Raw genomic sequence first — 57,671 nt, 5'->3', positions numbered from 1 at the left:
ACACCTAACTCATAATGGTGTTGATAGTATTGAGGATTTTGTAATGACAATAAGATAAAGTAGTGTATAGATCCCAGCCTACGCTGGGATGACAACTAGAGTACCATTCAAACCCTGTAGAAATATTAGTCATTAAGTAGACTAGAATCAATAACGTAGAAAAGATGCTAAAAAACTATGCTTGATTAAAGTGAAAAATAGAATATAGATCTAATCACATTTCCTTTTCTCTAAACAAATCCTTACATTAGTAATTTATCTGTTTATATTTATTTTTTTAATGTCAGATAGCATCGCCAATAATCATTTAGGTTAGTATCAACTTATTTGTTATGGCTTATTTTATACCTAACCAATTGTTTAATCCCTACCGATTAAAATCGGAATCAAAATCTAATGTATGGGTAAAGGAGATAAAAAAACTCGCCGAGGTAAAATAAATATAGGAACCTTTGGTAGATTAAGACGTCGTAAAAAATCTAAAGGAGCTGTAACTACCACTGTAAAGCCCAAAGCAAAGAGCGAAACAAAAACCAAGGCGGCGGCAAAACCTAAAGCTCCGGCAAAGACCAAAACAGCTGCAAAAAAACCAGCAGAAAGTAAATCTGAAGAAGAATAAACTAGAAAAATGCTGCATACTGCATCACCCTGAAATCAATCGTATTGAATTTAGGGTTTTTGTTTTTCAGGTCTTTATACAATTGCATACTACCAATAGCTCTATTTGCCGATCCTGAAGGGGCTGTAAGGGATACTGTTTTAACTATCCTATCTGCTAGTTCGACCTTATGAATTCTTGGAATAGTATTAGAAATCACTTCTAATTTCTTGTCATATCGTTTAAGATGTCTTCTAAAAAAATATTCTGGTCCGTTTTTGCTATTCCCTCCTGTAAAAATAAGTGTAACAATGTCAGGGTATTGTTTTAGATAAGAAACCAAATCTCTGAGCTTTATATTTTCCATTCCCAAATCAGAGGCATCAATTTTTCTACGTTCACAACTATCTACAATATCACAAACCCCGATTCCTCGTGAAATTAAAAAACTTCTTCGCTGTTCTGCTGCTTCTTGTGTGGTTTCGTATTTCAGGTTAAGATTAAAAATACGATCTAGAACCGGCCAAAGTAAACCATTACTACTTCCGTAGCAAAAATCTACATCTTTTTCATTAAGCTCACCAGTAGTAAAACGTGGTGGTGGCAAGGTGCCTACAATTAATTTTGTTGCGCCCTCTGGAAAAAACGGTTCGTATGGGTGGATGTGTTGAAACAAGTTTTGAATTATGAATTACAAAGCTAAAGGTATTGTACTATATCTAAAAGTAGTACTAAGCTTAAATTTCGAAAAATAGAGGTTAGAACTGGTTATATTCTATTGGTAATAGATTAATTTATCTTTAGGTCTGGTTATGTATTGGTTACTTATAGGTTTTCTATTTATTTTGGGTGGTTATGCATCTTTTACAAGTACTACCAAACCCTTTATAATAAGTTGCGATACCTATTCGAAGGAATCAATAACCTTTTACAAATGTTAAAAAACCACATACAAATATCAAAATACTATTTAGAAGAACTTGGGTAACCCGATTAAAACAATAATTACCCCATTAGTAAGGTTTCATAAGCACTTAGAATAGGTTCTGGATCAGGTAAAGGGAGGTTTATAACCTCCCCCTGCCTTAAAATATAAGCACAAAAAAACTGCAACGTGTTGCAGTTTTTTTTCCTCAAGACTTTATTAATGGCTATTCTTCTTCATCACTGTTTGTACTTACACTTGTAGTTTTATTGAACAGTACCTTCATATCTTCATACACAGGTTTTGCACCGGGCTCATTTTCTCCTGCCAAAAATCTCATCATACGATAAAAGCTTAACGCATTGGTATAGTTGTCATGGTCTAACAGGGTTTTGGTATCTAATAATTGTTGTGATAGATTGGTAAGCTGTTGTACACGGCTTTCTACTTGTTTTCGGGCCTGGTGATCTTTATCAAACTCGTCTTTGTCTAAAAATCGAGGTATCCACTGTGGGTGCTGCTCCATATAACTTTTGGCTTTATCTACAATAAGTTTGTTATGATTGCCAATACTACCATATTGTCTTCGTTGTGTAGGAGTAAGGTTAACCGTTTTACCTCTAAAAATCTTTTGAATCCCATCCATATGTTGATCCAACTCCATTAATTCTTCTTTGCTAAATGCAATACTAATTAGATTTTCTAATGCCATAAATAATGATATTTAATATTAAACTTTTTTATGGTACAAGAATACACCGCGACAGTTTCATTTTTTGAAACTGGGAGAAAAAAGATGATTTTTTTTATAAAAGCTGTTTTTCAGTAGTAGCTTTTTAAGCTATATTCTAAATAATTACATAAAATTATGGCAAAACCTTATAAATTTTATGGATAATTATCAATTTATCTTACTGGTTATCAATAATTTAATACAATTTTTATAGTCAAAATTTAGAAATCTGACGTTTTTTACTATAAAAGATGTTAAAAAAGGCGGTTTTTTCCGCTTTTTTCGGCTAAAAAAGGCGGCAAAAATACACTTTAATTAACAAATTTCCAGTAGTGCTGATTCTGAAAGATTGCACTATGTTTGTCTGTAAATCAATGATTTGTGACTTATGTTCGCAAACTTTAAAAAGTTATCAATTCTAAAAAAACTAATATTATGAGAAATGTCCCATTTTATTTAAAAGCTATTTTCTTATTTTTAACGGTCGCACTTTTTGCAAGTTGCGAATCAGAATCTGTTAATGAAGAAATAGGAATCAATGAACAAGAAACATTCGAAACGTATCAAATCGACAAAGAAGATGTGGTCCCTCCAGGAGATAGGGATTAGTAAATTTATTAATTTAATTATAATACTAGGTGTTATAGCAGGGGCTATAGCACCTTTTTTACATATTCTTTTCCCAAGAGAATCCTCTGAAAAAATATTTGGTTTTCCAAGTATGAGAGTTTTTTTATACTCAATTGGGTTGCCAATTTCATTATTTATATTATCTCTTTTTATAGCCTTTTTTGCTAATCTCATAGAATTAAAGGAGTACAGAAAGTCAATGAAGATCGGTAGCATGTGCTTTCTTTTTACTTCTTCTTATTTTATAATATGGACATTATGGTATCGAGGAGACTTTAATATTTATGCATATTATAGTGCTATGATATTGGCTTCTTTATTGGCAAGCTATGCAATATCGACGTTCCTTCGTTCGACAACGAAAAAAATAACCCAATTAAAATCTATTTCCGAAAAAATTCCCAGTTTAGACAAACGTATTAAAACGGTAAATGATATTGCTAATATAATGCCCGATGATAACGATGATCTGGTCACTTATAAAGCTATGGTAGATGTGACCGGTGACAATTTGGAGGAAACAATTACAGAAATCAAAAAAGATTTGAATTAATGGCGAGCAAGGAAAATCTTTCTAGAGAAGAACTTCTTAAAAAACTGAAAAATGAATTTGAAGAGTCTGAAACCTTACAGTGGTTTATTGAGGTTGAGATAAAAAGACTTACTTCGAAAGAAGAAGTGAGTTATGAAGAGTTAAAGAGACTTGCCAAACTTTCAGAAGAGCGCATATCAGAAACTGATAAGAAAAATAGGTAATAGACATTTAAAAGGCAAAAAAATCAATCTTCTGACTTATTCTTCTGCACATAGGCAAACATAGCTTCTATAAAACTCTTTTCACTAATTAAATTCAGCAACTTTTTTGAAGTAAAGGTGTTGATCTCTTTTCCGATTATGTATTTAAAAGCATCTTGTATTTCCTTGTCAACCGTAAGTAGGCGAATTATTTCGTCTTTAATAAAATCTTTTCGTTCTAAATTCTGAATAGTTTCTTCCTTATTCTTTACTAAAATATTACTGATTTTTTCTTCTCCCTTAATTAACCAATTAAGGTCTACTTCTGGGTATGTTTCTATAAATTTCATGATATTATCCTCAGTAATTCCGCTGTCACTGTCAAGAACACCACGTGTAATTCCTGTTTCTTGGTAAAACTTATACTTACTGATATTCCTTTCTGCAATAAATCGTAAGATTCTTTTCTTAATAGACGACATTTCTTGTGTATTAATTTGTTTTAAACAAAATAAATTGCATATATTTGCTTTTATAGACGAAATAAATTGTTCAAATATACAATTTTTTACGGTTAAACCGTAATTGTTTTTTCAATTTTTAACAATTATGAGCTAAAATAAAGGTAATAATCAAGTAATACGAAAAGAAAAGATGGGAACTATAAATTTATCAATTGGCACTTATGAGAAGAAGGTTTTTGATCTTGTAAAAATTAATCACATTCTTTTTGAAGAATGTATTAAGAAAAACATCTCTTATGCAATTCTACTTCGGGATTGGATTAAAGAGTGCCTTGATCAAAGAATTTCTGTTAATAAAGTAGCTATTAGCATAAACAAATCAGAGGTTTTGAGATATATTGAAGTAAGCTCAAAAATCAAGATTCTTACTTAAACCCTACATTCCTTACTTAACAAAAAATCATAATCGTCATATCAAATTAGTTTATTTAAGAGTATCTCACCCCTACCCGTTAACTCTTACAAATTCAATTTCTAAAAATGATATGCACAAATCTAATATTAGACAGCGAGTAGAACATTGGTTGTTAACCTATGGACACTTAATTAATAAAAATGCCTTAGAACGAGAGATCGGTGTTTCTAAAGGCATGATACAAAAATTCACAAAATATGGAAAAAGAATTAATGATGACCGAATAAAAGCACTATTCAAAGTACTCAAAAAAATGGGAAATATTTAATTGATTATGATAATAGATGATATTAATGAAGTACCCGCTGAAGTACTTTTTCGCACTCTTAGAGCTTTAGAAATAGATGTAGGTGATTTTATGTATAACCTAATAAATGAAAAACCTCATGAAATAATGATATATGCTAGAATATTCTTGTTATACCGGATTGTAAAGCAATATGAGTTTTTAGAAAACATGGATTGATCTATTGAAAAGAATGCAATTAAAATCGAATCCTCAATATCAAAAGATGAACAGAAAACAAAAAAAAATGGTTGAAAGGAAAATTGATGAATTTGTGGAATTTAAAACCCCTTTGGAAAAATCAAGGAAAATAGCACAAGAACTTTCAGTAGAGCTGTTTGGTATACAAAAAGCAATAAGCATAAAAGTCAATGTACCAATAAACTTTTGGAATAACATAAAAATTTTAATTATGAAAATAAAGGATAGCTTTTTAATAAGTTGATTTTGAGTAGCCCCCAAACCCCAAACCCATGAATACCTACTTATGTTTTTTAACATAATAATAACATTTTCAAAAACTTGAGTCCCGAAAAATGAAACTGGGATCGATTAATCTTGTGGAAGAACATCAAAACATTGCGCAATATAAAGGAGGAACCCAAAAATCCTGTAAAGAGTAAGGACTAACTTTAAAAACTAATTATTATGAATTAAGTGAAGAGTAAAAAAGTTACCTCTCAACTTTTGTACAAAATTAATCTACATCATCGTCATGATTCACACAATTAATTATTAATTTTAAATATTCTTTTTTATGAAAAATTCATTGAACCACATTGCATTTATTTTGATAGCTTTTTTAATGATAGGCTGTCAGAAAGACGAATTACCTAATATAGAGCAAAACCTAATTACGAATGCCAAGTCATGGTATGAAAACAATCATAGTGCTTTGTTAAACCAAAACGCTTTGTTTTATGGTGCACCAGATTGGAATAAAGTAATTAAGGTAGATAATGATTTGTATTTCCCGTTAACCAAAACGTTTGCTATTAGTAGCAACCAAAGAAATAACTCAAAAATCTCTAGGTTTGTAAAGTCTTTTTTGGTTTTGAGCGAAGTTGATTCTGGTTATGAAGAATCCTTAAAAGTATATATGAATAAAGACTCAGATGTTTTTGACTCTTTTGAGGAGACAAAGCAAAATGCTTTTGTTGAATTTGACAGTGGTAACGTAAAAATTGCATCATCTTTAGGACAGTCTAATAAAAGTGCAATTCCAGATTGGATTAATAATATGGGTGTCACTTTAGAAAAAGGACGAAGCTGTACCTCGTATAGTGTTATTAAAACTCTTTATTACGGGAATCAAGTTATAGGTGTTCAAGTGCTATATTCTTACCAAGTATGTACTGGTGGCGGTGGCTCTCAAGGTGGTGGCTCTCAGGGTGGCGATGGTCTTGGTGGTGGTGATGGCGGTGATGGCGGTGTGCTTCCAGAGAATGATCCTACTGTAGATCAATATACGCCCATAGAAACCCCTGATAGTCCTCCTAGTGCGGATGAACAAGACCCTGAAAGCGAGTGGGAATATATCCCTTCTCAAATTACGTTGCCAGATGGTAGACAAGTTACCATACACTTTGGTACGAGTGCAGATGGTGTTTCTGCAAACCAAAAAGTGCAGAAAAAAGTAATAGAAGCCATTAAAACAGTTTTGTATGAAGCTAACAAAAATCTTGCTGTGTATGAAAAAATTACGGCAATATATATAAAGTGTTCTACTAATGGTGTACATAGTGATACTAGTAATCACAAAAGAGGTGAAGCGATAGACCTCTCACGTATCAATGGTGTTAACGTAAAAACATTAGGAGCATTTAACCAACAAGTTATACGACTACAAGAAGCTTGGGATCAACTCCCTAATGTTCGTGAGAATTTTGGTCCTCATTTTAAACATAAATACGATAATGTTAGTGATACCTGGAACTATACTAACACAACTGTTCCAAAACATGATGACCACCTACATCTAACAGTAAGATAACAAACCTTAAATTATAATTAATATGAGATTTTTTAAAAATGTAATAGTCTTTTTGTTTTGTGGTTTTGCTTGTTTTTCGCAAGACGCGATAGAAGAAGAGTTAGTCACTGAAAGCGATGACTTGAAGTATGTCCTAACCTATACTTTTGATGACACTGTTGAAATGTATGAGGAACAACCAAAAGGGTATAAAGTGTTAAAAGTATTCCGTGTTTTTAATAATTACACCGTGGGCTTTGAGGATGACGGAAGGCAATATACAGAGTTTTACTATTTTGTTTCTCTTGATATGGGGGATACCTGGAGACATGCAGATTCAAAACTTTACAAAACTGAAAGACTTTTAGATTCTAAAGTTGAAGAAGTAACAGAGAGTGAGGATAAAAAATCTTGGTTAGTTAAAATCTCACATGTTCCGTTTACCCGTCGAATGAATGTGATTTCTGGGGTTAAACATGACTATGTGAAAGATTTAAGTGTAAGAGAAACGAAAGTTTATAAACTTAGTAAATATTAGATTTATTTCCCCCCAAACCTTAATTGATTAACTGTAATGGAATTGGTCTAACCAGTACCATTTAAAATAGACTTGGCGGGAAATTCCTACCAAGTCTTTTTAATATAAAAACATGGATTTAAAAAAGTTAATTGAACTATCTAACACCCCAAAATTTTATCAAGAAGCAAATTTCGGAATTACTCAAATAAGAACGGAGAGTGATAGGTATAGAAACGTCATTTTTGAGTTTATTAATGAGACAGAAGGTAATATGGAAAAGATTAAAATACAAAAATGGCGATTAACAGCACATAGATGTGAGAGTTTTCATAATATGTATCAAAAGTTTTTCATGCCATATATACAGTTGAAGTTGCACACAAACCATCCCTTACTATGGCAATATAAAAGTGACATATTGGAATGTGAGTTAATAAACTATCCAAAAAAAATAGATGTTTTTTTAGGCCAGATGTATAAAGCCTATGTGAGAATTTCTAACAATTGGATACAAGCGAGCAACAACTTTTTTGCTACCGAGTATGCTTATAAAAAAAAGGGCCGAACAATTATAAACATACCAGAAAATTTAAAAGAAGGTGTAGAAAAGGTATGTAATGATCAAGGTGTAATTTTTAAAGTAAAAAACATTAAAGAACAAGAAGATTATAATCTTAAAAATCTGAAAGTATTAATTTTTGGGAATGATTATATTTCCCCCGATGGTTTTAATATGGGACAACCCTATATTATAGCTCATGATTTTTTTGCCAACAAAATATATGGATAATGAAAAAAATTAGTGTAACATTTTTATTGGTCGCTTTCCAAATTACAATTGGGCAAAATATTAATGGTAATTGGGCTTTGATAGTTTCTAACAATAGTCCTGTTGGTATGGAAGTCCTGGTTCTAGAAATTGCAAATGAACAAATAAATACTTATGATTTTGATAGCTTACTGTTTTCAAATAAAGTAAGAATTGATACATTAAACAGGCTCGTTACACCTGCGATAGGAGAAAAGATCTCGGCATTTAAATATACTCTTAAGGATTCTCTTACTTTAACACAACATGTCAAATATCAATCTAATGAAATTGGAAATTGGAAAACCACATTCTGGGACTATGCTAAACTTTTACCAACACAAGTGAATTATTCCATAGATAGTGTTTTAACCAAAACTTACGAGAATATTTATCCAAAATCTCTTATATACCCATACAATAATATTAAATTTAAAGAGGTGCTCTGTAATGAGCAAACACAAGAGATAATTGGTTTAAATAACTGTCCTCGATACCGTATAAAGAAGATATTTTCAACTTATTTCATAGTCTACCTCTGGAAAAAAGACCAAAGAGAGTGGGCTATCCCCATCAAAGAAATCAACAAAGATCATTTACTGGTTTATGGCGTTGCTGGCAAAAAAGGGTTTGTAAAAGTTCATGAGATTAAAGAGGTAAAAAACGAATCCAAAGTGCATATTCCTGATGATTAATAGGGGATGAACACTATTACATCAATGAAAGTATAAAACATGAAAACATTAATTTTAAGTCTTAAAGAATATATGTAGCACAAAAAGATATAGTGAACAGCCCGATCGATTGGGACATTCAAATAAATCAGATACCCACGTACTCCAATACTCAAATTATAGAACATTTCTTAAAACTGAAAATAAATAAACGGTTGGAAATCGGCTGCATAGGTTTGATAACAAATAATTGCCACTGCCATTACTACCGCGGCTTTGATAACCATATTGCTTTTAATAAACAAGTCTTCGATCCAATCTTTGGTCTTATAAGGTAACCAATGGGTAATGTATCCAATGAGCATTACAATAAAAACAACCCGGTACTCCCACAGCACAGTAAGTGCATTTTGCCAATCCATATTGTTGGCGACCTGCTGGTAAAAACGATCGATATGATCCATACTGTTTCCGCGGAAATAAATACGAGTAAATGTAATAAACACAAAAGTTAATGCAATTCGCCAAAGTAACGCGTACCAAGCTTTTGAGTTTTCATACGGACTTATTTTACGCCAATATTTGTACGTTACAATTCCTACCCCATTAAGACCACCCCAGATTACAAATTTCCAGGATGCACCATGCCATAAACCCCCTACGAGCATAGTGATCATTATGTTTATATTTCTGTTAAAATGCCAAGCTATTCTAGAAGAAAAAAGTGTTATGATCAATAACAAGCCTATTCCTGCCGTAGTGATAATCGCAATTCCAAAATCTGCATAGGCAAAGGCTCCTAAAAATGCAAAGACCAAAATAAAAGTGTACGAGAAAATACTTCCGTTACGATTACCACCTATGGGGATATATAAATAGTCTTTAAGCCAGCTGGATAGGGAAATGTGCCATCGTTTCCAAAAATCACCGCAATGTATGGCTTTATATGGTGAATTGAAGTTCACAGGTAGTTTATACCCCATAAGCATCGCCAATCCTATAGCAATGTCGGTGTACCCCGAAAAATCACCATAAATCTGAAGTGAATAACCGAACATGGCCATAATATTGGTAAACCCAGAAAACATTTCAGGAACATCAAACACCCGATCCATAAAATTAGCAGCAATATAATCGGCAAAGAGCATTTTTTTGATCAGTCCCTTTAGAATCATATAGGTAGCCGCTCCAAATTGTTCTTTGGTGATATTGATATCTTTTCTAATCTGAGGTACAAAATCTGCAGCGCGTACAATTGGGCCTGCCACGAGTTGTGGAAAGAAACTCACAAAAAAACCAAAATCGATGATCGAATTGAGTGGTTTGATCTGCTTTCTATAGATATCAACACTATAACTAATCGTTTGAAAAGTATAAAATGAAATCCCCACAGGAAGAATGATTTTATCTACAGTAAAATAATCGACACTACTCCAGGTATTTGCCCAATGTCCCAGGTAGTTGAACACTTCATAATTTGTTTGAAAAAGGTAATTATAGGAATCTGTAAAGAAATAAGCATATTTAAAATAACATAATGTTCCCAGATTAATAATTACGCTAATCGCAACCAAAGTTTTTTGAAGTAAAACCGACCTACTATTATAGATCGCTTTACCGAGAAAAAAATCATTTACGGTACTAAAGATTAGAATCCCTATAAAAAACCCACTGGTTTTGTAATAGAAAAGTAGACTAATAGCAAAGAGATAGGCGCTACGCAAACTCTTTTTACTATAGACTATTGCATAAATGAAGTAGATAACTGCAAAAAATATCCAGAAATTTGCTTGTGTAAAGATTAATGGAAAATCCTCTGAAAAAGAAAATATGTCAAAGAGTCTATTCATTAATAATCTGATTCAAGACAGAATTTGGTGGTAATTCTAATTCATTTTCCCACGAATGCGCTAATGCCTGCAATAGTAAATCTGCTTTTATACGATATCCCATGACTGTAAAATGTATTCGATCCCGAGGCATCAACTTATTCTTGTACCAGCTTTGCGAAGAATTAAATCCACCCATAATTTCATAAAAATCCCAAACAGCCATTTTTTGTTCTTGGGCTACTTCATAAATTATCTTTCTTGCAATTCGTGTTCTTGGGTTTGGTATCTTCTTTTGATAATAAGAATCGTTAGGCACAGTAAGTAAGACAGCACAATCGGGATTTGCCTTTTGGATTAATTTGATCAACTCTGTATAATACTCTTTGTACTCTTTTGGATTAAAATCCGGATGGTATGCATCATTGGTCCCTACCGATACAATGAATAAATCTGGTTTATATAATAATAACTGATCATCAAAATAACGACAACGATCATAATAGGAAAAACTACCTCCATTTACTCCAATTGAAGTGTACTGAACCCCTTTGTTGTCATTCATTAACTCTATACCCATCATTAAAAATTCGGCATCCTTGACGTCCTCACTTCTATGAATGCAAAACTCTATTTCATCTACAGACCTATTCAACGTATATTCTATAAAATGTGCTTTTTTATTTTCCTTTATTTGGGCAACCAGAGAGTCTTGTTTAAAAGATATCTCATAATCATTACTCCAGTTATCATAAAAGATTCGCATTTTATTAAAATCATACATCTTTTCATGATAATTATTGCCATTCACTTTTATCTTCACATTTGCCATCGAGTCTTTAAAAACAGCAGTAACACCTGCCAGACCCCATGCAACACTATCTTTTCTTACTGAGCAGCGATATCCTGTCCACTCGCCATCATACTCTACTCTATAGTTTCCGGGGTTATTGGTCTGGGCGATACTAAAAGGGTAAATAAATCCACGTTGTCCTTTTGCTGTCGGACTCATAGTTTGGAGATAGGACCGTAAACGGTTTGAATAAATATCTGCCTGAATATGGGATCCACCTATATGAAATATGTGAAGATCTTCTTCTCCTCCCCTTGCTATGGTATCAAACTTATGAAACAGCTTTCTAAATGCTGGAGATTTATCTGCCATCTTAATGGTATTGGCTTTCCAGTTTACAAAAGGAAGTTTGTCCTGTATAGTGTCTAAAACGTAGGTCTGTGCCATTAATGGCACAGTTAAAAACCATACATACATAAATAATAGGTTATGCTTCATCATTATTAATAGGTTCTTTGAGGTCAAGGTATAGGGCTGTAAAAAATAGTTCAGAAATTATTTTGGTTCCTTTCCAGGTAAAATGCATATAATCTTTTGCGGTAAGCTTTTCTTCTACCCACAACTCCATGGATCCTTTTCCGCCCATAGCATCATACATACTCCAATACGCAACATTATTTTCAAGGCAGGTTTCCATGAGTCTGGTATTAAGATACGGTAACATTGGGTAGGTTTCCATTTTACCATTTACGGGAAGACACATATCTGTAGGACCAATAAATATAAAGCTGGTGTTCTTTGCACGTTTTCTTATCCAATTTATCTGGCTTGCCACTCTTTTGGTATACTTATCAATATCTGTAGAATCTTTAAGGTATGGCATAGTGTTACCTCCGTACTGCATGATCACCACTTTTGGTTTTAGTTGTCTTATCATTCTACTATAAGTAGCCCCGTTGGTGCTCGAGAAAATAGTTCCTGAAGCCCCACGCATGGCTACGTTATCAATTTGTACTCGAGAGCCTCCATCTAGCGTTAGTCCATAAAAATCGGCACTTACTTTGCCTTCAAATTGGATCTTTAAATCTGTAGGTGTTCTGAGTGTTCGAATTTTATATTGATGATATCGCCCATCGGTTATTAGACTGTCCTGCTGAATTAATTCTCCGTCATTGAATACCGATACTTTTACAGGATACTTACAATTACCATAGTGTAAACCAATGTTGGTAAACCTTCTGAACTTTGCATACGTTTTCTTTGACTTTCCAATGTTGACTGAAGCTTTTACTATCGGTAAAGAATCAAAAGCAGTACTATCTAAAAGAACCGGCTGATGCTCTGTAAATCTTGAAATTGACAAATATGCACCATACTTTTTATGAGAAAACTTTTTTTTGGTTGGATCAAAGAAAGCATAACGCTCCCAATGTTCACTAGGTTCAACCTTAGCACTTATCTGTCTATAAACAGGAAGTACAGGAATAAATCCCGGGCCACTACCCCCATACATATGTTGCAATCTGTTGCGTAAATAAGCAGTGATTCTATCTCCTTCTATTTGAGAGTCTCCATAATGAAGGATTCTACAGGATCGAGACGACAGTTTATCTCTTAACTCCTTTGCAAAATTGGGATTATCCTTCGGATACTTAATTCTAACAAGTTGGGTGGTGTCTATTTTAGAGAAATCTGGTAATTCTTTTATTTGCTGCATCTCTGCAATATCATTCTTACTGTCGATGGTTTCAATTTCTAATGGAGTAACGATTTCTGTTACTTTAATAATATCTTGTCGTGTAAGGGATGAATCTTCCTCTTTTTCAAGCCCTAAAAACGTGAGATACGTGGGGTATTTCACCGAAAAGCCTTCGTATGAAAATCCATCATCTTGTACTTGAGCCTCTTTCAAGCCTCCTTTTTGGCTCAAAAACATGAGTCCAAATAATGCTCCTATTACAAAAAGGATAAATACTGCTATTTCAATAGGCTTGATTCTCAAGGCTCCCGGGGATGTTTTTACTTTTTTAGTAAAAATAGAAAGATTTTGCGAACTACAAAGATCTTTAGCTTTTAGTTACTAGTGATTTAGATACAGTTTTCAATTATACTTTTTTCAAAAGTCCGTTAAGTTTATCGCAAAATCCTGAATAAAATGATAAGTTCTTGTGAGAACTTTAACGAACGTCTAACAAAAGCTAACATTTCTAAAATCTACATTAAGGTAAATATTATTAGCCTTTACATATAGTATCATGAAAAAAAAGAATTTAAGAAAGTTATCTTAGACAAAAATGTAATCTCCAATCTGAGTTTAGAAAAAATTAAAGGCGGTAGTATATCTGGTTTTCATATATGCGATCCTCCTTCTAGTGCTGATGGTAATTGTAATCTTGCGTGTGCCACAGATTAATCATTCAAAAATAATATCGTAAAAAATTCCAAGAATAAAAATCCTTGGAATTTTTTTTATGAATCGACCCTATCCAGATGACTTAATTTATTAAACTTTTAATCTAAGTTTAACAAGCACCTAAGAAAAACTGATTTTTTTAAGGTTTATCTTTATAATTATTATTAACCTTAAATATATATCATGAAAAAAAGAAATTTGAAAAAATTAGAATTTAACAAAAATGTGATTTCCACCTTAAGTTTACAAAAAATTACTGGAGGTAATCTGCCTAGCGTAAAAGGTTCTCCTATAGAATGTGAGTCTAGCCTTAATCATCAATGTAATTTTGCATGTCCAGATTGATTATCAAAAACTAATATTATTAAGTCGAAAAATGTAAACGAAGAGGTTTAAAAAACCTCTTCGTTTTTTTATTTCAAAATAACTACCAAATCATCAGCTTCTACCATAGTACCTGGTTTCAGTACTATTTTTTTGATTACAGCTTCTTCATTAGCCGTAATTGTAGTTTCCATCTTCATAGCTTCTATAATAAACAATGGTTCGTTCTTTTTTACTTCCTGTCCTGCTTTTACTAAAACGGAAGACAACGCACCTTGTAACGGTGCTCCAATCTGTTTGTTATCTGCTTTGTCTGCCTTGATGTGAACTACTTTATCTACTTTTATAGCACTATCTTGTACTACCACATTTCGAGTTTGACCATTAACCTTGAAGAATACAGTAACTTTACCTTCATCATTGGGATCTCCTATAGAAATCAACTGCACCAATACTGTTTTCCCCTGATCTAATTCTACAATAATTTCTTCTTCGGGATCCATTCCATAAAAGAAATTTTTGGTAGGGATATTCATCACATTATCAAACTTAAGATGATGATTATAAGCACCTGTAAACACTTTTGGATATAATTTGTAAGACAAGAAATCTGTAATATCCAGCTCTCTTCCCATTCCTTTTTTAAACACTTTTACAAACTCTTTAAATTCACTTTCAAAATCTACAGGCTCTAGATGTGCATTGGGACGATTCGTAAATGGTTTCTGATCCTTAAGTACCGATTTTTGCAACGCCTTTGGAAAACCTCCTACAGGTTGCCCTAATTCCCCTTTAAAAAAGCTCATCACCGACTGAGGAAAAGAAATAGTGTCTCCTCTCTCTTTTACATCCTCGATAGTCAGGTTATTACTTACCAGGTATTGCGCCATATCCCCTACAACTTTAGAGCTTGGAGTTACTTTCACAATATCCCCAAACAATTCATTCACCTCACTGTACATTCTTGTTATTTCATGAAATCGGTCAGACAGGCCTAATGCTTGAGCTTGTGGCTTTAGGTTAGAATATTGTCCTCCCGGAATCTCATGCTGATATACTTCACCTGTTCCCGCCTTAAGTCCAGACTCAAAAACATAATAATATTCTCGTACGGCTTCCCAATAATTAGAATATTCATTCAGTTTTGGTATATCAATCTTATTTTCACGTTCGTGAAACTTAAGCATCTCTACAACCGCGTTAAAATTAGGTTGTGCTGTTAACCCAGAGAGTCCTCCTAAGGCAACATCAACCACATCAACACCGGCTTCGATCGCTTTAAGATATGTTGCAGATTGCACAGATGAGGTATCGTGAGTATGTAAATGAATAGGAATATTAATTTCAGATTTCAATGCTGAAACCAGTTCGTAAGCGGCATAAGGTTTTAAAAGGCCTGCCATATCCTTAATCCCAAGAATATGTGCTCCGGCATTTTCTATATCTTTTGCGAGTTGTATATAATAATTTAAAGTGTATTTCGTGCGTTTCGGATCCAAAATATCTCCTGTATAACATAACGAACCTTCAGCGAGACCTTCTGTTCTTGTTCGCACATGTTCTATACAAGGAGCTATAGACTCCATCCAGTTAAGTGAATCAAATATTCTGAATACATCGACCCCATTCTCCCAAGATTGTTCCACAAATTTACCAATCAGATTATCAGGATAAGCTGTATACCCAACACCATTCGAACCTCTAATCAACATTTGTAATAAAAGATTTGGCATTGCTTTTCGTAATTCTCTAAGTCGTTCCCACGGATTCTCACGAAGAAATCGCAAGCAAACATCGAAAGTCGCACCGCCCCAAACTTCCATACTAAATACTTCAGGATGATTTTTGGCAAACCCTTCTGCTACCTTAAGCATATCATAAGTACGCATTCTGGTAGCCAAAAGGCTTTGATGTGCATCTCGCATGGTTGTATCTGTAAAATGTACTTTTTTTTCATTTTTTAACCATGTAGCAAACTTTTCAGGTCCTAACTCTGTTAATAGGTCTTTGGTTCCTTTAGGAAAAACACCATTTTCCTCGAATTCTGGTACTACAGGTGTTACAAAGGACTTTGTGGGGTCTATTTTCTTTACATCAGGGTTACCATTAACAATAACATCACCCAAAAAGTTTACTAATTTTGTGGCGCGATTTCGCGATTCTCTAATCCTAAACAGCTCTTTAGTATCTCTAATAAAATTAACCGTTACCGCTCCTTTTCTAAAAGTTTCGTGTTTTAGAATATTGTCTAGAAAGGGCATATTGGTCTTAACTCCTCGTATTCTAAATTCTGAAAGTGCTCTTCGCATTTTTCGACAAGCACCATCCAACGTTCTACTATTTGCAGAAACCTTTACTAACATCGAATCAAAAAATGGCGAAATAGTTACCCCCTGATACACACTACCTGCGTCTAATCGTATTCCGAATCCAGATGCGCTACGATACGTAGTTATAGTACCATAATCTGGTTTGAAATCATTCTCAGGATCTTCAGTCGTTATTCTACATTGTAATGCATAACCATTAGTTTTTATACTTTCCTGACTCTCTATCTTAATTTGTTGATCTGATAACTTATATCCTCCTGCTATAAAAATCTGTGCTTTAATAAGGTCAATTCCTGTAACAATTTCTGTTACGGTATGCTCTACTTGTACTCTTGGGTTAACTTCAATAAAATAGATACTCCCGTCGTCGTCTACCAAAAATTCAACAGTTCCGATATTATTATAATCCACTGCTTTACAAATCGAAAGCGCATATGCGTATAGATCATTAAGAATATTCTTAGAAACTCCAAAAGAAGGTGCATATTCGATCACTTTTTGGTAACGTCTTTGTACCGAACAGTCACGTTCAAAAAGATGCACCATATTACCATAGTGATCGGCTACAATCTGTATTTCGATATGTTTGGGATTTTCGACAAATTTCTCGAGAAATACAGTGTCGTCTCCAAAAGCATTGAGTGCTTCTCTTCGAGATTCTGGAAACGCTTTTTCCAACTCCTCAGCATTTCGAATCACTCGCATCCCACGACCTCCACCCCCCGAAGCCGCTTTAAGCATTACTGGAAATCCAATTCGTTTTGCTTCTTTCAGTGCTATTTTGATATCGGTAAGATCTTCTTTATTACTTTGGATAATTGGAATATCATTATCAATGGCAACTTTCTTGGCGGTTATTTTGTCCCCCAAAGAACGTAAAACCGATACTTTGGGGCCTATGAAGATAATATCATTTTCCAAACATTTTTGGGCAAAGTCTGCATTTTCAGAAAGAAAACCATAACCTGGGTGAATCGCATCGACGTTATTTTTCTTGGCAACCTTTATAATTGCATCTATATTCAAATAAGGTTTAAGTGGTTCATGATTTTGACCGATCTGATAAGCTTCATCTGCTTTGTATCTATGTAAAGAATATCTATCCTCATAAGTATAAATACCTACGGTTTGCAGTCCAATCTCGGTACAAGCTCTAAAAATTCTGATTGCGATTTCCCCACGGTTGGCGACTAAAACCTTTTTGATTTGCATAATATAAAATTTGAGTTTAGAACACTTTTAGCGAACATTCGCTACGAAGATATTGATTAGAAATATTCTTTGCAATAGTAAATTCAAAATATAAGTTTTAATAGCCTTTGATATGACTTACATTCAAACAAAACTCTATAAATTCTAACATAACCTTAACAAAAATTAACGTTATCAATTATATGATTTTTAATTTTACTTCCGTTGTAACAATACAAACAACAATTTTGAACACTATTTATTGACAATTTTAAAATTTTTAGTATGAAAAACAGAGTAATCGCTTTTCTAAGCTTCATACTTGTATCAAGCTCTTTTTTAGTTAGCTGTCAAGATGATGACAATGATCCTCAGATCCCAACCACTCAGGTTACCACGGCTGCACAGTTTAAGGATGTTGAAGCTGTTAATACCGAAATTAACACTTTGGTAGAGAATGTATTCAATAACGAATCTGGTTTTGTACCCACAACTCGTAGTTTAAATAACAAAATGGTTGATTGTGCTACAATAACTTCTGAATTTGCAGAAAATACACGTATCATTCTAATAGATTTTGGAGATGGATGTGAAATAAATGGTGAAATGATCTCAGGCAGCATTCGAATGAGTTTTGCCGTAACGCTTGATGCTGAAAACAAAGTTGAGATCAGCTACACTCTTGAAAACGTAGTTTACAAGAATATTACCATAAGTGGAAACGCTACAACGACGTTTACATTTAGAAATGATACCGGAAATAATTCATATACTTCAAATTTTGCTACGAACTCCAACTTCTCCTTTGCCTGGGAAGACGGTCTCACCGCAACCAGTGAAACAACTTTTACAAATGAAACTTTCTTTGGTCCCGACCCGAATAATCCTAATGAATTTGAATTCTATACGTTAAATTCTGGAAGTAGTATTACTGAATTTAGTAATGGTGATAGATACGCTGTAGAAATTACAACTCCTTTGCGTAACGAAAGAGGTTGTGTTTATACAGTGAGTGGTGTTATTGTTACTTCTCAAAACAGCGAAACTATAACTTTGGACTTTGGTGATGGAGAGTGCGATAATATAGCAACACAAACTGATACTGATGGTAATGAAACAACTATCGAACTATAGTTGAATAGAGTAAACACACCTTAACATTTGCAAAACCGTTTCAATATATTGGAGCGGTTTTTTTATTCTTTCTGAATCTTATTATAAAATGCTTTTTCGGTTACCTCTGACCATTTCGAGATTCTTTTTTGAAAATTAGAATAGCTTTCATAAACCTCCTTCGACAAAGGGTCATCTCCTATCATTTCCAATAAAGCTTCATCTGTATATACTCTCAATGCATCTAGAGTCTCTTTTGAAAATTCACGTAACTCGACTCCTTCTTCATTAATTAATTTATCCAGATAAATCCCATTTTGCTTATCAAATTCTGACAATACCCAAACTTGAGCCCGTTTGGATGCTGCTTGTAAAACTGCCTGCAAATGAGGTGGTAATCCATCATATAAATTTTTATTGATAAAAAACTCTAATTGTGAGCCTGTCTCATGCCAACCCGGAGTATAATAATATTTTGCAATTTTATGAAATCCCATCTTATAATCATGATACGGGCCAATCCACTCTGTGGCATCTATCACTCCTCTCTCTAAGCTAGTGTAGACTTCACTACCAGCGACTAATACTGCAGCTCCACCGGCTTTTTCGAGAACTTTGCCTCCTATACCTGGTAATCTCATTTTTAACCCCTTAAAATCCTCAATAGAATTAATTTCTCTATTAAACCATCCTCCCATTTGCACACCTGTATTTCCTCCCATAAAAGGAACAAGATTGAATTTAGCATATGTCTTTTTCCATAGTTCATATCCCCCTCCAACTTCTAGCCATGAAGTTATCTGCTGACTATTCATCCCAAAGGGTACTGCAGCAAAAAATTGTGCTGCCGGAGTTTTTCCTGCCCAATAATAAGCTGCGCCACATCCCATCTCTATACTACCTTGGGATACAGCATCAAAAGCTTCAAGTGGTGGTACTAATTCTCCACCTCCGTATACTTTAATTTTAATTTGTCCATTAGACAATTCATCAACCCACTTGGCATATTTCTCTGCTACCTCACCTACCACCGGAAAATTGGGAGGCCATGTGGTCGTCATTTTCCAATAAAATACTTTATCTGGCTTGGTTACATCATACGAAGATGTATTCATCATACTTGCCGGAGGATCCCCTAAACAGGAAACGATCGATGGAATCGCAAGAATTAGTATACAAATCCTGATTACCATCTGTTTTTTGATTCTGAAAAACTTCATAATTATGCTTATTTCGATATAAAAATAATCTCTGGAAAAAACACCACAATCCCAACAATAACCAACTGAATGATAATAAATGGAATGATCCCTTTATAAATCTGACTCGTTTTAACACTTTCTGGCGCTACACCTTTTAGATAAAACAGAGCAAACCCAAAGGGTGGAGTCAAAAATGATGTCTGTAAATTTAAAGCAATCAAAATCCCCACCCAAAGCATATCCATATCAAAAGCATTAAATATTGGTGTGACTACCGGAACTATTATAAATACAATTTCTATAAAATCTATAAAAAATCCTGCTATAAATATCACTATCATGACCAATAATAAAAATAATAACGGAGTAAGATTAGAGGACATGATTAACTCCTGTAGATACGAGTCTCCTCCTAATGTTCTAAACACCAAAGTAAATGTGGTAGCGCCCAAAAGAATAAAAAACACCATCGAGGTAAGTTTTGTGGTCTCCTGTGCAACTTCTTTTAGAATTTTGAATGAAAATTTCTTTTGGACAATGGTCAGTATGGTTGCACCAATTGCCCCAATCGCAGAAGCTTCAGTGGGTGAAGCTATCCCCGTAAAAATTGATCCTAATACCAGTACAATTAATAAAATTGGTAAAAAAAGTACTTTCAGAATCTTTGATGTAAAATTATCCCCTCTAAACTGCTTGATTTCTTCAGCAGGAATACTGGGTGCATCTTCTTTATGAATAAAAGATTTTATTAGGATGTAAATAATATACAAAATCACCAATATAATTCCGGGAAGCAAAGCTGCAGAAAACAATGCTCCAACATCAACAGACGCTGCTCCTCTGGATGAACTATTGATGGTATCTGCCAATAATACCAATACAATTGACGGAGGAATAATTTGTCCTAAAGTTCCCGCTGAGGCAATAACTCCTGTAGCAAGCTCGGTTTTATATCCTCGTTTAAGCATTGTTGGTAAACTTATCAATCCCATAGTCACAACGGTAGCTCCAACGATTCCTGTTGAAGCGGCAAGTAATGCGCCCACGATCACTACAGAAATTGCCAAGCCGCCACGAACACGACCAAACATCATTGCCATAGTTTCTAATAAACTTTGTGCCAATCCGGATTTTTCGAGCATGATTCCCATAAAAATAAATAGCGGTACGGCCATCAATACATAGTTATTTACTACACCCATGATCCTTGACGGAAGTAAATAAAATGTAGACATCTGAAAAACTTCAGGAGCAAAAATAGATACTCCAAAGGCAAAAGCTACCGAAATCCCTCCCAATGTGAATGCAACAGGATATCCTCTAAGGATAAGAATGAAAATAACTACAAATAATATTATTGCTAAATATTCCATACACTAATCCTTATTGAAAATAATTTGAATTGATTTGAGCATATGAGAGATACCTTGAAGCAAAAGAAAAGCGAATCCTATGGTGATAGAAAACTTAAGTACATATAATGCCGGTAATCCTCCTGCTTGGGGTGAGGCTTCTCTTATAATAAATGAAGAAAGACTGTAATACCAGGAAGAAACAATGACGACATAACACCAAGGAATCAATAAAAAAGCTCCTCCAATGAGATCTACCCAAGCCTTTCCCTTTTTAGAGAGTTTGTTATAAAAAATATCTACGCGCACATGTTTTCCATACTTGAATGTATATCCTGAAGCCAGAAGAAACATCATTCCGAATAGATAAATTTCTATTTCAATCATCCAGACATAGGTGAACTTAAAAATATAACGAATGATCACATCAACGCCTATGATTATGGCAAGTAGCACTGCGATCCAACTCACCAATCCGCCTAGTTTTTCACCAATCCAATCGAGAAAATCGATAATTTTTTGCATCTAATGATTTGTGTGTGTGTGTTTAACTAGGGTTGAAGATACTAAAATTAGATGCATATTTAAATATGACTAGTATCGATGAAACAATAGTCTGTATTTAATAATCATGGACGTACTCCTTCTAAAAGAAAATTGTTAAACTTTTCATCACTTTTGCCATACAGAACACTAACGTCCCCAGTGGTTTCCAGTACGACAGCACGCACTTCTTGTAATGACAGAACGTTCGCTTCTCTTAGTTTACCTCGTAATTCATCCATGGTAATTTTAGCCTGACTTATATTATCCTTTAAAAACTCTCCCTCTTTCATTAAAAGTAGTGGAGTATTATCTGTAAGATTTCTGAATTTTTTAGATTTAAATTGAAAATAGGTGATTGTAAAATTGATTAAGTATAGAATACCAATCAATAAAATACCTGTTAACAGCGTAGGGTTACTGGTTGCAACGCTCATCGCTAATAGATTACCTATGGCAATAGTATTTAAAAAATCAAAACCTGTCATTTTTGCAAAGCTTTTAAGGCCAAAAATTCTTGTAAATATCAAAATTGATACATATATCAATATAGTACCGATAAGTACGGCAGGAAGTTCATTTAAGTCTTTGGTAAAATATTCTTGAATCATAATTTTCTATTTTAGAATGTAGAAGTAATAATTTTCTAAATTCTAAAATAAACAACCGATCTTAGACCGTTATCAAATAAAATAATGATCGATCCGGCACAGCATATATAAGTCTAGTACTAATGCCCAAAAATCATTTTTATAAAAGAAGAAATGAGAATCGATTCATAAATTATTATCTTACAAAAACAGGTTCATTATCTTTAGCAGTATATTTTTCACTGAAACCGTACCCGTCATAATTAAATCCTTTAAGATCTTCAATGGTTTCGGCTCCGGTATCCATAATGTAACGTACCATCATTCCGCGAGCTTTTTTTGCATAGAAACTAATTACTTTGAGCTTGTCGTTTTTCCAATCTTTGAAAACTGGTGTGATTACAGGGACTTTTAAGTTTTTCTTGTCAACTGCACCAAAATATTCATTACTGGCTAAGTTAACGAACAATTCATCATCATCTAGTTCATTATTTAGAGATGCCGTAATTGTTTCTTTCCACAGTTCATATAGATCATCGTTTCTTTCTATAGCTAATTTTGTTCCCATCTCTAAACGATATGGCTGAATAAGATCGAGAGGCCTTAACAATCCATACATTCCCGATAAAATTCTCAAAGTATCCTGTAGTCTGTCGAGTTTATCTGTTGGTAGTGTATATGCATCAAGACCGGTATAAACATCACCATCAAAAGCATATATTGCCGGCCTGGAGTTCTTTTTGGTGTGATCTTCTTGAAAATCCTGGTATCGTGTATAATTTAAGTCGGCTAATTTATCACTTATACTCATCAAATCTCCAATTTCATTTTTGGACATTCGAGATAACTTTCGATTAATCTGAGCGGCAGTTTCTAAAAACTGTGGTTGAGTACCTCTGTCTGTAGGTAATTCATCTTTAAAGTTTAATGATTTCGCAGGAGATATTACTATTTTCATTGATCCGACATTTTATTTTATTCAAAAATACAATTGTGCTTTAACAAATAAAATCTGTATACAAATTTCTTATCTATCATTGTATTGGATAGGTTTATAGCAACCACGTTAATTTATTCTCCATCCTCCTCCCAAAGACTTATACAATTCTACCTCTGATTGTCTGATTGCTAAAAGAGTATTAAGCAACTCAATCTCTACTGCAAGTTTTTCATCGGTAGCTCTAAGAACCTCAAGATAGTTAGCATATCCATTGGCTAAAAGAGTATTCGAAAATTTTTCGGCATCCCCTAATGCAGCAACTTGTTCTTTACGTAGCTTAAATTTATTACCTTCTGCAAAGTAACTAATTAATGCATCACTTACTTCTTTCTGTGCTTGTATTACCGTTGATTTGAAATTGAGCAAGACACTTCTTTGTTCAGCTTGTTGAACTTCAAATTGCGTCTTAATTTCTCTTCTGTTAAAAATTGGTTGAGTCAATCCCGCTATAAGATTATTAAAAAATGAATCACTATTAAACCAATTATCAAAAGCCAAACTTTGAAATCCGGCCTCTGCAGTTAGTGTAATTCTTGGATAAAAGGAGGCCTGTGATGCGTTCGTTAATTGAAAAGTCTTGATTAATTCATATTCTGCCTGTATAATATCAGGTCGGTTTCGTAATAATTGTGAGGGAACTCCAATTTGCATACCTAATATCAAATTTGAATGATCAAGAGCATTTCTAGAAATTTCAGAAGGAGCTTTGCCAAGAAGAACACTAAGTGTATTTTCTAATAATCCAACTTGCTGTTCAACCTCTATAACCAGAATTTTGGCTGTTAGCAATTGAGACTCATTTTGTTTTACGGCTACCGCTGTTGTTTGGCCAGATTCTTTTAGTTGTTTTATGGTTTGCAAACTATTTTCTCTGGTCCTTACAGTTCTTTTAGCCAGTGCTAATTGTTCATCAAATATTTGTAATTGGTAGTACGAAAGAGCAATATCTGCCACTAATCTTGTTTGAATCGCCCTGTAAGAAGCATCTGCTTCTAAAAAAGAAGCATACTCAGCGTTTTTTAAACTTGTGATTCTTCCCCAAATATCAGCTTCCCAGCTTGCAGAAACGGTCGCATCGTATTGTTCAATTCTATTAGGTGTGTTACTACTTCCCTGATCTCCAATATTGGAAAACTGTTGCCCAATTGCGCTATTTCGCGCAAAATCTGAAGAAGTAACAGAAGCATTTAGACCTATGGCAGGTAAAAATCGTGCTTTTCCTCTTTTGTAAAGTGCTTCGGCTTTCAGGATGTTTTGATAAGCAATTCTTATATTAAAATTACTATCTAGTGCTTTTTGTATAAAAGAATGAAGGATTTCATCTTTGAAAAACTTTTTCCAAGGTATTTTACCAATGGTTAATGAATCTTTTGCATCAAATCCTCTATACGTCTCCTGTATTGATACATCAGGTTGAACATAATCTTTTGCCACAAAACAAGAATATAGTGTAAAAAATGGTAGTAGTATTAGTGATTTGAATAATGTAGTTTGTATTCTTTGCTTTATCTTACTAGTTTTCATCTTTTCCTCCTTCCGTATTTTCATTAGATGTTTTGGGAGCTCCAACAATTTTTTCATGTAGACTTTGAAAAACCATAAATAAAACAGGAACGAAGAATATGAGTAATAGGGTACCCACAAACAAGCCACCAGCTGCACCAGTCCCTATAGATTGATTTCCTTTTGCTCCAACTCCAGAGGCAATAATTAACGGCACCATACCGGCAATAAAAGCTGCTGAAGTCATTATTACAGGCCGGAGTCGTGTTTTTGCAGCTTCTAATCCTGCCTCTATAATGGACTTACCGGATCGTCGTTTTTGTAAACCAAACTCTACAATAAGTATTGCGTTCTTGGCTAATAAGCCTACTAACATTATCAAGGCTATCTGGAAATAAATATTATTTTGTAAACCGAAGATCCAACTAAATAAATAAGATCCTAGTAATCCCAAGGGCAAAGATAAAAGTACTGCGAAAGGAATTACATAACTTTCATACTGAGCGGCCAAAAAAAAGTAGATAAATATCAAACTAAGAATGAAAATAGTAGACAGTTGGCCTGCAGCTTCAAGTTGTTCTCTAGTGAGACTTCCAAAACCAAGACTAAAACCTCTTGGTAGGGAAAGCGCTAACTTATTAATCTCGGTAATAGCATCTCCAGAGCTAAAACCCGGTTTAACAGCCCCATTAACACCTACTGAAGTAAATAAATTAAAACGATTAACAGATTGAGGGCCATACATTCTTTCCAAAGTAAAATACTCGCTTATAGGAGAGGTTTCCCCGTTTTTGTTTCTTATGAAAATCTGATTAAAATCATCAATATTTGATCGATCCTGTGGTAAAGATTGAACATATACCCTATATTGTTTTCCGAATCGACTAAAATCGGCCGCATAAATTCCTCCTATATATCCTTGCAATGTTTCTAAAACCTGGTCAACCTGCATACCAGCAGTTTTAATCTTTGGTACATCTAATTTTAGCTGATATTGAGGAAACTGGGTACTAAATGAGCTTTGACTAAACTGAATAGGCTTTTGTTGCATGAGTTGTCTCATGAATTTTTGTGATACCTGATCTAATTCTTCCAGAGTGGCACCCTTTTCATTCAAAACATTAAAAGCAAAACCTCCTGCGTTACCAAATCCAGGTATTTGTGGAGGCTGAAAAAATACCATTTTAGCTCCCGGTATTGTAGCAGCGATTCCAAAAAGCTTATTTGTAATAGCGCTTACCGATAAAGAATCTGCTTCTCTTTTACTCCAATCCTCTAAAGGAATAAATCCAAGCGCATAAGATCCACCTGCACCTGCAAAAAAACTAGAACCTACAACCAATGATATAGACTTGATCCCTTTTACTTTGCTCGCTTTACTATAGAACTCTTCTGTAATCTCAAAAGTCCTGTCTAGTGAAGATCCAGGAGGTAAAGTAATATTAACAAATACGATGCTTCTATCCTCGGTGGGAACAAATCCTTTTGGTATTTGCTTATTTAGAAAATATATTATTGTAATAGCAGATAAGATAACAACAGCTGATATCCAACGATGCTTTCCTAAAAATAGTACTGAATTTCCATATCTCTTCTTCAAATGTTCAAATCCAGAATTAAAACCAGAAAAAAAACGCTGTAAAACATTCTTTTTTCCATTATCATCCTTGGGAGGTTTCAAAAATAACGCACTGAGTGCTGGACTCAAAGTCAAGGCATTTAATGAAGAAATCAATATTGCAATAATTAAAGTAACTCCAAATTGCTCAAAGAAAATTCCAATAGGCCCCACTAGAAATGTAACCGGAATAAAAACTGCTGCCATAACCAATGTGGTCGAAATAATAGCGCCCGCTATCTCATTCATGGCACTAATACTTGCCTTCTTAGCATTTTTTGCTCCCGATTCTAGTTTTGATTTTATGGCTTCTGTTACCACAATGGCATCATCCACAACAATACCAATAGCGAGAATTAGCGCAAAAAGCGTAAGAAGATTTATCGAATATCCTAAAAGATTCAGAAAGAAAAAAGTTCCTACAATTGATACGGGTACCGCAATTGCCGGAATAAGTGTGGTTCTTATATCCTGAAGAAATATGAAAACTACTATAAATACCAATAAAAAAGCAAGAATAAAGGTATTCAATAAATTATTGATAGAGGCTGAAAGAAAGTCATCTATATTATAGTTTACCTGATACTTCATTCCCTTAGGAAAATCAGTTTTTAAAGATTCGAGTTTATTTTTAACTTCAGTTATGACCTCGCTAGCATTGGATCCAGGAGATTGAAAAATCCCCATATTTACTGAAGGAACACCGTCTGTTCTGGATAGAGTGACATAGCTGGAAGCGTCCAACTCAATAGCCGCTACTTCTTTTAGTGTCAAAAAACGATTATTATCTAACGTTTTTAGTATAATATCTTCATATTCATCTACTTTGCTATATCGTCCTTTGTATTGAATTACATATTCAAAAGCCTGTCCCGAGTTTTGACCAATTGCTCCTGGGGCTGCTTCGACACTTTGTTCATTAAGCGCAAGAATTATATCGGCAGGTTCTAGACCATATGCTGCCATTTTATCAGGTTTTAGCCAAATTCTAATTGCATAAGTTTTATCACCAAATATAGTTACCTCACCTACTCCATTAATTCTTTGAATTACAGGGGTAACGTTGATATTCAAATAATTTTGTACAAACGTATCGCTAAATTTGTTGGTCGTACTCATAAATGATAAATACATTAGCGCACTATTTTCTCTTTTCTGAGTGACCACTCCTGTTCGCAAAACTTCTGCTGGCAGCAGAGGGTTCGCTCTTGCTACTCGATTTTGAACGTTAACTGCTGCAATATCGGGATCCTCCCCTTGATTAAAATAAACCGTTATTTCTGCACTGCCATCATTACTTGCCGTAGAAGTAATATAATCCATACCTTCTACTCCATTAATTTGTTCTTCTAGCGGAGTGATAACGCTTTCCAGAATAGTAGTAGCGCTTGCACCAGGAAAAGTAGTTCTAACTACCACTGTAGGGGGAGCAATTTGTGGATACTGTGTTACGGGAAGATTTTGTAATCCAAGAATACCCAGAATGACAATGATAATAGAAATTACTGTAGAAAAAACAGGTCTATCTATAAAAGTTTTCAGCATATCATTAATTTTTGAACACTGGGTTAATAGAATTCATGATACTATCCAGAGGAATTTCCCGAGGTTGTATTTTCATACCATCTCGAACCTGATTTATTCCTTCTGCTAATATTTTATCCCCTTCTTTTAATCCGGATTCAATGAGAATGTAATTATTAATTCTAGTTTCTACATTGATGTTTTTGCTCCGTAAAGTATCTCCTTCAGTAACTTTGAAAACGTAAGTTAATGTCTGTCTTTCATAACTAGATTGCTCTGGAATCACAAGGGTGTTTTTATAATTTTTTGGAATTAAAATCGTTCCGCTATTACCATTAGCCAGTAATCTTTCAGGATTAGGAAAAATAGCTCTAAATTGGATTGTACCTGTATCAGAATTTACATGGGCTGTTGTAGTTTGTATAACTCCTTGGTGTTGATAAGTAGAATCATCGGCAAGGCGTAGGGACACTTTGGAGAAATTATTGATTTTCTCTTGTAAGGATTGACCTTTGGTATTTCTCAAAAACGAAATATAATCTTTTTCATTTAAGGCAAAATATGCATATATCTTATCCAGTTTGCTTACCTCGGTAAGCGGAATTGGATCTGTTGCACTTACCAGAGCTCCCGGCTCATAAGGTATTCTTGCCACAACACCATCGACAGGACTTGTCACATTACTGTAGTTGACATTACGTTTTACACTTTTGTAGTTGTTTTTAGCTTGATCTAATTGAGCCTTAGCCGAATTTAGTTCAGAATAAGCTGATTTCAATTCAACATCGCTAATTATACCTTGTCGTACAAGAGGCTTTAGTTTATCTACTTCTATTTTTGCAGTATTTACTCTGGCCTGAACAGTTTTAATAGCATCTGCAGATGCCTGTGCTCTGGCATCCAACGACTGAGCTTCCAATTTAAACATGAGCTGCCCTTCTTTAACTTCCTCCCCTTCGTCTACGTATATTTCTTCTATAAACCCTTGTATTTTCGGTCTAATCTTTATGTTTTCAACCCCCTCAATACTCACTGGATATGATGAATATCCCACAATATCCTTTCTAACTACTTCTACAATTGGTAAAGCTTTAAGCCCTGTTTTTTGTTTTTGTTTTCCTTTACTGCAGGAAATAGTAATCAGCATGGATAAAATGATCAATTTGCTATTAATTCTCATAAACTATTTCTACTATTTTTTAAAAATAGATCATAAGTTTTGTGATAGTTACCTGTATCGCAAACAATTTTGTCTCATTTGAAATGAAAAAAATTAAACAAAAAAAAGCCTACTCATTTTGTGAGCAGGCTGTACTAAAAAAATTAATTCGTATATATTAAATCACTTTAACATTTACTGCGTTTAATCCTTTTTTACCTTCTTTAAGGTCAAACTCTACTTCATCTCCTTCACGAACTTCGTCGATTAATCCTGAGATGTGTACAAAGTGATCTTTGTTTGATCCTTCTTCTGTAATGAATCCAAATCCTTTGGAATCATTGAAAAATTTTACTGTTCCTTTATTCATTATAAAATATTAAAAGGCAAATGTACTATTTATTTGTTAAGGAATCTGTATTTATTTAAAAATAAAGTTTCTAATAACCTTAATTTAATATTGAAAAAAGTAGTGAAAATAGATGGTTTTCGTACCAATTGAATTAGTTATTGATCGGTCAATTGATTCTTGGCATAGTTTCTCCACCGTTCAACACATTGCTGTATATCTTCAGGAATTCTGCTTTCAAAGTGCATTTTCTCTCCAGTAACGGGATGCTCGAAACCCAGAGTCCGTGCATGTAATGCTTGTCTTGGTAGTATTTTGAAACAGTTTTCTACAAACTGTTTGTATTTAGTAAACGTAGTTCCTTTCAATATTTTTTCACCCCCATAACGCTCATCATTAAAAAGCGTGTGACCAATATGCTTCATATGAACCCTAATTTGATGTGTTCTACCAGTTTCCAATTTACAAGATACCAGAGTTACATATCCCAAACGTTCGATAACTTTATAATGAGTTACCGCCGGTTTACCTTTTTCTGCATCTTCTCCTTCAAAAACAGTGTTCTGAAGCCTGTTTTTTGGATGACGCCCAATATTACCTTCTATTGTCCCCTCATCTTCTTCAATATTCCCCCAAACAAGGGCTACATATTCACGCTCACTGGTTTTATCAAAAAACTGCTTGGCCAGGTGTGTCATCGCTTCTTCAGTCTTGGCGATTACTAAAAGTCCACTGGTATCCTTATCAATACGATGTACTAAACCCGGACGATCACTACTATTATTGGGAAGGTTATCAAAATGATAAATCAATGCATTGATCAAAGTACCAGAGTAATTACCGTGACCAGGATGAACTACCATTCCTGCAGGTTTATTTACCACCAACAGCACCTCATCCTCGTATACAATATCTAACGGAATATCCTCGGGTGTCAGTAGATTCTCATAAGGCGGGTGAGAGAAAAGCACTCTAACTACGTCGTTAGGTTTTACCTTGTGATTAGATTTTACTGGGATATCGTTAACAAACACACTACCATTTTTAGCAGCTTGTTGTATCTTATTACGAGTAGCATTTTCAACAAAATTCATCAGGAATTTATCCACACGTAATGGGACTTGGCCAGCTCCTGCCACAAAACGATAATGCTCATAGAGATCATCCTCGGCACCATCAAAATCTCCTGTATCTACATTTTCTTCCAAAACTTTTCGTATTAATTGGAAAGATTTAACTTCAATCCTTTGCCATCACCAACTACTAAATCAATTGTAGAGGTTTTCATTAACATTGTTCCCGGCTCTAATTTTTTTCCTTTATGTCTCAGTTCAAGAACCTGATCAGACATATTAGGTTTATAAGTAACTGTACCTATTTTAAATCCAATAGCTATTAATTTAGGTTCTGCTTGTCTACGCGTTTGTAGCACCACATCAGGAACTTCAATTTTTCGATATCCTGAAGGATTTAAGGTAACATATATTTTTCTATTCTCCTTTACTTCACTACCGGCAACCGGATTTTGTTCTATAACAGAATATCGAGGATAATCGGGATTAAAACTAGCAGAATCCTGGACTTCATAACGCAAGTCTTTCTCTGTAAGGATCTTCTCTACCTCATCTAAATTCTTTTTACTCAAACTAGGAACTACAATACGTTGGTGATGATTTGTAGTACTTTCTAACCACTCTAAAGCAACATATGACAGTATTGCAAGCATCGCAATAGCAATAACTACTTGTATTAAGAATATTTTACTATAGATAAATTTAAAAAGTCCTTTGAAGAAATCGACAACTTTATTCATAAATATGTGCATAATTTGGACAAATATATAAAAACGGAAAGTTTTAAGCTTTTCTTATAAGATAAATGATATTTTTGTTTTTAAAAGTACTTGAATGAAGAAAAATATTGCCATTTTAATGGGGGGATATTCTAGCGAATTCGAAATATCTATACAAAGTGGGAATGTTGTATACAAACATTTGGATCCAGAGAAATATGTTGCCTATCGAATTCATATTACTACAGATGGTTGGTATTATGTAGATGACAGAGATCAAAAACATCCTATAGATAAAAATGATTTCTCTCTCTCATTAAATGGTTCTAAAATTATTTTTGATGCTGCTTTTAACATTATTCATGGTACTCCTGGTGAGGACGGTTTGATTCAGGCATACTTTGAACTGATTGGAATACCGCAAACTGCTTGTGATTTTTATCCTGCTGCCCTTACTTTTAACAAAAGAGATTGTATAAGCGCCTTAAAACCATATGGAATACCAACAGCGACTAATTATTTTCTGAATAAAGGAGACAAAATAGACTCAAATGAAATTTTAGATACAGTTGGCTTACCCTGTTTTGTGAAAGCGAACAAAGCTGGTAGCAGCTATGGGGTTTCTAAAGTAAAAACCGAAGCTGAGCTTCTTCCGGCTATTGATTTGGCCTATAAAGAAGATGATGAGATTATTATTGAATCTTTTTTAAGCGGAACCGAAGTATCTGTTGGAGTAATTACCTACAAAGGCAAAGACACCGTGCTCCCAATCACAGAAATCGTATCAGAGAATGAATTTTTTGATTATGAAGCTAAGTATTTAGGGAAATCTCAAGAAATCACTCCAGCCCGACTATCAGAAAAAGATATGAAAAAAGTTCAAGATCTGGCACTACGAGTATATCAGATATTAAAAATGAAGGGGTTTTCGCGTAGTGAATATATTTTTCATAATGGAGAACCTCATTTTATTGAAATGAATACTACTCCCGGATTTAGTGAGGCCAGTATTTTACCTCAACAAGTATTGGCCGCAGGAATTAGTATAAAAGATTTATTAACTAACACGATTGAGGAAGCCATTCAATAGTTATTATTTTAATAAACAGATTATGAATTAAAAATCTCGCTAAAAAGGAAACGTTACTTAAAATCTAGAATCGTTATTATTACATCTTAAATTCATTTATATCTTTGTAATCACACCAATCCATCGTCACTCATGAGAAGAGCTGTTTTTCCAGGATCATTTGACCCTATCACTTTAGGACATTATGACATTATAGAAAGAGGATTAACTCTTTTTGATGAAATTATCATTGCTATAGGGATCAATGCTGATAAAAAATATATGTTCTCTCTAGAGGAAAGAAAGCGATTTATACAAGAAGCCTTTAAAGGTGAATCTAAAATAAAGGTCATGACCTACAAAGGGTTAACTGTTGATTTTTGCAAGCAACAAGATGCTAATTTTATACTTAGAGGGCTAAGAAACCCAGCGGATTTTGAATTTGAAAAAGCGATAGCACATACCAACCGAAAGATGTCTGAAATAGAAACAGTGTTTTTATTAACCTCATCGGGTAAAAGTTATATATCTTCTTCAATCGTACGCGATGTTATTAGAAATGGTGGAAACGTTTCGGGGTTAGTTCCAGATACTGTAAAAGTAAAGTAACGATAGATGCAACGTAAAATTGGAGCAATCACTTTAGTGGTAAAAGATTATGACGAGGCCATTCAATTTTATATCGAAAAACTTAATTTCATACTTGTAGAAGACATAAAACTTGATGATGCAAAACGATGGGTATTAATTACCCCATCACTTGATAGCGATACAAATATTTTACTTGCCAGAGCAACAACTCAACCCCAAGAAGAAGCCATAGGAAACCAAACTGGAGGGCGAGTTTTTTTGTTTTTATATACCAATGATTTCTGGAAGGATTACAATCATATGAAATCAAAAGGAGTTTCTTTTCTAGAACAACCAAGAGATGAAATCTATGGTACCGTGGTTGTTTTTGAAGATCTTTATGGCAACAAATGGGATTTGATTGAAATTAAAAAAAATATATCTACAAGTTAAACCATTTGTATAATCCATAGTCTTACAGATAAATACTGGGACTATGAATACTTCTTTGTCAGACAAACAAATACAACACCTCTATTGGCGCACGGGTTTCGGAATTACCTCTAATGAATTAAAAACTACTAGAAAATTTACAAAAAACCAGATCATCGATCGATTATTCTTAGAAAGCCAAAAAGCCTCTCCGCTACATATGAATTTTGGAGCCCTAAACAAAAGCCCCAAGAATCTTTCTAGAGAAGAAAGAAAAGAAGCACGTAAACTTCGCATACAAAAAATGAACGAATTGAATTTCCTTTGGTTTTCTCGTTTATTAAATACTGACCAAATCCTTCGTGAAAAAATGACCTTGTTTTTCCATGATCATTTTGCAGTTCGTCTCAGAACACCTAGAGCTTGTATTCATCTGAATAATGTGATTAGAAAACATGCACTGGGAAACTTTGGTGACATGCTTGTAGAAGTATCCAAATCCCCAGCTATGCTACTATTCTTAAATAATCGACAAAACCGAAAAGATCACCCTAATGAAAACTTTGCAAGAGAATTGATGGAGTTATTCACCTTGGGAAGAGATAATGAGTATAATGAAAACGATATTAAAGAAGCAGCTCGAGCTTTTACAGGTTGGACTTTTAACAAAGAAGGTCAATTTATTTTAAGAAAAAATCACCATGATTATGGAGAAAAAACATTTTTAGGAAGAACCGGAAACTTTACTGGTGAAGATATTCTCAAAATACTTTTAAAAGAAAAGCAAACGGCTCTTTATATAACCCAAAAATTATATTCTTATTTGGTTAATGAAACTATAAATAAGAATCGTGTTGAAAAACTGGCAATGGTTTTTTATGATTCTAACTATAATCTTGAAATTTTACTTAGAGAAATACTAAGTAGCAAGTGGTTTTATGATTCTCAAAACATTGGAAATAAAATAAAATCACCAATCGAATTAATGGTCGGACTTAGTAGAACTTTTCATATTCAATATGAAGATCCAAAGGTGTTACTTTATCTTCAGCGTAAATTAAATCAAATATTATTCTTTCCGCCTAACGTTGCGGGCTGGACCGGTGGAAAAGCCTGGATAGACAATTCGACACTTATGCTACGTTTGAAGCTAGCTTCGGTTACACTAAATAGCGGAGTTATTGAGTGGCAAGATGAAAACGATAATCCTGAAAATAAAATGATGAGACAAGAGATAAATAAGGCCGTAAAATCTAAACTTCAAAAAAAAGTAAAAGCTACTCCTGACTGGAAAAGTTTTTTAACATCTTTAGAACAAAAAGGTAAATCAAACCTTATCTCCTTTATCCTCCAACCCGAATTATCTGAAATGGCAAGAGGAGTAGTATCACGATTAAATCAAAACGATACCAAGCATTTTATAATCGAATTGTTGAGTTTACCCGAATATCAACTTTGCTAAAACCAAATACTTATGGAACGAAGAGACTTTTTAAAACAATCGGTTTTTGCATCAGGAATAGCACTTATCCCCTCTTTCATAAAAGGAATGGAGTTTTTATCCCCAGAGCAATTATCAGGGTATAGAAATGTTATTATTATTCAGCTTTCTGGCGGTAATGATGGATTAAACACTATAATTCCTATAAGTAATGATATTTATCACAACTCAAGGCCTTCCATTGCAAAAAAAGAAGCGCAAACATTAAAAATAACAAATGATTTAGCTTTCAATGACCATCTAAAAGCTATTAAGGAATTATATGATCTAGGCGAAGTATCTATCATAAATAATGTAGGATACCCAAATCCCAGTCGATCGCATTTTAGAAGTACGGACATCTGGCAAACGGCTAGTGATACGAATGAGTATCTATCAACAGGTTGGGTAGGCCGGTACCTGGATGCCAATTGCCAGCATCCGTACCAAGCTATCGAGGTAGACAATTCTTTATCTTTAGCAATGAAAGGTAATCTTATGAATGGTATTGCGGTTCCTGACCCAAGCCAGTTACATAAAACTACCCGAGAACCTTTCTTTAAAAATCTGGTTGCAAATACCCAAAAAGAAATGTTAGATGAAGATAATCAGGGGTATTTATACAAAACCATGTTAGAAACTTATTCTTCTGCTTCTTACATTTATGAAACCTCTAAGATTTATACTACTAATACGGAGTATCCTCGCAATCCATTTGCAAAAAACCTGAAAACTATTGCAAATTTCATTATTTCTGGCTTAAAAACAAGAGTTTATTATAGTTCTCTAGGTGGTTTTGATAGTCACGTAAATCAACTAAATAGTCAGGATCGATTATTAAAAATGTATTCAGAATCCATTGGTGCTTTGGTCAAAGACTTAAAGAAAAATAATCGATTTAAAGACACTTTAATTCTTACTTTTTCTGAATTTGGCCGTAGAGTAAGACAGAACGGAAGCCGAGGGACTGATCATGGTGCAGCAAACAACGTAATGATCATCGGAGGTTCTTTAAAAAATGCCGGAATTTATAATGAACTCCCAAATCTAAATGATCTTGATGATAACGGGGATATCAAATACACGATAGATTTTAGAAATATATATGCTACAATTCTTAATAATTGGCTAGAGATTAATGATCAAAATATTCTAAATACTAATTTTAAGAAGCTTGGATTTATATAATTTCATAGAAAGCTAAAAAAAACCTCAAAGTAAGCTACTCGGGGCAAGCCCACTAGGCATCGGTTGAAAATTAATTTTGATTTTACGGCAAGCCAGAGAACATTTTAATCTCGATTATTGAGTAAAGTCGATGAATTACTACTGACATACCCTTGTCATAACACCCTTCTATTTTTGGAATAGTATTCATCCTAAAAACCAAAAATATGACAACAGAGAAATTTGAAAGCTTTTACATTATTGGGCTTTCTGTACGTACACGCAATGAAGATCAACATCTCACAAATGACATTTATAATCTATGGGATGTTTTTATGAAAAAAGAGACAATACATAGAATTCCTAATAAACTAGAAAATACCCTGTACGGCGTTTATACAGATTATGAAAATAGAGATTCTGGTTATTATACTGCAATAGTAGGTTGTAAAGTGAGCACTTTAGATACAATTCCGGATGGTATGATAGGTATAACCATCAATAATGGTACTTATTCTAAATTCATCGCTAAAGGAGACGTGACTAAGAATGCAATCCCAGATACATGGGCAAAAATATGGAAGTCCAATCTTAATAGGACATTTTCTACCGATTTTGAGGTTTACGATAAAAGAGCTATGAATCCAGTTAATGCCGAAGTAGATATTTTTGTAGGTGTAAACGAACTGTAAACACCTACATATTAATCTGAATATAATCTGCCTGGTTTCGAAATCAGGCAGGTTTATTCATTTTTTGTAAAATGGGCTTTTACACGTATCTTGAAGTTCATTAAAAACAATGAATGAACGAATTACGGCAATACATAAAAACATATTTCGGAGTCACCAATGAAGATATGGATTCGATTTCTCATTTGTTCAAAGAAAATACACTTCAAAAAGGAGAATTCTTTACAGAAAAAGATAACTATTGTCATCAATTAAGTTTTGTTCGCTCAGGATACCTAAGGATTTTTTCAGAAACGGAACACAAAGAGGTTACACAATGGATTTCTACACAAGGATATTTTGTAACTGATCTTTCTAGTTTAATTTTTAACACTCCTTCTCGTTTTAACATCCAGGCGTTAACCGATTGTAATTTATATAGCATTGAAAAATCAGATTATCTCAATCTTGGCGAGCATGTATCCAAATGGGACAAACTCGAAAAATTATTTATTGCCAAATGCTTTGTTACCTTAGAGAATCGTGTTTTTAATCACTTATCCAAATCGGCAGAAGAACGTTATCTTGATCTTTTTGCAGAAAACCCTGCCCTTTTTAATCAAATCCCGTTACAATATCTGGCTTCGATGTTGGGAATGACTCCAGAAACTTTAAGCCGAATCCGAAAGAAAAAAATTTCTTGATATAGATCAAGCAAAACCAAATGTTGTTAGTTGAAATTTGTGATAGTCAACTTAAAAAAACTATCATAATGGAAATTAGAACTGAAATCAACATCAACGCAACCACTCAAAAAGCATGGCAAATACTAATTGATTTTGATAATTATCCTAACTGGAATCCTTTCATAAAAACAATATCAGGAAAACCAGAAATAGGCAACACCATAAAAGTAGTTCTCCCAGAGATGACCTTTACACCCAAAATAACAGCTTTTAAAACCAATAAAGAGTTGAGATGGCTTGGGCATTTTTTGTTCAAAGGCTTGTTTGATGGAGAACATATTTTTAGGATTCATGACAATGCAGATGGAACTATTACCTTTAATCATTCAGAAAAGTTTAGTGGTATTTTAGTCCCTTTGTTCAAGAAAAAATTACTTTCTGAAACCAAACAAGGTTTTGAAGCAATGAATATAAAATTAAAAGAAGTTGCAGAACAGGTATAAACCCGGTTTAACTCATAAAGTTAACTTAAAACTTAAGTGACAAGATCTAAAATAAATATTAAACCTATTTTTATTTAATAATTTTAATCAATAATTGAATAATAGTTTATTTATGCAAATCCACGAGACCGCTTTTGTAGTATCTACCTATAGGTCACATCATGAAGACATTAGTAAAGACACATATGCCAAATTATGGAACAACCCTGCTACTGATGCTATAATCCCTGATATTTTCGAACGAGTTTCAAAGTATGAGGCTATTTTACACAGCCTGAGAAATCGCTTTTTTTATGAACGAATGAATACTTTTTTCAAAAAGAATAATGGTGGAACATTGATCAACTTTGGTTCAGGCTTTAGTATGTATCAATTTTCATTTGGTGATCATGTTGCTACCATCGAAATCGATAAAAAAGACATTATTGACTATAAAAAAGATAAAATAGACCATTGGACAAAAGAAGGAAAACTTCCATTTCGTAATATAACGTATTCTGCTATTGACTTCAATAAAAACACCCCTACCGAGATTATTGCATCTCTTAGACCATTAATTCAAAAAGAACCTACATTCATCCTATTAGAAGGAGTATTATTCTTTCTTGACAGAAAGACTACTAATACATTATTTGAAGTATTCAAAAAATTACAAGAACCAGGAGACCTAGTTGGCGTTGTAACATATCTGCCAGAAGTTGAAAACACCCAAGTATATAAACGTTTATTACATTATTTTGATAGTCATAACGACACTAACGATTCCTTTATGCATCAAACAATTCCGGAGGCTTATTTTCGTAACATAGACGGATACAAGGTAATAGAAAACACTGATGAATTTGAGTTATCAACGATCTATGCGCCTGAACACGGTATAAAAGATAAAACAACTATTCTGAATGAAACCATTTTTCTTTTGGAAAGGATTTAGAACCCGGTTAATAGTATACCACAGATTCCTAATCCTACAACCAAGTATATTCCTGCAAGAATAAAAAAGACTTTACCGGCTTTACGATAATTATTATAAAATAATATAAGCCCGATAATAGCAAGAAATATAGGCGGCCCCAAAAGTATTGCAAGAATTAAATAAATTATACCGTCTAGATTGCCTGGCTCAAATACAATTGAATTAAGTATCATACACTTTCATTTCTAAGTTGTTCTAAATATTCTTGTTTATCATCCCTGTAAAACAAATTCATGGTTTCAAAAGGAATGATTTTATAATCTTTATTTACGATATGAACGCAAGATTTTTTGATAGCACGTACGTCAAAATTATAAGCATCAATAAACTGCATAATAATAATTCTGAATAGATTATCATATCCCAAATCAGGTGCGTCAATCTCTGGGAGACAACACATAATTGATTTCAAATTCTCTGATGCGGTTTCTACCGAATTACCAGTACTGAACAATTCCAAAACTTTACCATGCAATTCCTCATCCTGTTCATAAACGATAGTATTTTTACCATTATCTAATAAATCTGCGGGATTTATATATCGCGTAAGTGGTAAAATACCTTCTTCGTTTTTTAACGCATACCCCATAACCAAAGCATCGGGGTTGCAAGGCACCGGAATAAGATCATTGGGTTCAAAAACCGGAAATTGTTCTAATATTTTCCTTCGTACTTCTGTGAGTGTAATCCTGTCGGTTTGTGCATCAAAATCTTCTAAGCGTCCTGCTATTTGTGTAGGTTGAAAAGTGACCCCACGAACACATTTTTGTTGTGTAGCAAATGCAATAATCTCTCCTATTTCATTATCGTTAAGTCCTTTTTCTAGTGTGACTACTAAGGTAGTAGAAAGATTAAATTCATTAAGATTGGTTATGGCTTGCTTTCGAGTTTTGGTTAGATCTTCACCTCTCAACTTTTGCAATGCTTCAACTTGCAGCGAATCAAACTGTAAATAAATTTCAAAATCGGGCATGTAGCTTGCTAACCGTTGTGTGAATTTGATGTCTTTTGCTATACGAACTCCGTTGGTGTTTACCATGAGATGTCGAATAGGTAATTTTTTGGCATACTCTAAAATCTCAAAAAACTGGGGATGAACCGTAGGTTCTCCTCCACTGATTTGCACAACATCGGGTTCTTTTTCATTTTCAACAATGGCATCCAACATTTTTTTAATTTCCTCTAATGTACGATGACGGCCGTAGTTTGGAGAAGAAGAAGCATAGCAGGTAGGACAGGTTAAATTGCAGCGGTCTGTAACTTCAATAATAGTCAGACAAGAATGCTGCTCATGGTCCGGACATAATCCACAATCATAAGGACAACCATAATCTGTAGTCGTGTTGAATTTATGTGGGAATTCTGATGGTTTATTATAATTTCTTATATTTTTATAATACTCGATATCATCAGCAATTAAAACTTTAGATCTGCCATGTTCTGGGCAGCGTTTAAGCATAAATACTTTATCATCCTCAAAAACAATTTTTGCATCTACTCTTTTAAGACAATTTGGACATAAACTTAATGTAAAATCGTAATAGGTATAATTTCTAGTTGGCATAAAAAAGTTTTCGAATCGTTTTATAATAATAAATCCAGCATAAGATACATAAATACTGGATACTGCTTAGTCCCAAGATCAAAAATGTATTCGGTTTCAAGAATTCTATCATAAAACGAAACGAGAAATAAGAAATCATAAAGTACTGAAATAACAATCCGCTCTGGAGGGTTTTTTCTTTTTGAAGATACTTAAGAAAAATCCATAAAATAATGAGAAAAACAACTTCGTATAATGCAATTGGATATCTTTGTAGACCGTCTCCAAGATCCATTCCCAAAAAAGAGGAGGTTTCTTTGCCGTAAGTAAACTCGTTAACTCCAGCTAAAAAGCAACCCACTCGACCTACTAGAATACCCAAAATAATTGGAAAGGTAAATAAATCCCCCGATGACTTCTTTTCATTGATCATTTTTTTTGCCAATTCTACTCCCAGAAGTCCTCCAAAGAGTCCTCCCATAATTGTTTTGGCGTTAAGTAATGAGAGAAAATATTCAGGTCCAGATGAAATAATAGGATTTTCTAAAAATCCAACAATTCTGGAGCCAAAAAAGGCACCAAATACTGCACCTATAATGATAGACAATCTACGAGTATTGGTTATTGGATCTTGCGTGTTTTTCTTAAGGTATACGTAATATCGAAATCCTATGAAGAAGGCTGCATATTCTAAAATCAAATGGATATTCAATTTAACACCAAAAACAACAGGTTCAAAAGGAATCTCCATTTACTAATTCGTTCGATTTACTGTCGAAATATACATTTTTATTCCATAACCTTCGCCATGACATGATACCTTGGATCGTCTACATCATGTTCGATAACATTGGCCAATCGCGGCGAAGCTTTGATCATTAAGGCTTGGCATTCTTCGCTAAGATGTTTTATTTTCACTTTCTTACCGGCTTCTTCATATTTTCCTACTAAAGCCCATATAGCTTCCAAAGCTGAGTGATCACTCACGCGAGATTCAATAAAATCAATTTCTACATTTTCTGGATCATTTGCTACATCAAACTTACTGTTGAATGCTTGTATACTTCCGAAGAAAAGAGGTCCCCAAATCTCATATACTTTGGTTCCGTCCTCCTTGATATGTTTTCGTGCCCGAATTTTTTTGGCATTTTCCCACGCAAACGCTAGAGCCGACATAATTACACCTGCAATTACTGCCACAGCCAAATCAAAAAATACTGTGAGTAATGAGACCGCAACCAAGACGATAGCATCTGTTAACGGAATTTTATTGATAATCCTGAAACTTGACCAAGCAAAAGTTCCTATAACTACCATAAACATTACTCCAACTAACGCAGCAATAGGCACTTGCTCTATTAATCCTGAGGCAAATAAAATAAATAAAAGTAAAGTAACTGCAGCTACTATACCCGAAAGCCTGGTACGTCCACCTCCCTTAATATTAATAATGGATTGCCCAATCATAGCACAGCCACCCATTCCGCCAAACAACCCTGTAACAATATTTGCTCCTCCCTGAGCCAAACATTCTCTGTTTGAATTTCCTCTGGTTTCAGTTAATTCGTCAATAAGATTTAGAGTCATCAAAGATTCTATTAACCCAATGGCGGCTAATATCAGTGCATAAGGACCAATAAATTTAAAGGTTTCCCAATTCAGGGGTACTTTATTAAAAATATCAAATTGAAACTGTGGTAATCCACCTTTTAGACCTTCTCCACCTCCATCTTTAATAAAACTCCCTACGGTTGCTACATCAAGTTTTCCAAGTATCACAATTGCAGATACGACTAAAATCCCAATCAAAGCTTCAGGTAATTTTGATGTTGCTTTTAATTTTGGTAATCCCCACATAATGAACATTGTGAGTAGTACTAACCCTAGCATCAGCCATAATTCGATACCTTGCATCCATACTTTTTCTCCATTCACGAACTCTTTGAACATTCCCAATTGAGAAAGAAAGATCACGATTGCCAAACCATTTACAAACCCCATCATTACAGGATGTGGTATTAAACGCACAAACTTTCCTAGTTTTAAGACTCCAGCCAGCATTTGTATGATTCCCATCAAAATCACCGTGGCAAAAAGATAATAAAGTCCTAACTCTTCTCCTGGAGCTCCCATTGCATTTCCCTCGGCAACCAAACTTACCATAACTACCGCTAAAGCGCCAGTTGCACCAGAGATCATCCCGGGGCGACCACCAAAAGTAGAGGTAATCAATCCAATCATAAAGGCTGCGTACAATCCTACTAAAGGATCAACTCCTGCAACAAAGGCAAAAGCTACAGCCTCGGGAACCAATGCAAGCGCTACAGTTAGCCCAGATAAAATATCATTTTTGGCATTAGCCACTCTTTTTCTTACAAACTCGGTCATAGTTGTGATATTTGAGGGGGCAAAAATACGTTTATTTTGTAGTACGGCAAGTAAAAACAAGAGGGATCTTTTTACTAGACCATACTAAAATGTTATAGAAGATTTTTAATTTGTAAAACTTACTATATTTGACCCTCATATTCATCAATCATGCAAAGAATCTTACTTACTGCCTGTACTTTACTGCTTATTTCTTGTTCTACTTCAAAAAAAAAGGATAAAGAGAATATTGACTTCACAACTACTTTTGAGAAAAGTAATGGAACTGAAACGGCAACATATCCCGAGGTAATTTCTTATTATCAAAACTTAGCGGATATCTACCCAGAAATTAACATTCAAGAAATAGGAATTACTGATAGTGGTAAACCACTGCACATTGTGACTCTAAATCCTGATCGGGAATTTGATTTCGAAAATATTCGTCGAAATAAAAGGGTTTTGTTGATTAATAATGGTATTCACCCCGGAGAAAGTGATGGTATAGATGCGACTATGATGCTGTTTAGAGACATTGTTCAGGGAAATATTCAATCCCTAAAAAATACTGTTCTTGTTACTATACCTGTCTACAATATCGGGGGAGCACTAAATCGAAACTCTGGCACCAGAACCAACCAAAATGGCCCGAAGGAGTATGGTTTTAGGGGAAATGCCCGTAATTATGATTTAAATCGAGATTTCATCAAAAATGATACTAAGAATGCCAAAAGTTTTGCAGAAATATTTCATTTAGTACAACCCGATGTTTTTATAGACAATCATGTTAGTAATGGGGCCGATTATCAATATACCTTAACACACCTTTTTACTCAGCATAATAAACTTGGAAGTATCTTGGGTAATTATTTGCATACCGAAATGCAACCTCAGCTAGAAAATTTGCTTGCTTCGAAAAAATGGGACATTACTCCCTATGTAAATGTCTGGGGAAGTATGCCAGATAAAGGTTGGTCACAATTTATGGACTCCCCGAGATATTCTACAGGTTATACTACACTTTGGAACACCTTAGGAATGATGGTAGAAACCCATATGCTAAAACCGTACAAGCAAAGGGTTGAAGGAACCTATGAACTAATAAAATCGATGACTGAAATTACAGAAAAAGATGGGATAAAAATTCGTGAGCTAAGAGAACAAACTTTTGCAGAACAATCCGAACAAAAAACATACACAGTGAATTGGAAAGTAGACACAACCCAAGCCACAAAATTCATTTTTAAAGGGTACGAAGGAGCCTTTATTGATAGTGAAATTACTAGAGCAAAACGTTTAAAATATGATCAAGACAAACCTTACTCTAAAGAAATCAATTATCAAAACTATTTTATTCCAACCACCAAAATTGAAGTTCCTAAAGCATATGTTATACAAAAAGGCTGGTGGAACTTGATTGATTTGCTAAAGCTAAATCAGATCAAATTTAAAACATTAGAAAACGATAGTACGATCACAGTTGAAACCTACCACATTGCTGATTATGAAACTCGAAAAAATCCTTACGAAGGACATTATCTACATTATGGAACCTATGTTACAAAAAGTAACGCAACAATTACTTTTAAAAAAGGAGATATAATCATCCCTACAAATCAAAAAGGGTTTAGATATCTTCTGGAAACCTTGGAGCCCGAAGCACCAGACTCGTTCTTTAACTGGAACTTTTTCGATACTATTTTACAACAAAAAGAAGGATTTTCACCTTATGTATGGGAAGATAAAGCCAAAGAATTACTAGAGAACAATGAAGAATTACGGGTCAGGTTTGAAACCAAGAAAAAAGATACGGCCTTTGCCAATAATTGGTACGCACAATTAGATTGGTTGCATAAACAATCGAAAAATTATGAAAAGGCACATTTAAGGTATCCGGTGTATAGAATATTAAGATAAATAATCATGAGAAAAAAGCTTTTTAATATTTGCATAAGAATCAGTTAAAGCCTTCTTGGCCTGTTTCTTATTTTTCCATTTTACCTTAGTAATTCCTTCATTTTTTTGAGGTATCAGTTCTCCGTCAAATTCGGTTTTCATCTCGAACCAATACGTGACCTTCAATCGGAACTCCCCATTTCTTTTAAACACATGATAGGTTTTATATAAAAATTTTGTGATTTCAAGACCTGTCACTCCGGTTTCCTCTTCTACTTCTCTTATTGCAGCGGTTTCAATATGTTCTTTCTTTTCTATTTTTCCTTTTGGCAAATCCCATTTCCCATTACGTTTGATAAAAAGAATATCCATGTTTGCATTATATACTTTTCCCCCTCCTGCTACCACTACAGGGAGTTTGGAATATAGATGATCTATCAACTTATCTTCACTCTTATGATAAAAATGATATTTTGCTTCTTCACCTACAGCTTCTTTACTTAAAATATCTCTTATAACTGTTGGAAAATTCACCTCTTTTATGGCAATTGTTTTGTATCCCTTAATAGACTTTTTGGTAGACAGAATAATAGGTGTATTATTCACAAAAACTTTATACATTTGCAACTATGATTTTTGATAAAGATACAGCAAAAAAAACTGCTGAATTACTACTGCAAATTAATGCAATAAAATTACAACCGCAAGAACCTTTTACGTGGGCATCGGGTTGGAAGTCTCCAATTTACTGCGATAATCGAATTACACTTTCTTATCCTAAGATACGTCAGTACTTAAAAGAGAACCTTGCCAGATTCATTAAAGATGAATATGGTAAACCTGATGTAATTGCAGGAGTGGCCACTGGTGCTATCGGCATAGGAATGCTAGTTGCAGAGGAGCTTGATCTTCCCTTTATTTATGTACGGCCAGAAGCGAAAAAACATGGCAGAAAAAATCAAATTGAAGGAATTGTACCCAAAGGAAAAAGTGTTGTAGTGGTAGAAGATCTTATCAGTACGGGTAAAAGTAGTCTAAATGCGGTAAACGCATTAAAAGAAGTAAATGCCGATGTAAAAGGAATGGTAGCTATCTTCAATTATGGATTTGATATTGCCGTTAAAAATTTCAAAGATGCAGCATTAGCTTTGCATACTTTAAGCAATTATGAAAATCTTTTAGAGCAGGCTCTGGATACGGATTACATCACAAAAGAACAACAAGCAACACTACAAAACTGGAGAACCAATCCTGCCGAGTGGAGTATATAATAATCAAATAATAATATGAATCTAGAAAGCCCTACGGTAACTGTAAATAAAACTGCCGAAGAAGTATTTGAATTTTTAACAAAAGTTGAAAATTTTGAACAACTTATGCCAGAAAGTAAACAAAAGTTTGAAAAAATATCCGATTCCCGATTTCTTTTTCAATTGAAAGGAATGCCAGAATTGGTTCTTGATCAAAAAGAAAGCACTCCGTCAAGCCAGGTAGTATTAGGCGCTGCGAGTGATAAACTTCCTTTTACCTTGACAGCTGATATCAATAACACCGAAGATGGTAAAACTACCACAAAACTTACGTTTAATGGTGAGTTTAATGCTATGATGTCAATGATGATCAAAAATCCTATTCAGAATTTCATAAATACACTTAGTGAAAACATCGGAAAGCTGTGAGTATGTGAGTTTTTTAGTGGATAGTGAGCCTCTTTGAGTAGGATTTTTTACGGTATTCTTTTTTCACTGTACTATGAGACTTTCAAAGGGTACCGTGAATTTTTGATTTATATATCCTGAGTTTCTGATTAATCTTAAAGTCTCACATACTCAAAAACACACCCACTAATACAATAATTTAATCTCTTTCAGATCAAAAACAGAAACAACCTCATCTTCTAATAGAACTTGAAGTTTTCCCTGATTCGTAACAGATTGAATAATCCCTACAAAAGAATTTCCCTCTGCATCCAAGAATGTAGAGGGTTTATTTTTTCTAAAAAGTAAACGCTCATACTCTTTCTTTAAGATATCAAAATTTGAAGTTTCTAAATTCAGAAACCTATTCTCTAATTTTAATAATAGGGAATGTAATACTTCTTCGATATTAAAATTTCTACCTGAAATTTGTTTTAATGAACCGGCTTGAGGAAGATTATCAAATTTGGTTTGATTAATATTCATACCGATTCCGATGATCGCACCAATCAAACTGCCATTTTTAACAATATTTTCTATTAGAATACCACATATTTTTTGTCGATCTGACAGAATGTCGTTAGGCCATTTTATAGATAATTTTGTAACCAAGAGATCATTAAGCGTATCGCAAACTGCCAGAGAAGTGGCTATTGATATATAAAACTGCTCTGCTAACTTAAGACCGTCTATCTTCATAAACACACTACATGTAAGGTTTTTCCCCGGTTCACTTTGCCAAACCGTGCCCATTTGGCCTTTACCGGCAAGTTGTTCTCTTGCCATTACGCAAACAGGTGCTACAAATGTTTTCTCTCGATTTAGTTCTCTAAGAAAACGGTTTGTGGAGTCAATGGCATCAACTTTGATTATATTCATGTAAAAGGTGTAAAAGTTTCATAAATGTCGGTATGATACAAACATTAAAATGATAAAAAGTAATAACTTTACACAAATTAAAAAAATGCATGACTAAAAAAGAAATCGGTACTGATCAATTAATCACTCAAATAATAAAAGGTATTGAAGAAGTAAAAGGTAATGATATCAATATTCTGGATTTAAGAGATATCGAAAATACGGTATGTAATTACTTCGTAATCTGCAACGGAACTTCTAATACTCAAGTAAATGCAATTGTTAATTCCATCCAAAAAATTGTAAGTAAAGAACTTAAAGACAAACCTTGGCATGTAGAGGGCAGTGAAAATGCAGAATGGGTACTAATTGATTATGTTAATGTGGTAGTACATGTCTTCCAGAAACACATTAGAGAATTCTATGATATTGAAGGACTTTGGGGAGATGCAAAAACCACAGTTATCGAAACAAATTATTAAAAGAAAACCGTAAATGGCTAAAGAAAATAAAAAAACAGAACCTAATAAAAAACCAAAATTTAGTGCATACTGGATTTATGCAGTGATCATCGTTGGTTTTTTAGTATTAAATTTTATGGGTGGGAACGGTTTAGGATCTGCTCCTACTACCTCCCCATCAGAATTTCAAGAGTACTTGAGTAATGGCGAAGTCGAAAAAGTTGTAATCATTAATCGTCGACAGGCTAAAGTTTTTCTTACTCGAGAAGCAAAGTCGCTTGAAAAACATCAAAACAAGAAAGGTAATTCAATATTACCAGCAAGTCCGAATGATCCTGATTATCAATTTGAATTTGGAGATTTGCAAAATTTTGAAAATAAAATCGCCCAGATTAAAAAAGAAAACAATCTTGAAACACAGGTTAACTACGACACTGAAAGTAATGTTTGGGGAGAAATCTTCATTACCCTGCTACCTTTTGCCTTAATTATTGGCGTATGGATATTCATTATGCGAAGAATGAGCGGTGGTTCTGGTGGCGGTGCCGGGGGACAGATTTTTAACATTGGAAAATCAAAAGCTAAACTTTTTGATCAAAATACCGAAGTAAAAGTCTCTTTTGAAAATGTTGCTGGTCTTGAAGGTGCCAAAGAGGAAATTCAAGAAATTGTAGATTTTCTAAAAAATCCAGAAAAATATACTTCATTAGGAGGTAAAATACCTAAGGGAGCTTTATTGGTAGGACCTCCGGGAACTGGTAAAACACTTCTTGCAAAAGCGGTTGCCGGTGAAGCCAAAGTGCCTTTCTTCTCACTTTCAGGATCTGATTTCGTTGAAATGTTTGTAGGTGTAGGAGCATCGCGAGTAAGAGATTTATTTAAACAAGCTAAAGAGAAGTCTCCTGCTATCATATTTATTGATGAAATTGATGCCATTGGTAGAGCTAGAGGCAAAAGTAATTTCTCTGGTTCTAACGATGAAAGAGAAAACACTTTAAATCAATTACTTACCGAAATGGATGGCTTTGGAACCAACACTAATGTAATTGTTATTGCAGCCACAAACAGAGCCGATGTATTAGACAAAGCATTGATGAGGGCAGGTAGATTTGATAGACAAATCTATGTGGATTTACCAGATATAAGAGAGCGTAAAGAAATTTTTGAGGTTCATCTGAAACCTTTGAAAAAAGTTGAAAATGAACTGGATACAGAATTTTTGGCCAAGCAAACCCCAGGATTTTCGGGTGCAGATATTGCTAATGTATGTAACGAAGCTGCTTTGATAGCAGCCAGAAAAGGAAATAAAGCGGTGGGTAAGCAAGATTTTCTTGATGCTGTAGACAGAATTGTTGGTGGATTAGAGAAAAAAAATAAGATTATTACCCCTGCAGAAAAACGTGCTATTGCTTTTCACGAAGCTGGTCATGCAACTGTAAGCTGGATGTTAGAACATGCTGCTCCCCTCGTAAAAGTTACAATCGTACCAAGAGGGCAATCCCTAGGAGCTGCATGGTATTTGCCAGAAGAAAGGCTAATAGTAAGACCAAATCAAATGCTTGATGAAATGTGTGCCGCCTTAGGAGGTCGTGCCGCAGAAAAGGTTATTTTTAATGAAATTTCTACAGGAGCACTTAGTGATCTGGAAAAAGTTACAAAACAAGCCAGAGCAATGGTAACTATATATGGTTTGAATGATAAAGTTGGAAATCTAACATATTATGATTCTTCAGGACAGAGTGAATATAATTTCACCAAACCATATAGTGAGCAAACCAGCGAACTTATTGATCAAGAAATTTCTAACATCATAGAAGAGCAATATCAACGTGCTATTAAATTGCTGGAAAAGAACAAAGATAAATTAACCGAATTAGCTGAAGTACTCCTTGAAAAAGAAGTTATTTTTAAAGATAATCTCGAGAAGATCTTTGGAGAAAGACCTTTCGGTAAAAAAGAAGAAATCATAACAGAGCCTTCTTAAATAAAACATTTGTACAAGTAAATTGAAAAATCTTAACCTAATGAGAATATTAGGTTAAGATTTTTTTTATCTTTGAGTGTATAGTAAAATTGTAATTCCCCAATCATAATCCAAAAAATGAGTCTATTTAGAAGATTATTTTTTTCAAAATCTAAATCAGACCAAAAGAGTAAGGAACGCCACATAGAGGATCGCAGTAAGTATATGCCCGAAATCGATCTACCAATCGATGAAAGCTTTATGATGAATTTCAAAAGAAATGGAGGTAAATTTCTTTATTGCGACCAAGATGAGGAGGTTTTAGATTCTTTTGATAAGATACTTCTAGAAAATGATTGGTATGAAAAAAATGTATGTTGTTTTGACATTGGTTTAGAACATAAATTTTCTGGTTTTAATTTAAACTTTGTAAAACAATCTTCAGCCTCTTTCTTTTTTGCTACTTGCGAATATTTAATAGCAGATAGCGGTGCTATATTGGTCTCCTCTAATCAGCTCAGAGAAAAAAAGCTTACCGAATTACCCGACAACTTTGTCATCTTAGCATCTACCAGTCAATTAGTTAAAAGCATTGGAGAAGGATTAAAAGGTATAAAAAACAAAAATAGAAATTCTATTCCTTCAAATATCACCACAATAAAAGACTTCGAACCACAAAAAGAAAAGGATTTCTTAAGCTATGGAAGTAGTTCAAAAAATCTATATTTGCTCCTGTTGGAAGATTTATAATATGAAGGAACTGCTTACAAGATCTTTATCGGGCTTTTTATATGTCTCTATACTGCTCGTATCGATATTCATTTCTAAATATACTTTTCTAGGGATTTTTCTGGTGTTCGGAATGATTTCTATTTATGAATTTCAAAAGTTAATTCACTTAAGAAATAAACGATTGTATCTTATATTTTTTGTACTTTTCGCAACACTAAATATATTTCAGGAGCTACTTTATATTACTATTCCGTTTTTAGTGCTAACTATTATCACAGAATTATTTTTGGTTAAAGATCTGGTTACTATTCGCATCATCCCGATGTTTGAACAACGAAAATACCGAACGAGTATTTTTTATCTTACAACCTGTATCATTTTCCTAACGCTTGTACCCAATTATTCGGGAGAGTATGAACCATTAATCATTGCAGGAGCTTTTTTAATCACCTGGGCAAACGATACTTTTGCATATTTGGTAGGAAAAAACTTTGGAAAACATAAATTATTAGAAAGAATATCCCCAAAAAAAACTATAGAAGGTTTTGTAGGAGGTTTTATATTTTCGCTTCTAACAGGATATCTCATTGCCGCTCTATCTCATACGTTATCTATTACAATTTGGTTGATTATAAGCATAATTATGAGTATTTTTGGCACACTGGGAGACTTAATTCAATCTAAGTTTAAAAGACAGGCAGGAGTTAAGGATAGCGGTACTATAATGCCTGGCCACGGCGGAATATATGATCGATTGGACAGTATTATATTTGCCAGCCCATTTTTATATGCATTTTTACAAATTTTGAACTATGTTTCATAAAGAAGGATATAGAATAATATCAATAGCGATAGTATTGTTTTTAGGAATCAATGTTGCATCATATGTCTCCATTCAAATTAAAGAGTGGCAAATAGCAATATTTACGTTAACATTGGTTTTCTTTATTCTAATATTACAATTTTTCAGAAATCCTAAAAGAAAAACTATTGTAGATGATAATACTGTTGTTGCACCAGTCGATGGAAAAGTAGTAGTCATTGAAGAAGTATTTGAAAAAGAACATTTCAACGACAACAGAATACAGGTTTCTATATTTATGTCTCCTGTTAATGTGCACGTAACCAGACATCCCATTACCGGTGAAGTCGTCTTGAGCAAATATCACCCTGGGAAATACCTTGTAGCCTGGCATCCGAAGGCTTCAGAAGAAAATGAAAGAACTACTGTTGTAGTAAAAAACAGCCTTGTAGAAATATTATACCGACAAATAGCCGGAGCACTTGCAAAAAGAATTGTAAATTATGCTAAAGAAGGAGAAAATGTGGTGCAAGGTTCTGATAGTGGGTTTATAAAATTTGGTTCCAGAGTCGATGTGTTTCTACCTTTAGGAACTAAAGTAAATGTTACATTAAACCAAAAAGTAAAAGGAGGAGAAAGTGTTATCGCTTCATTATAAATAAAAAGTAAGAGACCGTTCCCGCTCTTCAGTGGGATTAGTTCAACCAGCTTTTCAAATATCCATTTATAGATAGAATATTTAAAAGTAGTTTCACTAACATGACCGAGGAAGAATTAAATATTGCTTTTAACAAAGCGTACGAACGCGCTTGTAACACCAAAATATTGTTACCCCCTGATGTTATGCTTCATTTTTATGCTCATTATAAACAGGCTACTCATGCTGATGGCTTTTATACTCCATCTGGAAAAAGTGAACTCAGAAACGCTTTTAAGCTAAATGCTCTTTTTCAAGTAAAGGATCTCACACAAAAAGAGGCAAAAATTAAGTATATCGAATTGGTAAACAAATACATAATTGACTAAAAATAATTTAAAAAACACCTCTCCAATAGAAACAAGGGAATCCATATACTATTAGTCGCAGATAGTCAAATTTCTTCAAAATTATAATATGAAGTACTAACAGAAGTCTAATGCCTTAATAATACAGCCTTTCTACTTTTGATACGTAGATACCGACACTAATTTTGTAAACTTGCTAAACTCGATTTTAGCGTAGCAATTTTTGCTTCTGCATCCGCTTGTTTTTTACGTTCATTTGCTATGACCTGCTCAGGAGCATTATTTACGAAACGCTCATTTTGCAATTTTTTCTGCACCGATTTCAAAAAACCTTCAGTGTAAGACAACTCTTCGGTGAGCTTTTTTAATTCCTCATCAATATCTATTGTACCAGAAACAGGGATAAAATATTCATTGGACCTCACTCTAAACGATAGAGCTCCTTCTACCTTCTCATCAACATATTTAAGAGAAGACAGATTCCCTAATTTGTGAATAACCGAGTCAAAGGTAGCATTAAGTTTTTCACTATTGAGAACAGATAAGGCAATTGTTTCCTTAAAGGATATGTTTTTTTGTTTACGTATCGTTCTAATACCTGAAATAACATCTGCAGCAATTTCAAATCCCTTTATCAAATGCTCATTAATCGGCGCTGTTTCAGGCCAGCTTGTTATGACTAAAGCTTCCGCTTTGCTTCTTTTTGTTATTTGTTGCCATATTTCTTCAGAAATAAAAGGAACGAAGGGATGAAGAATCTTCAAATTATCTTCTAGAATCAAAATTATTTCCTGATACGTTTTGCTATCGATAGGACTACCGTACGCTGGTTTAATCATCTCTAACAACCAGCTACAGAAATCGTCCCAAACTAATTTATAAGTAGTCATTAGAGCATCGCTAATGCGATATTTACTATAATGGTCTTCTAATTCTAATAATGCTTGTTGAAATCTGGACTTGTACCAGTTTATAGAAACTATGGAAGATTCTGGTTGTTCTATTGTAGTATCCACTTCCCAGCCAAGAATCAACCTAGAAGCATTGAATATTTTATTAACAAAAGCACTACCCTGTTTACATAAATCTTCATCAAACATCAAATCATTTCCTGCAGGCGAACTAAGCAACATTCCTACTCGTATCCCATCGGCACCATATTGATCAATTAAATCTAAGGGGTCTGGAGAATTACCCAATGATTTTGACATTTTACGTCTTTGTTTATCTCTTACAATTCCTGTGAGATATACATTGGTAAATGGTTTTTCTCCTCTGTATTCATATCCTGCGATAATCATTCTAGCGACCCAGAAAAATAATATTTCTGGTGCAGTAACCAAATCATTTGTTGGATAATAATAGTTTATTTCCTTGTTATCCGGCTCCAAAATACCATTAAAAACACTTATGGGCCACAACCAAGAAGAGAACCAAGTGTCTAAGGCGTCTTCATCCTGAGTAAGGTCTTGGTCTGTTAAATAATCATTATTTGTTTTTTTCTTTGCCAATACGAGAGCTTCTGCTCGGCTCTCGGCCACAACAAAATCTTCTTTTCCGTCACCATAGAAATAGGCCGGAATTTGATGCCCCCACCAAAGTTGACGAGATATATTCCAATCTCTCACATTCTCCATCCAATGACGATAGGTATTTATAAATTTTTCTGGAACCAGATGTACTTCTTTTTTTAAAACTGCATCTAAAGCTGGTTTAGCAAGGTCTTTCATCTTCAAAAACCATTGATCACTCAATTTTGGTTCGATGATAGCTTTAGTGCGCTCACTAGTACCTACCTTATTAAGATGTGTTTCTATTTTATCAAGAGCTCCCAAAGACTCTAATTCTTTTACAATCTCTTTTCGTACGACAAATCGGTCTTTTCCCTCATAATGAAGTCCAAAACTATTTAAAGTAGCATCATCATTGAAAATATCAACTACTTCTAAATTATGTTTATCACCTAGTTCTTTATCATTTGGATCATGAGCAGGGGTAACTTTTAGACACCCGGTACCAAATTCTATGTCAACATATTCATCTTCAATTATGGGTATTACTCGACCTGCAATCGGTACAATAGCCTTTTTCCCTTTAAGATGAGTAAATCTATCGTCGTTGGGGTTTATACATATAGCTGTATCCCCCATTATCGTTTCGGGGCGCGTTGTAGCAATTGTTAATGTATCGTCATTACCCTCAATTTTATATTTCAAATAATATAAATTGCCTTGTTTTTCTTCGTAGATTACCTCTTCATCAGACAATGTCGTTTTTGCCTCAGGATCCCAATTTACCATTCTATACCCACGATAAATAAGACCCTTGTTATATAAATCCACAAAAACTTTGATTACAGATGAAGACAAATTGTCATCCATCGTAAAAGCTGTTCTTTCCCAATCACATGATGCTCCTAACTTTTTAAGCTGTTCCAGAATGATCCCTCCGTGTTTATGAGTCCATTCCCAGGCATGCTCTAAAAATTCTTCCCTGGTTAGATCTTTTTTATCAATTCCCTCTTCCTTAAGTTTGGCAACTACTTTTGCTTCTGTAGCAATAGAGGCATGATCAGTTCCTGGTACCCAGCATGCATTATACCCTTTAAGCCTAGCTCTACGTATCAATACATCTTGAATCGTATTATTAAGCATGTGTCCCATGTGCAAAACTCCAGTAACATTAGGTGGCGGAATAACGATTGTATACGATTCTCTTTCATCTACTTCGGAATGAAAATAATTATTCTTCATCCAGTAGTCATACCATTTTTTCTCTACTGATTTTGCATCATATTTTGCAGCTAAAGCCATACTTTGGTCCGATTTTTGGAAATTGAAATGCAAAAGTAATTATTAAAGTACGAAGTACGAAGTATGGATGTTAGAAATTACGATATTGGATATCAAAAACTAAAAAAACTCAATTGAGAATCGTATAATTTATTAGAAAATTGAAGTTTATATTACTAAATTTTCTAATTTCACATACTCAACTTCTTATCTCGCTTTTTGGTTGCAATTTTGAAGTTAGATAAAAAATAGTACTTTTACAAACAACAAAAACCTACGTTATGAAAAAAATGATGATAATTTTGTTTGTTGGATTTTTGGGTGCAACGTTAAATGCCCAGAGTGCCAAAATAGAATTTAAAACCGAAGTTATCGATTATGGTGAGATCACCAAAGGTAGTGATGGCGTGCGTCAGTTCGAATTTACAAATACAGGAGATGCTCCTTTGATTATTTCCAGAGTGTATTCTAGCTGTGGATGTACAATTCCCAAAAAACCCGAAAATCCTATTGCACCGGGAGAAACAGGAGTAATAGAAGTCAAATATGACACGAAAAGGGTTGGACCTATTCGTAAAACTATTACCGTCTATTCTAATGCTGAACAAGCAACTAAAGCTATAAAAATTAAAGGTACTGTATTAGATAAGAGTGTTTTAGAAAAGAAGAATTAAAAACTATTTAAGTTCAATATTAAAAAAGGGATTGTGATGTAGCAATCCCTTTTTTAATACTAAATTACCTTCTTTAAGAAAAAAGTATATTTTAATTCTACCCCTAATCGATCTATTTTCATCTTAATTCTTTTTCCTTCTTCAAAGTAAAATAAATCATTAAGTTGTGATAGTTTGTACTGGTATGCTTTTTTACCATTGACTTCTAGAATAACATCACCTCGCTTCAATCCGACTATATCTGCAGGGGAATCTGGCCTCACATCTGAAATCTCATATTTAGGACGCAGTACAAAATTGTTTGATAATTGTAATGTCTTTTCATTTACTACTCGGTTTAAACCTAAATAAACTCTATTTTTTTCTCTGGGCTTACTTGTTTGATAAGGGAGCACCGGAGTCTTGGTTTTTTCTCGTACAACGGCATTGAAACCTACATGTTGTATGGTTAATCCACTCATATTATAATGAAATGGCTTTTGAAAAAAGTTATTCTTCTTGAAAGAGATTTTTTGATTAGGATAATCTATTATAAGATTAAATCGTCTCAAGACGTTACCCCCCAAAGAGCCTTCTCTTTTATCCAAAGATATTCCTTGTATATATTGTGAATCAGGAAACGCTGCAGTTACATCTTTCAATACAAAATCACCTATATGTAATTCGCCTACTTTTGATCTTTGTCCATAAATATCACCGTTAAATCCTTTTCCCAAAAAATCAGTAAAAGATTTGTCTGGCACTTTAATACCCTTTTCAGAGCTTTCAAACAGCCATAGCGAAGAACCTGAACCAGAATCTAATAAAAGTCTTATGTCTAATAAGCCATTTTTAGTTTTATATTTAGCACTAACCAAGGGTCTTTTATTTTGTTTACCAAAATCAATCGGAGTTTGATAGCATTTATCGCATTTCTTATAGACATATCGATTAGGCGTGTTTATTCTAATGTATTTTTTGACATAATCAATTTCAAAGATAAAATCCTTGAAAAAATCATATCCTATGATTCCATGTACTGGGAAACCCATTCTTGGAGAAAAATTTATTGATTCGTCGAAAACTAAAAAAACAGTATGGTTAGTACTAGTAGCGTCTCCAATTTGCAAGACGTTATCCAGAGATTTGATAGCCTCTACAGATTGATCTTCTCCTAAACCTCTTAAATAAATTTTTGAGGCATTTTTCAATTCAAGAGATTCTTTATTATCTGCACTAAAAATTATGGTAGATCCCACTCCTGTATCTAGAATAAAAGAAAGCTCTACACCATTAAGTACTACCGGAATGATGATAAGATTATTTGCTAATTCAAACCTAATTTTATCGCTTTTTTTGCCATGAGGCAATCTAAAATTGGATTGCGGAAAAATAGTGAAATTAGCAAACAACAATAAAACAAAAATATTCTTCTTGAGAAAATGAAAAAAATCTTGTATTAAAACTTTCATTACTTTAAATATAGAAAAATAGTTGAAAAATCATTCTAATAATACATCAATTTCTTAAATATTTTAAGAAATTTACCGCTATTTATCTTTCTAATTTATAAAATATGCCAGTAGTATCAAGCAAAGGTAGGGCGATGCCCGAATCTCCAATTCGAAAGTTAGCACCCTTTGCAGAAAAAGCGATAAAAGAAGGTAAACACATATATCGTCTGAACATAGGCCAACCAGATATTAAAACTCCGGTTGAAGCCATTAATGCTGTACGAAACAACAAATTAGAGATTTTGGCATATAGCCACTCTGCTGGATTCGAAAGTTTCAGAAAAAAACTCGCAGGATACTATGCAAAGCACGACATTACAATATCCTCAGAGGATATCTTGGTGACTACAGGAGGCAGTGAAGCCTTGATTTTTACAATGGGCAGTATT

The 57,671-nt window shown here is 34.0% G+C and carries 60 protein-coding genes (2 of these 60 cut by a window edge); 34 read left to right on the top strand and 26 right to left on the bottom strand.

What is annotated here, in order from left to right; all coding sequences use genetic code 11:
• Positions 1–58 carry the end of a tryptophan synthase subunit alpha gene (gene trpA, locus ACFSJT_RS14550; protein WP_378321024.1) on the top strand. 704 nt of this gene lie to the left of the window's left edge, so 58 of the gene's 762 nt are visible here — the last part of the coding sequence; its start codon lies beyond the left edge, outside the window; the stop codon is at positions 56–58.
• A gap of 342 nt (positions 59–400) precedes the next feature.
• Positions 401–619 (top strand): 30S ribosomal protein THX, encoded by a 219-nt coding sequence (locus ACFSJT_RS14545; protein WP_378321023.1) that lies wholly within the window; start codon positions 401–403, stop codon positions 617–619.
• 1 nt (position 620) lies between these two features.
• Here the strand turns inward: ACFSJT_RS14545 and ACFSJT_RS14540 are convergent, their stop codons facing one another.
• Both ACFSJT_RS14540 and ACFSJT_RS14535 read right to left on the bottom strand, forming a co-directional pair.
• The gene (locus ACFSJT_RS14540; protein ID WP_378321022.1) at positions 621–1,274 is read right to left on the bottom strand and encodes a uracil-DNA glycosylase family protein; all 654 of its coding nucleotides are present in this window, start codon (positions 1,272–1,274) and stop codon (positions 621–623) included.
• 475 nt (positions 1,275–1,749) lie between these two features.
• A complete protein-coding gene (locus ACFSJT_RS14535; RefSeq protein WP_378321021.1) occupies positions 1,750–2,235 on the bottom strand; it encodes a hypothetical protein in 486 nt (161 codons plus the stop codon).
• A 456-nt stretch (positions 2,236–2,691) separates the two neighbouring features.
• Between ACFSJT_RS14535 and ACFSJT_RS14530 the strand changes: the two genes are divergently transcribed.
• Genes ACFSJT_RS14530 through ACFSJT_RS14520 form a run of 3 tightly spaced genes read left to right on the top strand, consistent with a single transcriptional unit; the run spans position 2,692 to position 3,642 of the window.
• The gene (locus ACFSJT_RS14530; protein WP_378321020.1) at positions 2,692–2,865 is read left to right on the top strand and encodes a hypothetical protein; all 174 of its coding nucleotides are present in this window, start codon (positions 2,692–2,694) and stop codon (positions 2,863–2,865) included.
• On the top strand, positions 2,837–3,439 hold the full coding sequence (locus tag ACFSJT_RS14525) for a hypothetical protein (RefSeq protein ID WP_378321019.1): 603 nt from the start codon (positions 2,837–2,839) through the stop codon (positions 3,437–3,439). The genes ACFSJT_RS14530 and ACFSJT_RS14525 overlap by 29 nt, the downstream gene beginning before the upstream one ends.
• The gene (locus ACFSJT_RS14520; protein WP_378321018.1) at positions 3,439–3,642 is read left to right on the top strand and encodes a hypothetical protein; all 204 of its coding nucleotides are present in this window, start codon (positions 3,439–3,441) and stop codon (positions 3,640–3,642) included. The genes ACFSJT_RS14525 and ACFSJT_RS14520 overlap by 1 nt, the downstream gene beginning before the upstream one ends.
• Before the next feature lie 23 nt (positions 3,643–3,665).
• Here the strand turns inward: ACFSJT_RS14520 and ACFSJT_RS14515 are convergent, their stop codons facing one another.
• Positions 3,666–4,103 carry a hypothetical protein gene (locus ACFSJT_RS14515; RefSeq protein WP_378321017.1) on the bottom strand — a complete coding sequence of 146 codons (438 nt, stop codon included), beginning with the start codon at positions 4,101–4,103 and terminating at the stop codon, positions 3,666–3,668.
• A gap of 172 nt (positions 4,104–4,275) precedes the next feature.
• On the opposite strand from ACFSJT_RS14515, the gene ACFSJT_RS14510 reads away from it, so the two are divergent.
• The 8 genes from ACFSJT_RS14510 to ACFSJT_RS14475 all read left to right on the top strand — a co-directional run bounded on the left by ACFSJT_RS14510 (position 4,276) and on the right by ACFSJT_RS14475 (position 8,841).
• Positions 4,276–4,518 (top strand): hypothetical protein, encoded by a 243-nt coding sequence (locus ACFSJT_RS14510; RefSeq protein ID WP_378321016.1) that lies wholly within the window; start codon positions 4,276–4,278, stop codon positions 4,516–4,518.
• 112 nt (positions 4,519–4,630) lie between these two features.
• Positions 4,631–4,828 (top strand): hypothetical protein, encoded by a 198-nt coding sequence (locus ACFSJT_RS14505; RefSeq protein WP_378321015.1) that lies wholly within the window; start codon positions 4,631–4,633, stop codon positions 4,826–4,828.
• Positions 4,829–5,026: a hypothetical protein gene (locus tag ACFSJT_RS14500; protein ID WP_378321014.1), complete on the top strand. Its 198-nt coding sequence runs from the start codon at positions 4,829–4,831 to the stop codon at positions 5,024–5,026.
• A 46-nt stretch (positions 5,027–5,072) separates the two neighbouring features.
• Positions 5,073–5,291, top strand: coding sequence for a hypothetical protein (locus ACFSJT_RS14495; protein ID WP_378321013.1), 219 nt, complete (start codon positions 5,073–5,075; stop codon positions 5,289–5,291).
• Positions 5,292–5,603: 312 nt separating this feature from the next.
• Entirely contained in the window at positions 5,604–6,839 is a 1,236-nt protein-coding gene (locus ACFSJT_RS14490) for a hypothetical protein (RefSeq protein WP_378321012.1), read from the top strand.
• A gap of 22 nt (positions 6,840–6,861) precedes the next feature.
• Positions 6,862–7,356, top strand: coding sequence for a hypothetical protein (locus ACFSJT_RS14485; RefSeq protein ID WP_378321011.1), 495 nt, complete (start codon positions 6,862–6,864; stop codon positions 7,354–7,356).
• A 112-nt stretch (positions 7,357–7,468) separates the two neighbouring features.
• Positions 7,469–8,128: a hypothetical protein gene (locus tag ACFSJT_RS14480; protein WP_378321010.1), complete on the top strand. Its 660-nt coding sequence runs from the start codon at positions 7,469–7,471 to the stop codon at positions 8,126–8,128.
• The gene (locus ACFSJT_RS14475; protein WP_378321009.1) at positions 8,128–8,841 is read left to right on the top strand and encodes a hypothetical protein; all 714 of its coding nucleotides are present in this window, start codon (positions 8,128–8,130) and stop codon (positions 8,839–8,841) included. Before ACFSJT_RS14480 ends, ACFSJT_RS14475 begins: the two co-directional genes overlap by 1 nt.
• A 170-nt stretch (positions 8,842–9,011) precedes the next feature.
• On the opposite strand, the gene ACFSJT_RS14470 is transcribed toward ACFSJT_RS14475, so the two are convergent.
• The 4 genes from ACFSJT_RS14470 to ACFSJT_RS14455 all read right to left on the bottom strand — a co-directional run bounded on the left by ACFSJT_RS14470 (position 9,012) and on the right by ACFSJT_RS14455 (position 17,721).
• A complete protein-coding gene (locus ACFSJT_RS14470) occupies positions 9,012–10,670 on the bottom strand; it encodes an MBOAT family O-acyltransferase (RefSeq protein WP_378321008.1) in 1,659 nt (552 codons plus the stop codon).
• Entirely contained in the window at positions 10,663–11,889 is a 1,227-nt protein-coding gene (locus ACFSJT_RS14465) for a GDSL-type esterase/lipase family protein (RefSeq protein ID WP_378321006.1), read from the bottom strand. Before ACFSJT_RS14465 ends, ACFSJT_RS14470 begins: the two co-directional genes overlap by 8 nt.
• Positions 11,890–11,929: 40 nt before the next feature.
• On the bottom strand, positions 11,930–13,444 hold the full coding sequence (locus ACFSJT_RS14460) for an SGNH/GDSL hydrolase family protein (protein WP_378321005.1): 1,515 nt from the start codon (positions 13,442–13,444) through the stop codon (positions 11,930–11,932).
• A gap of 824 nt (positions 13,445–14,268) precedes the next feature.
• On the bottom strand, positions 14,269–17,721 hold the full coding sequence (locus tag ACFSJT_RS14455) for a pyruvate carboxylase (protein WP_378321004.1): 3,453 nt from the start codon (positions 17,719–17,721) through the stop codon (positions 14,269–14,271).
• Between the two features lie 264 nt (positions 17,722–17,985).
• On the opposite strand from ACFSJT_RS14455, the gene ACFSJT_RS14450 reads away from it, so the two are divergent.
• On the top strand, positions 17,986–18,834 hold the full coding sequence (locus ACFSJT_RS14450; protein ID WP_378321003.1) for a hypothetical protein: 849 nt from the start codon (positions 17,986–17,988) through the stop codon (positions 18,832–18,834).
• A gap of 62 nt (positions 18,835–18,896) precedes the next feature.
• Here ACFSJT_RS14450 and ACFSJT_RS14445 read toward each other — a convergent pair whose 3' ends face one another.
• The 11 genes from ACFSJT_RS14445 to ACFSJT_RS14395 form a co-directional block, all read right to left on the bottom strand.
• Positions 18,897–20,033 carry a TRAP transporter substrate-binding protein gene (locus ACFSJT_RS14445; RefSeq protein WP_378321001.1) on the bottom strand — a complete coding sequence of 379 codons (1,137 nt, stop codon included), beginning with the start codon at positions 20,031–20,033 and terminating at the stop codon, positions 18,897–18,899.
• An 8-nt stretch (positions 20,034–20,041) separates the two neighbouring features.
• Complete coding sequence (locus ACFSJT_RS14440) at positions 20,042–21,388, bottom strand: TRAP transporter large permease (RefSeq protein ID WP_378321000.1); 1,347 nt, start codon at positions 21,386–21,388, stop codon at positions 20,042–20,044.
• A 3-nt stretch (positions 21,389–21,391) separates the two neighbouring features.
• Positions 21,392–21,892 (bottom strand): TRAP transporter small permease subunit, encoded by a 501-nt coding sequence (locus ACFSJT_RS14435; protein ID WP_378320999.1) that lies wholly within the window; start codon positions 21,890–21,892, stop codon positions 21,392–21,394.
• A 104-nt stretch (positions 21,893–21,996) separates the two neighbouring features.
• The gene (locus ACFSJT_RS14430) at positions 21,997–22,521 is read right to left on the bottom strand and encodes a DUF421 domain-containing protein (protein ID WP_378320998.1); all 525 of its coding nucleotides are present in this window, start codon (positions 22,519–22,521) and stop codon (positions 21,997–21,999) included.
• Between the two features lie 175 nt (positions 22,522–22,696).
• Positions 22,697–23,458, bottom strand: coding sequence for a peroxide stress protein YaaA (gene yaaA, locus ACFSJT_RS14425; RefSeq protein ID WP_378320997.1), 762 nt, complete (start codon positions 23,456–23,458; stop codon positions 22,697–22,699).
• Positions 23,459–23,566: 108 nt separating this feature from the next.
• Positions 23,567–25,048 (bottom strand): TolC family protein, encoded by a 1,482-nt coding sequence (locus ACFSJT_RS14420; RefSeq protein ID WP_378320996.1) that lies wholly within the window; start codon positions 25,046–25,048, stop codon positions 23,567–23,569.
• The gene (locus ACFSJT_RS14415) at positions 25,014–28,166 is read right to left on the bottom strand and encodes an efflux RND transporter permease subunit (protein WP_378320995.1); all 3,153 of its coding nucleotides are present in this window, start codon (positions 28,164–28,166) and stop codon (positions 25,014–25,016) included. The genes ACFSJT_RS14420 and ACFSJT_RS14415 overlap by 35 nt, the downstream gene beginning before the upstream one ends.
• 4 nt (positions 28,167–28,170) lie before the next feature.
• Positions 28,171–29,325 (bottom strand): efflux RND transporter periplasmic adaptor subunit, encoded by a 1,155-nt coding sequence (locus tag ACFSJT_RS14410; protein ID WP_378320994.1) that lies wholly within the window; start codon positions 29,323–29,325, stop codon positions 28,171–28,173.
• A 157-nt stretch (positions 29,326–29,482) separates the two neighbouring features.
• On the bottom strand, positions 29,483–29,674 hold the full coding sequence (locus ACFSJT_RS14405) for a cold-shock protein (protein ID WP_066314082.1): 192 nt from the start codon (positions 29,672–29,674) through the stop codon (positions 29,483–29,485).
• Positions 29,675–29,811: 137 nt separating this feature from the next.
• Entirely contained in the window at positions 29,812–30,861 is a 1,050-nt protein-coding gene (locus tag ACFSJT_RS14400) for an RluA family pseudouridine synthase (protein WP_378320993.1), read from the bottom strand.
• Positions 30,862–30,872: 11 nt separating this feature from the next.
• Positions 30,873–31,466 (bottom strand): PASTA domain-containing protein, encoded by a 594-nt coding sequence (locus tag ACFSJT_RS14395; protein ID WP_378320992.1) that lies wholly within the window; start codon positions 31,464–31,466, stop codon positions 30,873–30,875.
• 94 nt (positions 31,467–31,560) lie between these two features.
• Here ACFSJT_RS14395 and ACFSJT_RS14390 point away from each other — a divergent pair, with 94 nt between their 5' ends.
• The 9 genes from ACFSJT_RS14390 to ACFSJT_RS14350 all read left to right on the top strand — a co-directional run bounded on the left by ACFSJT_RS14390 (position 31,561) and on the right by ACFSJT_RS14350 (position 38,957).
• Complete coding sequence (locus ACFSJT_RS14390) at positions 31,561–32,535, top strand: D-alanine--D-alanine ligase (protein WP_378320991.1); 975 nt, start codon at positions 31,561–31,563, stop codon at positions 32,533–32,535.
• A gap of 132 nt (positions 32,536–32,667) precedes the next feature.
• Positions 32,668–33,123, top strand: coding sequence for a pantetheine-phosphate adenylyltransferase (coaD, locus tag ACFSJT_RS14385; protein ID WP_378320990.1), 456 nt, complete (start codon positions 32,668–32,670; stop codon positions 33,121–33,123).
• 6 nt (positions 33,124–33,129) lie between these two features.
• Positions 33,130–33,537, top strand: coding sequence for a VOC family protein (locus tag ACFSJT_RS14380; RefSeq protein ID WP_378320989.1), 408 nt, complete (start codon positions 33,130–33,132; stop codon positions 33,535–33,537).
• Between the two features lie 43 nt (positions 33,538–33,580).
• Complete coding sequence (locus ACFSJT_RS14375) at positions 33,581–34,978, top strand: DUF1800 domain-containing protein (protein ID WP_378320988.1); 1,398 nt, start codon at positions 33,581–33,583, stop codon at positions 34,976–34,978.
• A gap of 12 nt (positions 34,979–34,990) precedes the next feature.
• Complete coding sequence (locus ACFSJT_RS14370) at positions 34,991–36,184, top strand: DUF1501 domain-containing protein (protein ID WP_378320987.1); 1,194 nt, start codon at positions 34,991–34,993, stop codon at positions 36,182–36,184.
• Between the two features lie 206 nt (positions 36,185–36,390).
• Positions 36,391–36,855 (top strand): GyrI-like domain-containing protein, encoded by a 465-nt coding sequence (locus ACFSJT_RS14365; RefSeq protein WP_378320986.1) that lies wholly within the window; start codon positions 36,391–36,393, stop codon positions 36,853–36,855.
• A 113-nt stretch (positions 36,856–36,968) separates the two neighbouring features.
• The gene (locus ACFSJT_RS14360) at positions 36,969–37,538 is read left to right on the top strand and encodes a Crp/Fnr family transcriptional regulator (RefSeq protein ID WP_378320985.1); all 570 of its coding nucleotides are present in this window, start codon (positions 36,969–36,971) and stop codon (positions 37,536–37,538) included.
• A gap of 68 nt (positions 37,539–37,606) precedes the next feature.
• The gene (locus ACFSJT_RS14355; protein ID WP_378320984.1) at positions 37,607–38,023 is read left to right on the top strand and encodes an SRPBCC family protein; all 417 of its coding nucleotides are present in this window, start codon (positions 37,607–37,609) and stop codon (positions 38,021–38,023) included.
• A gap of 112 nt (positions 38,024–38,135) precedes the next feature.
• Positions 38,136–38,957, top strand: coding sequence for a class I SAM-dependent methyltransferase (locus tag ACFSJT_RS14350; protein WP_378320983.1), 822 nt, complete (start codon positions 38,136–38,138; stop codon positions 38,955–38,957).
• Here the strand turns inward: ACFSJT_RS14350 and ACFSJT_RS14345 are convergent.
• The 4 genes from ACFSJT_RS14345 to ACFSJT_RS14330 are packed head-to-tail and all read right to left on the bottom strand — an operon-like array spanning position 38,954 to position 42,930.
• Positions 38,954–39,172, bottom strand: a complete 219-nt coding sequence (locus tag ACFSJT_RS14345; protein ID WP_378320982.1) for a hypothetical protein — start codon at positions 39,170–39,172, stop codon at positions 38,954–38,956. The two genes, ACFSJT_RS14350 and ACFSJT_RS14345, sit on opposite strands and share 4 nt — an antisense overlap.
• Complete coding sequence (locus tag ACFSJT_RS14340) at positions 39,169–40,563, bottom strand: radical SAM protein (protein ID WP_378320981.1); 1,395 nt, start codon at positions 40,561–40,563, stop codon at positions 39,169–39,171. The genes ACFSJT_RS14345 and ACFSJT_RS14340 overlap by 4 nt, the downstream gene beginning before the upstream one ends.
• Positions 40,553–41,293 (bottom strand): prolipoprotein diacylglyceryl transferase, encoded by a 741-nt coding sequence (locus ACFSJT_RS14335; RefSeq protein ID WP_378320980.1) that lies wholly within the window; start codon positions 41,291–41,293, stop codon positions 40,553–40,555. Before ACFSJT_RS14335 ends, ACFSJT_RS14340 begins: the two co-directional genes overlap by 11 nt.
• A gap of 38 nt (positions 41,294–41,331) precedes the next feature.
• A complete protein-coding gene (locus tag ACFSJT_RS14330) occupies positions 41,332–42,930 on the bottom strand; it encodes a SulP family inorganic anion transporter (RefSeq protein WP_378320979.1) in 1,599 nt (532 codons plus the stop codon).
• Between the two features lie 150 nt (positions 42,931–43,080).
• On the opposite strand from ACFSJT_RS14330, the gene ACFSJT_RS14325 reads away from it, so the two are divergent.
• Positions 43,081–44,826, top strand: a complete 1,746-nt coding sequence (locus tag ACFSJT_RS14325) for a M14 family metallopeptidase (RefSeq protein ID WP_378320978.1) — start codon at positions 43,081–43,083, stop codon at positions 44,824–44,826.
• On the opposite strand, the gene ACFSJT_RS14320 is transcribed toward ACFSJT_RS14325, so the two are convergent.
• The gene (locus ACFSJT_RS14320; RefSeq protein WP_378320977.1) at positions 44,818–45,426 is read right to left on the bottom strand and encodes an NUDIX hydrolase; all 609 of its coding nucleotides are present in this window, start codon (positions 45,424–45,426) and stop codon (positions 44,818–44,820) included. The genes ACFSJT_RS14325 and ACFSJT_RS14320 overlap by 9 nt on opposite strands.
• Positions 45,427–45,434: 8 nt before the next feature.
• Between ACFSJT_RS14320 and pyrE the strand changes: the two genes are divergently transcribed.
• Together pyrE and ACFSJT_RS14310 are read left to right on the top strand one after the other, a co-directional pair.
• Positions 45,435–46,076 (top strand): orotate phosphoribosyltransferase, encoded by a 642-nt coding sequence (pyrE, locus tag ACFSJT_RS14315; protein WP_378320976.1) that lies wholly within the window; start codon positions 45,435–45,437, stop codon positions 46,074–46,076.
• A gap of 15 nt (positions 46,077–46,091) precedes the next feature.
• Positions 46,092–46,484, top strand: a complete 393-nt coding sequence (locus ACFSJT_RS14310; RefSeq protein WP_378320975.1) for an SRPBCC family protein — start codon at positions 46,092–46,094, stop codon at positions 46,482–46,484.
• A 165-nt stretch (positions 46,485–46,649) separates the two neighbouring features.
• On the opposite strand, the gene ACFSJT_RS14305 is transcribed toward ACFSJT_RS14310, so the two are convergent.
• A complete protein-coding gene (locus ACFSJT_RS14305) occupies positions 46,650–47,381 on the bottom strand; it encodes a biotin--[acetyl-CoA-carboxylase] ligase (RefSeq protein ID WP_378320974.1) in 732 nt (243 codons plus the stop codon).
• A gap of 89 nt (positions 47,382–47,470) precedes the next feature.
• Between ACFSJT_RS14305 and rsfS the strand changes: the two genes are divergently transcribed.
• The 6 genes from rsfS to ACFSJT_RS14275 all read left to right on the top strand — a co-directional run bounded on the left by rsfS (position 47,471) and on the right by ACFSJT_RS14275 (position 52,344).
• The gene (gene rsfS, locus ACFSJT_RS14300) at positions 47,471–47,842 is read left to right on the top strand and encodes a ribosome silencing factor (protein ID WP_378320973.1); all 372 of its coding nucleotides are present in this window, start codon (positions 47,471–47,473) and stop codon (positions 47,840–47,842) included.
• Positions 47,843–47,855: 13 nt separating this feature from the next.
• Positions 47,856–49,805 (top strand): ATP-dependent zinc metalloprotease FtsH, encoded by a 1,950-nt coding sequence (ftsH, locus tag ACFSJT_RS14295; protein ID WP_378320972.1) that lies wholly within the window; start codon positions 47,856–47,858, stop codon positions 49,803–49,805.
• Positions 49,806–49,922: 117 nt separating this feature from the next.
• Complete coding sequence (locus tag ACFSJT_RS14290; protein WP_378320971.1) at positions 49,923–50,534, top strand: LUD domain-containing protein; 612 nt, start codon at positions 49,923–49,925, stop codon at positions 50,532–50,534.
• Between the two features lies 1 nt (position 50,535).
• Complete coding sequence (locus ACFSJT_RS14285; RefSeq protein WP_378320970.1) at positions 50,536–51,339, top strand: phosphatidate cytidylyltransferase; 804 nt, start codon at positions 50,536–50,538, stop codon at positions 51,337–51,339.
• A complete protein-coding gene (locus tag ACFSJT_RS14280; RefSeq protein ID WP_378320969.1) occupies positions 51,329–51,976 on the top strand; it encodes a phosphatidylserine decarboxylase family protein in 648 nt (215 codons plus the stop codon). The genes ACFSJT_RS14285 and ACFSJT_RS14280 overlap by 11 nt, the downstream gene beginning before the upstream one ends.
• 101 nt (positions 51,977–52,077) lie before the next feature.
• Positions 52,078–52,344 carry an acyl-CoA-binding protein gene (locus ACFSJT_RS14275; RefSeq protein WP_378320968.1) on the top strand — a complete coding sequence of 89 codons (267 nt, stop codon included), beginning with the start codon at positions 52,078–52,080 and terminating at the stop codon, positions 52,342–52,344.
• A gap of 158 nt (positions 52,345–52,502) precedes the next feature.
• Here the strand turns inward: ACFSJT_RS14275 and ACFSJT_RS14270 are convergent, their stop codons facing one another.
• Positions 52,503–55,136 (bottom strand): valine--tRNA ligase, encoded by a 2,634-nt coding sequence (locus tag ACFSJT_RS14270; RefSeq protein WP_378320967.1) that lies wholly within the window; start codon positions 55,134–55,136, stop codon positions 52,503–52,505.
• Between the two features lie 260 nt (positions 55,137–55,396).
• On the opposite strand from ACFSJT_RS14270, the gene ACFSJT_RS14265 reads away from it, so the two are divergent.
• Positions 55,397–55,789: a DUF1573 domain-containing protein gene (locus ACFSJT_RS14265; RefSeq protein ID WP_378320966.1), complete on the top strand. Its 393-nt coding sequence runs from the start codon at positions 55,397–55,399 to the stop codon at positions 55,787–55,789.
• 59 nt (positions 55,790–55,848) lie between these two features.
• Here ACFSJT_RS14265 and ACFSJT_RS14260 read toward each other — a convergent pair whose 3' ends face one another.
• Positions 55,849–57,240 carry an aspartyl protease family protein gene (locus ACFSJT_RS14260; protein WP_378320965.1) on the bottom strand — a complete coding sequence of 464 codons (1,392 nt, stop codon included), beginning with the start codon at positions 57,238–57,240 and terminating at the stop codon, positions 55,849–55,851.
• Between the two features lie 104 nt (positions 57,241–57,344).
• Here ACFSJT_RS14260 and ACFSJT_RS14255 point away from each other — a divergent pair, with 104 nt between their 5' ends.
• Positions 57,345–57,671 carry the beginning of a pyridoxal phosphate-dependent aminotransferase gene (locus ACFSJT_RS14255; protein WP_378320964.1) on the top strand. It continues 867 nt past the right edge of the window, so the window shows 327 of its 1,194 coding nt (coding positions 1–327); its start codon is at positions 57,345–57,347; its stop codon lies beyond the right edge, outside the window.

This window comes from Aquimarina celericrescens (assembly GCF_042682765.1).
GTDB classification, from domain to species: domain Bacteria; phylum Bacteroidota; class Bacteroidia; order Flavobacteriales; family Flavobacteriaceae; genus Aquimarina; species Aquimarina celericrescens.
The sequence above is the reverse complement of the archived record's forward strand: the minus strand, read 5'-3'. Positions and strand labels throughout refer to the sequence as shown.

What these genes read in the sequence shown, in the direction of transcription:
- ACFSJT_RS14430 (WP_378320998.1), bottom strand. Translation starts at nt 22,521, where the DNA reads ATGATTCAAGAATATTTTACCAAAGACTTAAATGAACTTCCTGCCGTA.
- ACFSJT_RS14435 (WP_378320999.1), bottom strand. Translation starts at nt 21,892, where the DNA reads ATGCAAAAAATTATCGATTTTCTCGATTGGATTGGTGAAAAACTAGGC.
- ACFSJT_RS14280 (WP_378320969.1), top strand. Translation starts at nt 51,329, where the DNA reads ATGTTTCATAAAGAAGGATATAGAATAATATCAATAGCGATAGTATTG.
- ACFSJT_RS14510 (WP_378321016.1), top strand. Translation starts at nt 4,276, where the DNA reads ATGGGAACTATAAATTTATCAATTGGCACTTATGAGAAGAAGGTTTTT.
- ACFSJT_RS14275 (WP_378320968.1), top strand. Translation starts at nt 52,078, where the DNA reads ATGACCGAGGAAGAATTAAATATTGCTTTTAACAAAGCGTACGAACGC.
- ACFSJT_RS14420 (WP_378320996.1), bottom strand. Translation starts at nt 25,048, where the DNA reads ATGAAAATACGGAAGGAGGAAAAGATGAAAACTAGTAAGATAAAGCAA.
- ACFSJT_RS14485 (WP_378321011.1), top strand. Translation starts at nt 6,862, where the DNA reads ATGAGATTTTTTAAAAATGTAATAGTCTTTTTGTTTTGTGGTTTTGCT.
- ACFSJT_RS14445 (WP_378321001.1), bottom strand. Translation starts at nt 20,033, where the DNA reads ATGAAGTTTTTCAGAATCAAAAAACAGATGGTAATCAGGATTTGTATA.
- coaD (WP_378320990.1), top strand. Translation starts at nt 32,668, where the DNA reads ATGAGAAGAGCTGTTTTTCCAGGATCATTTGACCCTATCACTTTAGGA.
- yaaA (WP_378320997.1), bottom strand. Translation starts at nt 23,458, where the DNA reads ATGAAAATAGTAATATCTCCTGCGAAATCATTAAACTTTAAAGATGAA.
- ACFSJT_RS14355 (WP_378320984.1), top strand. Translation starts at nt 37,607, where the DNA reads ATGGAAATTAGAACTGAAATCAACATCAACGCAACCACTCAAAAAGCA.
- ACFSJT_RS14495 (WP_378321013.1), top strand. Translation starts at nt 5,073, where the DNA reads ATGAACAGAAAACAAAAAAAAATGGTTGAAAGGAAAATTGATGAATTT.
- ACFSJT_RS14285 (WP_378320970.1), top strand. Translation starts at nt 50,536, where the DNA reads ATGAAGGAACTGCTTACAAGATCTTTATCGGGCTTTTTATATGTCTCT.
- ACFSJT_RS14415 (WP_378320995.1), bottom strand. Translation starts at nt 28,166, where the DNA reads ATGCTGAAAACTTTTATAGATAGACCTGTTTTTTCTACAGTAATTTCT.
- ACFSJT_RS14395 (WP_378320992.1), bottom strand. Translation starts at nt 31,466, where the DNA reads ATGAATAAAGTTGTCGATTTCTTCAAAGGACTTTTTAAATTTATCTAT.
- ACFSJT_RS14525 (WP_378321019.1), top strand. Translation starts at nt 2,837, where the DNA reads ATGTGGTCCCTCCAGGAGATAGGGATTAGTAAATTTATTAATTTAATT.
- ACFSJT_RS14410 (WP_378320994.1), bottom strand. Translation starts at nt 29,325, where the DNA reads ATGAGAATTAATAGCAAATTGATCATTTTATCCATGCTGATTACTATT.
- ACFSJT_RS14330 (WP_378320979.1), bottom strand. Translation starts at nt 42,930, where the DNA reads ATGACCGAGTTTGTAAGAAAAAGAGTGGCTAATGCCAAAAATGATATT.
- ACFSJT_RS14265 (WP_378320966.1), top strand. Translation starts at nt 55,397, where the DNA reads ATGAAAAAAATGATGATAATTTTGTTTGTTGGATTTTTGGGTGCAACG.
- ACFSJT_RS14375 (WP_378320988.1), top strand. Translation starts at nt 33,581, where the DNA reads ATGAATACTTCTTTGTCAGACAAACAAATACAACACCTCTATTGGCGC.
- ACFSJT_RS14325 (WP_378320978.1), top strand. Translation starts at nt 43,081, where the DNA reads ATGCAAAGAATCTTACTTACTGCCTGTACTTTACTGCTTATTTCTTGT.
- ACFSJT_RS14350 (WP_378320983.1), top strand. Translation starts at nt 38,136, where the DNA reads ATGCAAATCCACGAGACCGCTTTTGTAGTATCTACCTATAGGTCACAT.
- ACFSJT_RS14440 (WP_378321000.1), bottom strand. Translation starts at nt 21,388, where the DNA reads ATGGAATATTTAGCAATAATATTATTTGTAGTTATTTTCATTCTTATC.
- ACFSJT_RS14405 (WP_066314082.1), bottom strand. Translation starts at nt 29,674, where the DNA reads ATGAATAAAGGAACAGTAAAATTTTTCAATGATTCCAAAGGATTTGGA.
- ACFSJT_RS14545 (WP_378321023.1), top strand. Translation starts at nt 401, where the DNA reads ATGGGTAAAGGAGATAAAAAAACTCGCCGAGGTAAAATAAATATAGGA.
- ACFSJT_RS14505 (WP_378321015.1), top strand. Translation starts at nt 4,631, where the DNA reads ATGCACAAATCTAATATTAGACAGCGAGTAGAACATTGGTTGTTAACC.
- ACFSJT_RS14480 (WP_378321010.1), top strand. Translation starts at nt 7,469, where the DNA reads ATGGATTTAAAAAAGTTAATTGAACTATCTAACACCCCAAAATTTTAT.
- ACFSJT_RS14470 (WP_378321008.1), bottom strand. Translation starts at nt 10,670, where the DNA reads ATGAATAGACTCTTTGACATATTTTCTTTTTCAGAGGATTTTCCATTA.
- ACFSJT_RS14380 (WP_378320989.1), top strand. Translation starts at nt 33,130, where the DNA reads ATGCAACGTAAAATTGGAGCAATCACTTTAGTGGTAAAAGATTATGAC.
- ACFSJT_RS14370 (WP_378320987.1), top strand. Translation starts at nt 34,991, where the DNA reads ATGGAACGAAGAGACTTTTTAAAACAATCGGTTTTTGCATCAGGAATA.
- rsfS (WP_378320973.1), top strand. Translation starts at nt 47,471, where the DNA reads ATGACTAAAAAAGAAATCGGTACTGATCAATTAATCACTCAAATAATA.
- ACFSJT_RS14490 (WP_378321012.1), top strand. Translation starts at nt 5,604, where the DNA reads ATGAAAAATTCATTGAACCACATTGCATTTATTTTGATAGCTTTTTTA.
- ACFSJT_RS14530 (WP_378321020.1), top strand. Translation starts at nt 2,692, where the DNA reads ATGAGAAATGTCCCATTTTATTTAAAAGCTATTTTCTTATTTTTAACG.
- ACFSJT_RS14260 (WP_378320965.1), bottom strand. Translation starts at nt 57,240, where the DNA reads ATGAAAGTTTTAATACAAGATTTTTTTCATTTTCTCAAGAAGAATATT.
- pyrE (WP_378320976.1), top strand. Translation starts at nt 45,435, where the DNA reads ATGATTTTTGATAAAGATACAGCAAAAAAAACTGCTGAATTACTACTG.
- ACFSJT_RS14345 (WP_378320982.1), bottom strand. Translation starts at nt 39,172, where the DNA reads ATGATACTTAATTCAATTGTATTTGAGCCAGGCAATCTAGACGGTATA.
- ACFSJT_RS14305 (WP_378320974.1), bottom strand. Translation starts at nt 47,381, where the DNA reads ATGAATATAATCAAAGTTGATGCCATTGACTCCACAAACCGTTTTCTT.
- ACFSJT_RS14365 (WP_378320986.1), top strand. Translation starts at nt 36,391, where the DNA reads ATGACAACAGAGAAATTTGAAAGCTTTTACATTATTGGGCTTTCTGTA.
- ACFSJT_RS14520 (WP_378321018.1), top strand. Translation starts at nt 3,439, where the DNA reads ATGGCGAGCAAGGAAAATCTTTCTAGAGAAGAACTTCTTAAAAAACTG.
- ACFSJT_RS14340 (WP_378320981.1), bottom strand. Translation starts at nt 40,563, where the DNA reads ATGCCAACTAGAAATTATACCTATTACGATTTTACATTAAGTTTATGT.
- ACFSJT_RS14455 (WP_378321004.1), bottom strand. Translation starts at nt 17,721, where the DNA reads ATGCAAATCAAAAAGGTTTTAGTCGCCAACCGTGGGGAAATCGCAATC.
- ACFSJT_RS14390 (WP_378320991.1), top strand. Translation starts at nt 31,561, where the DNA reads ATGAAGAAAAATATTGCCATTTTAATGGGGGGATATTCTAGCGAATTC.
- ACFSJT_RS14450 (WP_378321003.1), top strand. Translation starts at nt 17,986, where the DNA reads ATGAAAAACAGAGTAATCGCTTTTCTAAGCTTCATACTTGTATCAAGC.
- ACFSJT_RS14310 (WP_378320975.1), top strand. Translation starts at nt 46,092, where the DNA reads ATGAATCTAGAAAGCCCTACGGTAACTGTAAATAAAACTGCCGAAGAA.
- ACFSJT_RS14360 (WP_378320985.1), top strand. Translation starts at nt 36,969, where the DNA reads ATGAACGAATTACGGCAATACATAAAAACATATTTCGGAGTCACCAAT.
- ACFSJT_RS14335 (WP_378320980.1), bottom strand. Translation starts at nt 41,293, where the DNA reads ATGGAGATTCCTTTTGAACCTGTTGTTTTTGGTGTTAAATTGAATATC.
- ftsH (WP_378320972.1), top strand. Translation starts at nt 47,856, where the DNA reads ATGGCTAAAGAAAATAAAAAAACAGAACCTAATAAAAAACCAAAATTT.
- ACFSJT_RS14290 (WP_378320971.1), top strand. Translation starts at nt 49,923, where the DNA reads ATGAGTCTATTTAGAAGATTATTTTTTTCAAAATCTAAATCAGACCAA.
- ACFSJT_RS14535 (WP_378321021.1), bottom strand. Translation starts at nt 2,235, where the DNA reads ATGGCATTAGAAAATCTAATTAGTATTGCATTTAGCAAAGAAGAATTA.
- ACFSJT_RS14475 (WP_378321009.1), top strand. Translation starts at nt 8,128, where the DNA reads ATGAAAAAAATTAGTGTAACATTTTTATTGGTCGCTTTCCAAATTACA.
- ACFSJT_RS14270 (WP_378320967.1), bottom strand. Translation starts at nt 55,136, where the DNA reads ATGGCTTTAGCTGCAAAATATGATGCAAAATCAGTAGAGAAAAAATGG.
- ACFSJT_RS14515 (WP_378321017.1), bottom strand. Translation starts at nt 4,103, where the DNA reads ATGTCGTCTATTAAGAAAAGAATCTTACGATTTATTGCAGAAAGGAAT.
- ACFSJT_RS14320 (WP_378320977.1), bottom strand. Translation starts at nt 45,426, where the DNA reads ATGTATAAAGTTTTTGTGAATAATACACCTATTATTCTGTCTACCAAA.
- ACFSJT_RS14465 (WP_378321006.1), bottom strand. Translation starts at nt 11,889, where the DNA reads ATGGCACAGACCTACGTTTTAGACACTATACAGGACAAACTTCCTTTT.